The 46590-nt window shown below is 45.5% G+C and carries 46 protein-coding genes; 15 read left to right on the top strand and 31 right to left on the bottom strand.

The window, feature by feature from the left end:
• Positions 1-61: 61 nt before the first annotated feature.
• From QUB30_RS26755 to QUB30_RS26735, 5 genes are all read right to left on the bottom strand, one after another.
• Positions 62-454 (bottom strand): MHYT domain-containing protein, encoded by a 393-nt coding sequence (locus QUB30_RS26755; RefSeq protein WP_333339871.1) that lies wholly within the window; start codon positions 452-454, stop codon positions 62-64.
• A 124-nt stretch (positions 455-578) separates the two neighbouring features.
• The gene (locus QUB30_RS26750; protein WP_333339868.1) at positions 579-701 is read right to left on the bottom strand and encodes a hypothetical protein; all 123 of its coding nucleotides are present in this window, start codon (positions 699-701) and stop codon (positions 579-581) included.
• A gap of 37 nt (positions 702-738) precedes the next feature.
• The gene (locus QUB30_RS26745; RefSeq protein WP_445300552.1) at positions 739-1017 is read right to left on the bottom strand and encodes a PP2C family protein-serine/threonine phosphatase; all 279 of its coding nucleotides are present in this window, start codon (positions 1015-1017) and stop codon (positions 739-741) included.
• An 855-nt stretch (positions 1018-1872) separates the two neighbouring features.
• A complete protein-coding gene (locus QUB30_RS26740) occupies positions 1873-2271 on the bottom strand; it encodes a DUF6658 family protein (RefSeq protein WP_333339865.1) in 399 nt (132 codons plus the stop codon).
• A gap of 234 nt (positions 2272-2505) precedes the next feature.
• Positions 2506-3243 carry a DUF2993 domain-containing protein gene (locus tag QUB30_RS26735; RefSeq protein ID WP_333339861.1) on the bottom strand — a complete coding sequence of 246 codons (738 nt, stop codon included), beginning with the start codon at positions 3241-3243 and terminating at the stop codon, positions 2506-2508.
• A gap of 273 nt (positions 3244-3516) precedes the next feature.
• Between QUB30_RS26735 and QUB30_RS26730 the strand changes: the two genes are divergently transcribed.
• The 5 genes from QUB30_RS26730 (at position 3517) to QUB30_RS26710 (ending at position 7731) form a co-directional block, all read left to right on the top strand.
• Positions 3517-4929, top strand: a complete 1413-nt coding sequence (locus QUB30_RS26730; RefSeq protein WP_333339858.1) for an HD domain-containing phosphohydrolase — start codon at positions 3517-3519, stop codon at positions 4927-4929.
• A gap of 240 nt (positions 4930-5169) precedes the next feature.
• A complete protein-coding gene (locus QUB30_RS26725; RefSeq protein ID WP_333339856.1) occupies positions 5170-5763 on the top strand; it encodes a pentapeptide repeat-containing protein in 594 nt (197 codons plus the stop codon).
• A 130-nt stretch (positions 5764-5893) separates the two neighbouring features.
• On the top strand, positions 5894-6649 hold the full coding sequence (locus QUB30_RS26720; protein ID WP_333339854.1) for a DUF2993 domain-containing protein: 756 nt from the start codon (positions 5894-5896) through the stop codon (positions 6647-6649).
• A 234-nt stretch (positions 6650-6883) separates the two neighbouring features.
• Entirely contained in the window at positions 6884-7174 is a 291-nt protein-coding gene (locus tag QUB30_RS26715; protein ID WP_333339851.1) for a DUF1816 domain-containing protein, read from the top strand.
• Between the two features lie 281 nt (positions 7175-7455).
• Positions 7456-7731 (top strand): DUF1816 domain-containing protein, encoded by a 276-nt coding sequence (locus tag QUB30_RS26710; RefSeq protein ID WP_333339849.1) that lies wholly within the window; start codon positions 7456-7458, stop codon positions 7729-7731.
• A 168-nt stretch (positions 7732-7899) separates the two neighbouring features.
• Here QUB30_RS26710 and QUB30_RS26705 read toward each other — a convergent pair whose 3' ends face one another.
• Positions 7900-8907: a J domain-containing protein gene (locus QUB30_RS26705; RefSeq protein WP_333339847.1), complete on the bottom strand. Its 1008-nt coding sequence runs from the start codon at positions 8905-8907 to the stop codon at positions 7900-7902.
• Positions 8908-9875: 968 nt separating this feature from the next.
• Between QUB30_RS26705 and QUB30_RS26700 the strand changes: the two genes are divergently transcribed.
• Positions 9876-10163: a hypothetical protein gene (locus tag QUB30_RS26700; RefSeq protein ID WP_333339844.1), complete on the top strand. Its 288-nt coding sequence runs from the start codon at positions 9876-9878 to the stop codon at positions 10161-10163.
• Positions 10164-10207: 44 nt separating this feature from the next.
• Here the strand turns inward: QUB30_RS26700 and QUB30_RS26695 are convergent, their stop codons facing one another.
• Positions 10208-11497 (bottom strand): glucose-1-phosphate adenylyltransferase, encoded by a 1290-nt coding sequence (locus QUB30_RS26695; protein ID WP_333238079.1) that lies wholly within the window; start codon positions 11495-11497, stop codon positions 10208-10210.
• 706 nt (positions 11498-12203) lie between these two features.
• Between QUB30_RS26695 and QUB30_RS26690 the strand changes: the two genes are divergently transcribed.
• The gene (locus QUB30_RS26690) at positions 12204-13670 is read left to right on the top strand and encodes a glycoside hydrolase family 13 protein (protein WP_333339840.1); all 1467 of its coding nucleotides are present in this window, start codon (positions 12204-12206) and stop codon (positions 13668-13670) included.
• Positions 13671-13857: 187 nt separating this feature from the next.
• On the opposite strand, the gene QUB30_RS26685 is transcribed toward QUB30_RS26690, so the two are convergent.
• Both QUB30_RS26685 and QUB30_RS26680 read right to left on the bottom strand, forming a co-directional pair.
• Complete coding sequence (locus QUB30_RS26685) at positions 13858-14271, bottom strand: fasciclin domain-containing protein (protein WP_333339837.1); 414 nt, start codon at positions 14269-14271, stop codon at positions 13858-13860.
• Between the two features lie 165 nt (positions 14272-14436).
• Positions 14437-14862: a DUF2358 domain-containing protein gene (locus tag QUB30_RS26680; protein WP_333339875.1), complete on the bottom strand. Its 426-nt coding sequence runs from the start codon at positions 14860-14862 to the stop codon at positions 14437-14439.
• A gap of 58 nt (positions 14863-14920) precedes the next feature.
• Here QUB30_RS26680 and QUB30_RS26675 point away from each other — a divergent pair, with 58 nt between their 5' ends.
• Positions 14921-15496, top strand: coding sequence for a hypothetical protein (locus QUB30_RS26675; RefSeq protein ID WP_333339834.1), 576 nt, complete (start codon positions 14921-14923; stop codon positions 15494-15496).
• A 34-nt stretch (positions 15497-15530) separates the two neighbouring features.
• On the opposite strand, the gene QUB30_RS26670 is transcribed toward QUB30_RS26675, so the two are convergent.
• Together QUB30_RS26670 and QUB30_RS26665 are read right to left on the bottom strand one after the other, a co-directional pair.
• A complete protein-coding gene (locus QUB30_RS26670) occupies positions 15531-15926 on the bottom strand; it encodes a VOC family protein (protein WP_333339832.1) in 396 nt (131 codons plus the stop codon).
• A 53-nt stretch (positions 15927-15979) separates the two neighbouring features.
• Positions 15980-17152: a histidinol-phosphate transaminase gene (locus QUB30_RS26665; protein ID WP_333339828.1), complete on the bottom strand. Its 1173-nt coding sequence runs from the start codon at positions 17150-17152 to the stop codon at positions 15980-15982.
• A gap of 183 nt (positions 17153-17335) precedes the next feature.
• Here QUB30_RS26665 and QUB30_RS26660 point away from each other — a divergent pair, with 183 nt between their 5' ends.
• Entirely contained in the window at positions 17336-17620 is a 285-nt protein-coding gene (locus tag QUB30_RS26660) for a WGxxGxxG family protein (RefSeq protein WP_333301120.1), read from the top strand.
• A gap of 154 nt (positions 17621-17774) precedes the next feature.
• Here the strand turns inward: QUB30_RS26660 and QUB30_RS26655 are convergent, their stop codons facing one another.
• From QUB30_RS26655 to QUB30_RS26605, 11 genes are all read right to left on the bottom strand, one after another.
• Positions 17775-18482 (bottom strand): ROK family protein, encoded by a 708-nt coding sequence (locus QUB30_RS26655; RefSeq protein ID WP_333339826.1) that lies wholly within the window; start codon positions 18480-18482, stop codon positions 17775-17777.
• Between the two features lie 32 nt (positions 18483-18514).
• Positions 18515-19207 (bottom strand): YqiA/YcfP family alpha/beta fold hydrolase, encoded by a 693-nt coding sequence (locus tag QUB30_RS26650; protein ID WP_333339823.1) that lies wholly within the window; start codon positions 19205-19207, stop codon positions 18515-18517.
• A 581-nt stretch (positions 19208-19788) separates the two neighbouring features.
• Entirely contained in the window at positions 19789-20274 is a 486-nt protein-coding gene (locus QUB30_RS26645) for a Spy/CpxP family protein refolding chaperone (protein ID WP_333339820.1), read from the bottom strand.
• Positions 20275-20293: 19 nt separating this feature from the next.
• Positions 20294-20731: a hypothetical protein gene (locus QUB30_RS26640; protein ID WP_333339817.1), complete on the bottom strand. Its 438-nt coding sequence runs from the start codon at positions 20729-20731 to the stop codon at positions 20294-20296.
• Positions 20728-21318, bottom strand: coding sequence for a sigma-70 family RNA polymerase sigma factor (locus QUB30_RS26635; RefSeq protein ID WP_333339814.1), 591 nt, complete (start codon positions 21316-21318; stop codon positions 20728-20730). The genes QUB30_RS26640 and QUB30_RS26635 overlap by 4 nt, the downstream gene beginning before the upstream one ends.
• A gap of 832 nt (positions 21319-22150) precedes the next feature.
• Complete coding sequence (locus QUB30_RS26630; RefSeq protein WP_333339811.1) at positions 22151-24196, bottom strand: transglutaminase-like domain-containing protein; 2046 nt, start codon at positions 24194-24196, stop codon at positions 22151-22153.
• Between the two features lie 2 nt (positions 24197-24198).
• On the bottom strand, positions 24199-25485 hold the full coding sequence (locus tag QUB30_RS26625; RefSeq protein WP_333339808.1) for a DUF58 domain-containing protein: 1287 nt from the start codon (positions 25483-25485) through the stop codon (positions 24199-24201).
• Between the two features lie 69 nt (positions 25486-25554).
• Entirely contained in the window at positions 25555-26517 is a 963-nt protein-coding gene (locus QUB30_RS26620) for a MoxR family ATPase (RefSeq protein ID WP_333071013.1), read from the bottom strand.
• A gap of 55 nt (positions 26518-26572) precedes the next feature.
• Positions 26573-27109, bottom strand: coding sequence for an opioid growth factor receptor-related protein (locus tag QUB30_RS26615; protein ID WP_333339806.1), 537 nt, complete (start codon positions 27107-27109; stop codon positions 26573-26575).
• A 159-nt stretch (positions 27110-27268) separates the two neighbouring features.
• Positions 27269-28612, bottom strand: coding sequence for a glutathione-disulfide reductase (gene gor / locus QUB30_RS26610; protein WP_333339803.1), 1344 nt, complete (start codon positions 28610-28612; stop codon positions 27269-27271).
• A 262-nt stretch (positions 28613-28874) separates the two neighbouring features.
• A complete protein-coding gene (locus QUB30_RS26605) occupies positions 28875-29642 on the bottom strand; it encodes a DUF4231 domain-containing protein (protein WP_333339800.1) in 768 nt (255 codons plus the stop codon).
• Between the two features lie 710 nt (positions 29643-30352).
• On the opposite strand from QUB30_RS26605, the gene QUB30_RS26600 reads away from it, so the two are divergent.
• Positions 30353-31117: an ABC transporter ATP-binding protein gene (locus QUB30_RS26600; RefSeq protein ID WP_333339798.1), complete on the top strand. Its 765-nt coding sequence runs from the start codon at positions 30353-30355 to the stop codon at positions 31115-31117.
• 1712 nt (positions 31118-32829) lie between these two features.
• On the opposite strand, the gene QUB30_RS26595 is transcribed toward QUB30_RS26600, so the two are convergent.
• A complete protein-coding gene (locus QUB30_RS26595) occupies positions 32830-33279 on the bottom strand; it encodes a BamA/TamA family outer membrane protein (protein ID WP_333339795.1) in 450 nt (149 codons plus the stop codon).
• A gap of 106 nt (positions 33280-33385) precedes the next feature.
• Here QUB30_RS26595 and QUB30_RS26590 point away from each other — a divergent pair, with 106 nt between their 5' ends.
• Complete coding sequence (locus QUB30_RS26590) at positions 33386-33853, top strand: hypothetical protein (RefSeq protein WP_333339793.1); 468 nt, start codon at positions 33386-33388, stop codon at positions 33851-33853.
• Between the two features lie 333 nt (positions 33854-34186).
• Here QUB30_RS26590 and QUB30_RS26585 read toward each other — a convergent pair whose 3' ends face one another.
• The 5 genes from QUB30_RS26585 to QUB30_RS26565 all read right to left on the bottom strand — a co-directional run bounded on the left by QUB30_RS26585 (position 34187) and on the right by QUB30_RS26565 (position 40089).
• Positions 34187-34972 carry a PspA/IM30 family protein gene (locus tag QUB30_RS26585; RefSeq protein WP_333339790.1) on the bottom strand — a complete coding sequence of 262 codons (786 nt, stop codon included), beginning with the start codon at positions 34970-34972 and terminating at the stop codon, positions 34187-34189.
• Positions 34973-35171: 199 nt separating this feature from the next.
• On the bottom strand, positions 35172-36368 hold the full coding sequence (locus QUB30_RS26580) for an RNA-guided endonuclease TnpB family protein (protein ID WP_333339787.1): 1197 nt from the start codon (positions 36366-36368) through the stop codon (positions 35172-35174).
• Between the two features lie 237 nt (positions 36369-36605).
• Positions 36606-37310 carry a PspA/IM30 family protein gene (locus QUB30_RS26575; RefSeq protein WP_333244726.1) on the bottom strand — a complete coding sequence of 235 codons (705 nt, stop codon included), beginning with the start codon at positions 37308-37310 and terminating at the stop codon, positions 36606-36608.
• A gap of 268 nt (positions 37311-37578) precedes the next feature.
• Complete coding sequence (locus QUB30_RS26570) at positions 37579-38814, bottom strand: SPOR domain-containing protein (protein ID WP_333339784.1); 1236 nt, start codon at positions 38812-38814, stop codon at positions 37579-37581.
• Between the two features lie 60 nt (positions 38815-38874).
• Positions 38875-40089 carry a transposase gene (locus QUB30_RS26565; RefSeq protein ID WP_333339782.1) on the bottom strand — a complete coding sequence of 405 codons (1215 nt, stop codon included), beginning with the start codon at positions 40087-40089 and terminating at the stop codon, positions 38875-38877.
• Between the two features lie 581 nt (positions 40090-40670).
• On the opposite strand from QUB30_RS26565, the gene QUB30_RS26560 reads away from it, so the two are divergent.
• The gene (locus QUB30_RS26560) at positions 40671-40973 is read left to right on the top strand and encodes a hypothetical protein (RefSeq protein ID WP_333339779.1); all 303 of its coding nucleotides are present in this window, start codon (positions 40671-40673) and stop codon (positions 40971-40973) included.
• Between the two features lie 222 nt (positions 40974-41195).
• On the opposite strand, the gene menB is transcribed toward QUB30_RS26560, so the two are convergent.
• Both menB and QUB30_RS26550 read right to left on the bottom strand, forming a co-directional pair.
• Complete coding sequence (menB, locus tag QUB30_RS26555; protein ID WP_333339776.1) at positions 41196-42029, bottom strand: 1,4-dihydroxy-2-naphthoyl-CoA synthase; 834 nt, start codon at positions 42027-42029, stop codon at positions 41196-41198.
• A gap of 304 nt (positions 42030-42333) precedes the next feature.
• Entirely contained in the window at positions 42334-42930 is a 597-nt protein-coding gene (locus QUB30_RS26550; protein ID WP_333339774.1) for a TerB family tellurite resistance protein, read from the bottom strand.
• Between the two features lie 79 nt (positions 42931-43009).
• Here QUB30_RS26550 and tadA point away from each other — a divergent pair, with 79 nt between their 5' ends.
• From tadA to QUB30_RS26535, 3 genes are all read left to right on the top strand, one after another.
• Positions 43010-43510, top strand: a complete 501-nt coding sequence (tadA, locus tag QUB30_RS26545) for a tRNA adenosine(34) deaminase TadA (protein ID WP_333339771.1) — start codon at positions 43010-43012, stop codon at positions 43508-43510.
• A gap of 283 nt (positions 43511-43793) precedes the next feature.
• The gene (locus QUB30_RS26540) at positions 43794-44522 is read left to right on the top strand and encodes a lysophospholipid acyltransferase family protein (protein WP_333339769.1); all 729 of its coding nucleotides are present in this window, start codon (positions 43794-43796) and stop codon (positions 44520-44522) included.
• Between the two features lie 106 nt (positions 44523-44628).
• Positions 44629-44997, top strand: coding sequence for a hypothetical protein (locus QUB30_RS26535; protein ID WP_333339766.1), 369 nt, complete (start codon positions 44629-44631; stop codon positions 44995-44997).
• 878 nt (positions 44998-45875) lie between these two features.
• Here the strand turns inward: QUB30_RS26535 and QUB30_RS26530 are convergent.
• Positions 45876-46427: a Uma2 family endonuclease gene (locus tag QUB30_RS26530; protein WP_333339763.1), complete on the bottom strand. Its 552-nt coding sequence runs from the start codon at positions 46425-46427 to the stop codon at positions 45876-45878.
• Positions 46428-46590: the final 163 nt, after the last annotated feature.

Raw genomic sequence — 46590 nt, 5'->3', positions numbered from 1 at the left:
TTCGGTTTCTATTTCGTAAAGCCCGCTGCCGTAAAAAATCAAATCGTTACGCTTCTTCATATTATTTCTGGGGATTCCTTATAGATTTGGAAATAACAGCAACTAAGAAAGACAGTGCCACAATCCAGTAATTATGGTGCATTTCCGCAGGTACTCGCATCGCCGCCATGCCAATATAAAGCATACTTCCAATGCCTGATCCCATGAGAATACCGGGGATTAACAATGAGAACCTGCGTGCAAAACCTCGATGCAAGCTGTAGAAGGCGATGCCAGATGCAATGACTGCGGCAAGCCAAGAGACAATCATAATTGGTAAATCGTAGGCGATCTCTACTGGCAGGTGATAAGCCACCATTTTTATCAAGTGCATTGCCCAAATGCCCGTTCCCATTGTCAAAAAACCACAAATTAACCAACCTAAGCGAATATTTTTACCTTTTTTTGGAGTCATTATCTCTGTTAATTATAAGGTAGTCTAGGAGGCAAGAATGGCAATAATGATGGAAAAGATGACGAGCAAAAAATCGTATTTAACTACCATTAATAAATTAGTATCGTAAAAATTTAGACTGTGACTATGGCTTGGAAGTTATCTTCAGATTCAGCATCTTTTGGGGGCGGCGTTTGAGATATCGCACCACCTCTTCGTAAATTTGACTGCTAAGGCGATCGCCCCGCCGACCATTTTCCCGTTTCATGTCATCAGTTTATTGTTTTGAGGTAGGGGCGATCGCTCTAAACCCATGCGGCTGCTTGAGGCTGGGACTTTTTTTCTCGACCTAATTCCGTCCGCTTCAAAACCAACAAAGTGATGTCATCAAATACTTTTTGATTGCCGATATGTCGCCGCACATCGTCAATCACCGCTTGCTTGATTTCTTGTGCCGATAAATGCCAGTTTTTGCTGATGACTTCACACATCGGCTCCACGCCATATTGTTTTTTGTTAATGTCTTTTGCTTCGGGAATACCATCGGTATATAGCACTATCCCATCTCCTAGCTGTAGCTCAATTGAAATGTGGCTGATGAACTCAGCAATCTCATCGTGGAGGGCGATAGGAAAAAGTTTTCCCTCGCAAGCGACACCAATCTGTCTGGAGAGATCAGGGCAAAACTTCTGATATAGAAAGATTCAATACCACCCTGATGCCCATGATATCTCGCTATTGTAAGAAAAACTCGGTCATTTTATAAAAAGCTTTCCAATCATGTGGGAGCTATCGGGTCTTTTATCCATCATTACAATCCTTCTTTACGCCTAAAAGTGTTGGGAGTTTTTTATTGAGCTGTAAAATAATTTTAAAATTTAAGTTTTGTAACGGAACTTTCGTTGGCATCGTCAGCTAATTCACTCCGAACAAATGTCGAGTTTAACACAGTTAGTCGCTGGAGTCGCTCACGAAATTAACAACCCAGTCAGTTTAATTTATGATAAAATAGTTCATGTTGCTCAATATGTTTGAGATTTATTCAACCTGATTGAAATTTACCAGAAATACTGTTGGGAATTCGCCGCCGAAATCCCAGAAAATATAAAATATATTGCTCTGCATCATATCAAAAAAGCATAAAAAGCGTAAATCTTGTAGAGCAGGTAGCAGCTCTACAAGCGTTTATCTGGTTTCAATAAATTATATTATTTATGGAGGGGCTAATTTCAGACAGCCCCTACATAGTTTTTGTTTCTGCTAGCTTATTTTTGCAGCGGATTGAGTTTCGTAACGGAACTTTCCTTGGCATCTTCAGCGCTATCTTTTAGGAAACCAGAAGCATCCTTAAATGCTGCGCCTACTCTCTCTAAAATATTGGCATCGGGATCGCTGTGGTCGAATACAGGTTGAGCCTTAGCCGGCTGTCCGTCTGGCGCTTATAACAGAGTTTTATCACCGCCGAGTTCGAGGTCTAACTTGTCAGTTTCCATCGGTGCAGAACCCGGATAAAGCAGCTTTGAGGAATTAGATTCAGCGGTAGTCGAGGCCAGGAGACGATCGCCCACGATCGACAAATCAGCCCGATTCTTTTCTGCTTGAGCAGGCGACTGATTTACTTTAGGATCGGTGGATGTTTTATAATTCGTGTATCCATCACCGCCACCCTTGTGAGGATTATTCATTCCTCCAGCTTGAACGGGAGGATTGTCAGGCCGAGCACCTCGAACATCGCCCGAATTACAAGCGGTGCTGGTAAACAGCAGCACACCTGCCATAAATACAGTCAAAAATTGACCGATACGCAGTCTTTTAAAAAAAGCAGTTACAGTGTTCACAAAATTTTTCCGATTTTTTACTACCACTTGTTAAGAGTAAAAGTAAACTCCCCATGCCTGCCTCTAACGGCGGTGATATTTTGGTGCGGGTTGCTATCGACTCTTTTATAACTTTAGAGGGATTTCATAAACTGCGGAGTTTTTTCCAAAGCAAAGCATAATGGTAGGGTGTCCCAGTTCCAATAGTTGCTGGAATAGAAGAGCTTTTTTGTTTCTGACACACCCTAGAACCTCCTAATTAGGGAATTTTTCGACTTTCGCTTCAGCTTGCAGAGTCAGCACGCCAGCTTCCACATTTAGCTGCTGAATTCGCAGCGACATTCCCTCAAGTTCAAAATTTCGCAAGTTTAAAACTTCACCAGCTTTGTCCGCCAAAGCTGCGGTTAACTCCGGCGAAAATTCCTTGTGGTCGGGATACTCTACATCCTGAAGAGAAATTGCCCAACCGTCCGCTGCTATCTGAGGTTTTGCTGTAAAATAAATTTTTTCATTCGAGGCAGTTTCCCGCACCAAAATCTCAGCATTTAAAGCGATTTTTCCGGCTAGCAATTGGCACTCAACAGTTTTAACGTCTATTGTCAGCCGTTGTCCGTCAACAGTCACTTTTAAGTTGTTAAGTTTGCTGCTGATGTATTCGGAATTAAAAGCTCGATTGATATCGCTTTCTGTTAAAACTGCGCGCGCCGTACCGAAGGCAGGGCCGTTCATTTCAATTTTGCCAAACATAGCGGTCAGGGGATTGACAGCAATATCCTTGACGTGAATTTGCAATTCTTCCACGCGCAAATCTTGCTGCATTACCAATCCTTTGCCCTCAACGGAAACGGCCTCTACTTCTCCCTGGGCTAGCTGGCCCGGATCGGTGTTGACTGTGACAGACAAAGTTTCCGATTCGTCTAATTTGCTAGCAATAGCAATCTCGGCCACTTTGTCGATCGCCTGTTCCCCTAAACTCCTATTTTCTTGAAGCACGCTCAGAATTCCTAATAATATTGTTTAAAAATAGTAGTTAATACTTAATTGAGTTAGCGTCTTCCTCTCGGCAGGTTTCTCGTCTTAAAAAAACTCAGCCAAAGACAGAGGGTTTCTACAAAGTTCCTAAAATTAGTAAGGTGCGCATTGCGCACTCTACATTTACTCGGTTGCGAAGCGGTGAAAAATCAAAAACTCGGATTTTTGCCAAAAGTCTTTTCGAGAAGTTCGATCGCCCGCTACAATAAGTAAGAGCCGGCACCGCTTTTTGCAATGAATTCAGAATCAACTCTCGCTAGACTACAAGCTACACTTCCCGACGGAAAACTGCCTTCTAGCTACGGGGTATACTTCAAAAACACCCTAGTAGCCCTGTGTCACGCCCTAGAAGACCACATTTTGCAAACTAGCGGCGGGGACGATATCGAACTCAAACCCCTAGTTTTGGTGACGTTTCAGCAGGGAAAATGGTATTTACAGGAAGCAGATCGCTACCTAGATATTGCTAATGCCTCTCGGCGCGTTGTCATCGGTGCAGTAGCAGACAGCGGTTTCGCTACCCACAAAACGGGTCAATTAGAAAATGTATCTTTAATAAATCTCGATGAGATCGACCCCTTAATCCAAGAATGGAATTTAATCATCCTCGCCCCGACATACAAAGCAATGGTGCTTTGCCGGGAACTTTCAGCCGAGGAATACTTGCCCCAAGGCAAGCCAGAAGTAGATACAGAACGAAAGTTCTACGGTTTGTGGTCGTTTGACCAGTCTTTGGTGTCGGCGGCAGCAGAAATTTTTATAGAACAGACGCGACATTACAACTCCCCCCTAGCCGACATTTTGCTGGAAATGTACCGCGAAATCCAGGCTACCATTGGCCCGCCCTTGGCAGACATTAGCGGCGTGGTATCGCGGATAGTCACTTACCTGCAAAGTTCTCAGCAGCAAATGGTAGCAATTAACCGCCAAAGCCGCGAGTTGTGGGAATTGGAAGGTCAAGCTTTGCGCGTCAGCCGCAATTTGAACGCTAACAAACTTCAAGCTTTTCTGCGGATGGCCCAGCGCGTGGACGAACGGGATACCTCAAATCCTACAGCGTCTTTGCAGGTGGCGGCTTTGTCGGAAACTTTGGGTCAACTGCTGGATTTGCCAGCTTTGCAGTTGCGCAGGCTGCGGCTGGCCGGATTGCTGTTTCGAGTCGGCTTAGTTTCGGCCCCGAATGAGGTGTTCGATCGCACTCCCGACGCTTTCGACCAAGCAACGTTATCATTTTGGCGCGATCGCAGTTTCATCGGTTCCCAACTGCTGCAAGCAATGCCGGAAATAGCACCAGTCGCGGAAATTGTCAAGCACAAACTCGAATATTGGGACGGCAGCGGCAGGCCAGAGGGTTTGCGAGGCGAATCGATACCAGTTGCTTCGCGGATTTTGGGGTTGGTCGCTTATTTTCAAGAATTGACTCAACCGCGTGGCGATCGTCCGGCTATGAGTTTGAGCGAAGCTTTGGAAGAGTGCCGGGCACTGTGCGGCATTCGCTTCGATCCGGCTTTGGTGGAAACTCTCAGCAACGTCGTCAGGCTGGCAGAAATGGGTTTGATGGAGTTACCCAACCGCCCGAGCCAACTGCCGAATGTATGGTTGGAGGATTTGGGCGATCGAACGACCGCGGCCGCTCCGGCATTATAAAATAACTGGATGGGTAATGGGCGATCGGTAATTGGTAATTGGGAACTTGTACAGAGCGTAGCCGAAGTATTGGGCATTTACGACTCGGGGACAAATCCTTTCCAACACTAGAAAAAATCAGCCCTCTGTGCTCGGCGCGCACCCTACCGCTCTTGGTGGAAGTCGCAGCCTCTGTGTGCGCGGTGCGCACCCTAGCGCTCTACTAATGACTAAACACTAATGACTGATGACTAAAAACTAATGACTCACGACCTCGAAGCCATACGCAAAGGCAAAATTTTGATGTTGGCCGGCACTGATTTAGCCGGTACAGACTTAGCGGGAGCAGATCTCGCGGATGCTGACTTGTCTCAAGCCAACTTGAGTGGAGCTAATCTCGCCGGCGCTAACTTGCAGCGGGCCGTATTGCGAGCCAACCTCCGCGGCGCAGACTTGAGCGGCGCAGACTTGAGCGGCGCAGATTTTCGGAATGCCGATTTGCGGGGAGCTTCCTTCGCTAACGCTTTAGTCCGCGAGGCAAGTTTTGGGGGTGCTTTTTTGACGGGGGCCTCGATCGGCAATTTGGATTTGAGCGGTGTCGATTTTCGGGGTGCCGATTTGCGCGGCGCTGCTTTGGCTCGGGCAATTTTGCACTCTGCCGATTTGAGCAATGTCAATTTGTCCGGCGCTGATTTGTCGGGCGCTGACTTGGAAGAAGCCATCCTGAATGGAGCCGTACTGCGCGGCGCTAACCTGACGGGGGCTAATTTGCTTTGCGCCTCGATCGAACAAACCTTTTGGGATGGAGCATTGCTCGATCGCGCTTGTCTCCAAGGCACTCCCCTGAGCAATTAAAAAATCAAAAATGTTGTTTTCCATGCACACCCCGAAAACAATCCGTGCTTATGATGTGAATAAGCACAAGCTATTTTAACATTTCTTAATAGGAGGTTATAATGGCGACTGTAGATGAGCAAACGAATAAATGGTAGCAGCTTTGTTTAGCGGTACATCCTTTCAAGGTCAAAGTGGCGATCGCCTTGTCAGCAAAGTAGCAGGAGCTGCGATCGCGGCATTATTCAAGCGTTCTGAAAAGGCCGAAGCCAACATTCGAGTGGAACCAGTAGCCAAACTCTTGCAGGGAAGCATCGACGGTTTCGACTTCGTTGGCAAAGGTATGTTGATGTACAACGGCCTGCGCATAGAAGTGATGGAACTCTACTTGCAAGCAGTCTCAATTGATTTTGGGGCAATTTTTGCAGGTCAAGTCAAATTGCGGCAGCCTACCCAGGCAAATATGCGAGTAGTCTTAAGTCGATCGGATTTAACCACCTCATTCAATACACCTTTTGTAGTTGAAAAACTCCAGAAGCTGAAGTACCAAGAGCAATCTCTGCACTTTCAAAACACTGAAGTCAGCTTCGGAGCCGACAAATCAATTCGCCTTCAGTCCGAAATTACCGTAGGCGATGCTAGCGAACCGGTCAAGATCGATATTACAGCTCAGTTGCAAGTAGAAGACCGACGCAAAATCCAATTTGTCAGTGTTACTTACGGCGGTGACGGGCAAGCAGTAGACTTGGGTCAAGCTATAATTGCCCACGTAAATAACTTGCTAGACTTAGACAAATTTGCCTTAGATGGCACTCAACTGCGAGTAGACCGCTGCCGAGTTCAGAACGACGAGCTGGTTTTCTACGGTTGGGCTGGTATCGAACAGTTCCCCAAAGGCAAGCGCTAAACCTCAGCAGGCTGAGGTTTGCCCAGCGCTCAAGTTCGGAAAAACAGAATTTTTCAGTTAGCAAACAACCCGCACCGGCGGGTTTTGCTTTGGATTTTAGATGGGAGGAAAATCTAAAATCTCAAATCTACCATCTCAGTTCGATCGACTCAAAATCAGCACTGAGGTTGATTCGAGGGGGCAAATTATTTTGATAGATTTAAATAATAAATTAAATCACCCTCAAGAATAAAGATGCTCGGATTTTATTTATTTTGTATCTACGTCGCAGTCTTGTCCGTGTTTGCAGGGCCGGGCCACCGCCGGTCTGAGAAATGGTGGGTAGAAATTGTCACCGATTTGCCCCACTGTACCTACTATTTTGGTCCCTTCGACACCGACAAAGAAGCTTCCAGCAATACTCCAGGCTACATAGAAGACTTGGAAAGCGAGGGAGCCAAAAGGGTTAGCATCCGCATCAAACGGTGTCAGCCTTCGGATCTCACAATTTGTGAAGATGAAGTCTCAGAAAGTTTGGCGATTTAATGACTTTGAGTTTTGAGTTAACTCAAACCTCAACAATAATATAAACACGCTCTTCTCCTAGTCCTTGCCTTGCGGACTTTGTACTTGCAGACTTTGTGTGTATAGCAGGGACTTAGAGTCTCCCAGCCTAAAACTCTTCTCCACCGAAATGCTGATTTTAGACAGCAGCAACTCTCAAAAATTACTGGCGTCAAATCAGCACTGAGGACGAGCCGATCGAGTTATTTGCCCGGATAAGTTGAGAAGAGTAAAAACTACTTAACTTGTTGCAGAGGTGAATTATGTTTGAACTTTATATGTTCGGTATGTTCCTTGCGGCGGTTTCGATACTGACTCAACCGATGGCCAGCGGTAGAGGTCGCCAGTGGTGGGTGGAAGTTGACACAGATTCGCCCAACCACACCTATTACTTTGGCCCCTACGACAGCAAGGATGAAGCTTCTAATAACACTAACGCCTACATCACAGACTTGGAAAAGAAAGGAGCTAAAAACATTAGCATCAACATCAAGCAAGGTCGCCAACCCAGTCAGCTAAAAGCTAGCGAAGAGTCTTGAGAAAGTGGAATGCTCAACTATGAATAGGTCGATCGAGCTAAATCCGCTCGGGCGCGGGTTCACCAATATCGATGACTTCAGCTCTAAGATATTTGTAAACCCGCCTCAACCCGAGGGATGATTCGCTTTCGTTCGTGATTTTGTTTGGTACGGGCACTGCAAGTTTGTTTAAATTAGCGCTTGGTTTAAATTGCTCCGGGGATTAAAAGTGCGATTTGCTTTAATTTTCTCGTAGCATTCGCGTTCTACAGTGCTAATTTCTTTCGGCGGCACGATCGCCACTTTGACTAACAAATCAGTCCGTTCGTCTTTCTTCGGTTTCGGCCATCCTTTGCCCCGCAACCGCAAAGACTGACCCGATCGCATCCCGGCTGGAAATTTTACAGTTATCATACCTTCAGGTGCCGGCACTTCAATAGATGCTCCCAGTACCGCTTCGTCGGGAGTGATAGGCACTTCGCAGACCAAATTCTCTCCCTCAAATTGGAAGAAAGCGTGAGGCAAAACTTCTAGTTTTAGGTACAAATCTCCCTGCTGCTTGGTGTAAGGGTCAACTTGACCTTTGCCTTTTACCCGAATTTTGCTGCCGGTTTTCACTCCCGCAGGAATCGAAACTTCGCCCGTGGCGACTCGCTTGGAAGTGCCGCGAAATGCTTCCCCCAAAGTCAGGGAAATCACCACCTCGGTGTCGAGAGAGCTTCCTGCGCTGCGGTTTTCGTACCCCGCAAAATCTTCAAATCCGCCAAAACCGGTGGGCCCGCCGGTGCGGAAGTTGCTGTAATTCCACTTGCCGTTGCGGCCAACACTAGCACCAGGGCTACCTGCGCGGCCGAGCAAGGCATTGATAAATTCGTCAAAACTGCCGTACTGGCTGAAGTCCACGCCGCCAAAATCTACCGCAGTACCGCCCCCGCCCGGCCATCCGCCGGGAGTTGCAGCCGCTTGCTTCCAGTATTGACCGTATTGGTCGTATTTCTTGCGTTTTTCTGGGTCTGATAGCACTTCGTAAGCTTCGTTAACTTCTTTAAAACGAGCTTCGGCTTCTTTGTTACCTGGGTTCATATCCGGGTGATATTTCCGGGCTAGTTTGCGAAAAGTCTTTTTAATTTCGTCAGAACTGGCAGTTTTGTTGAGTCCCAAAATAGCATAATAGTCTTTAAAATCTGTTGCAGCCATTAAACAATCCCCTCTTTATTAGTTGTTAGTTGTTAGTTGTTAGTTGTTAGAAAGAATAAATCCCAAATTAGCAGCAGGATGGCAAATTAGTTTGATGCCAGGGGTAAAAGTACCTGCAGCATCTCATTCAAATTATAGGTTATCAAAGGTTTGGACTCGATCGAGTTCGGTTGTTGCTTGCGCGACGATCGCAATTTCCTCACCCCGCTGCTGTTGTTTGAGATTTTATAGCATTGGGCACTTATGCTGAAAGCCTATCCTGAAGGCAGCCGCAGCAGCGGCAGCAAAAGGCATTCGACCAGAAAAACCATGGTTCGATCGATTAAGAACGTCCTAAGCCTATAGGCGGTTGCTATACCTTTGAGCTTTTAGACGGTGAAACTCTTGCCACGGTATGTTTTGAGGAGTTGTGCGCCTTCGGGCTTTCCGGAGGCGGCGAGAGTTTAGGCTGCAGCCCTGTTGAAGCGAGGGAGGGAAAGCTGCTGCTGTTGCTGGCGCGAATACCCGTCTGGTTGACTGGGGCGGACGATCGAGCTTTTTTGTCTGAATGTGCGATCGAATTTTTCGATAGGAGCTTTTGACCCGATGCCAATATTAGCACGTTCTCATCAGCAAGTCCGGTCGAATCTGGTGGCTGAATTGTGACGATATTATACCCTAAAGTCCGAAGTCATTTGCCAACATTTCGAGATTTTTTTTCCTCACCCCAGACTGAGCCTATACAGTCTTATTTTTACCACCTCTGAATAGATTTAAGTCAAAGTAATATAACATAATCTTTCCGCTGTCTGTTAACTACATCACACACTTATCTAAAAATATGAGATAGGATAGTAAAAAGCGATCGGCTTTTAATGCTACGAGGGTGCTAACATGATGAATTATTTGCTAAGTTGGCCTTGCGGTTGCTGCGACGATTGGAAAGATAGTTCGGAGAGTTGTGTTGTACTCAGAAACGGGCAGCGCCTTTGTCAGTCGTGCTACGAGCGCAAATACAAGAATCAGAAGCTATTCGCCCGACACAGGCGATCGCACCTATCTGTATCACCGCAGGCAGTAACAGAGAATTTCCCTTATTAATAATGCGCGAGCCTTTGAATAAAGCCAAGTATTTGGACAACCTCGCATCAGCGGTTGGAATTAATAATCAAAAAAAAATTAATTTCGTCATCAGTCATCAGTCATCGGTCATTGGTAATCTGTCACTAATTTACTTATTTATCATCAGTCACTTGCTTACAGGTAACAGATTTTAACTTAAAAAACTAATGACTGACGACTAATGACTAATGACTAATAACTAAATGATAGTTCCATCAGGAATCGTGGCGTTTTTCAGGACTACGACAATGCCGCTGCGGATATAAAAACCTTGGCTTTCGCGGTTGGCTTCTTCCACTCTGTCTTTATTAATTATTTGAACGTTGTGGCCGATGCGGGCATTTTTATCCACAATCGCGCGGCGAATTGTAGTATTTGCGCCGATACCGAGGGCGACGCCGCCGTTGTCCAAACTCGAATGCCGTTCGGCGTCTGGTTCGTAAAAGTCAGCACCCATGACTAGGGTGTCTTGAATCGTACATCCAGCTTCAATGCGCGATCGAACTCCCAACACAGAATGGTCGATCCGACACTTTTTGAGAATGCAGCCTTCAGCAATAATCGATTCCGTCACGTGAGTATCTAAAAGCTTCGTCGGCGGCAAAAAACGCGGGCGAGTGTAAATCGGAGCCTTTTCATCATAGAAACTGAAAGGAGGCTGAGGCTGTTTTGTCAGCGCCAAGTTAGCATCGTAAAAAGCCTCAATAGTTCCGATATCTTCCCAGTAATCGTCAAACAAATAAGCTTGAACGTTGTGGTCTTTTGCAGAATTCGGAATAATCTCTTTACCAAAATCAGTTTGGGTTGGAGATTCTTTCAGCAGTTTAATCAGAACTTCTTTTTTGAAGACGTAAATTCCCATCGAAGCAATGTAAGGACTGTCCTTAGCCTGCTGCGCTGTCAATCCCAGTTTAGTAGTATCCACCTGCATTTGTTTGAGCGCATCGCCTTTTGGCTTTTCGCTGAAAGAAACAATGCGGCCGCTGTCGTCGATTTTCATCAAACCAAAATCCGAGGCCCGCTTCTCGTCCATTGGCAAAACTGAGAGGGTGATATCGGCGTTGGTTTCGCGGTGTCTCTGCACAAACTTCTGGTAGTCCATGCGATAGAGGTGATCGCCCGAAAGAATCAAGTATTCGTCAACGTCCCACTCTTCTAGCAGCCACAGATATTGGCGAACTGCGTCGGCTGTCCCTTGAAACCAGTTGGGGTTTTCCTGAGTTTGCTGGGCGGCGAGCACCTCGGCAAATCCGTCGGTGAAGCCGGAAAAGTTGTAGGTGCGAGCGATGTGGCGGTTGAGGGATGCCGAGTTGAATTGCGTGAGGACGTAAATTTTGACTATTTCCGAGTTGATGCAGTTGCTGACAGGAATATCGATGAGGCGATATTTGCCTGCGAGGGGAACTGCGGGTTTGGCTCGCAGTTTGGTTAGGGGGTAAAGGCGGGTGCCTACACCGCCACCGAGGATGATGGCTAAGACTTTTTTCAAGGAACTTTCTCCCTAGGGTCGATTAACTCTCCAAGTACAGTGTCGGATGGTGAGGGCTTCTTGACAAGGGGGGAGAGCAAGGAAGTTTGAGTTTTGAGTTATGAGTTGAGTCGCTTACGCAGAAACCGGGTTGTTTAATCCAGATACTTTTTCAAACCCTCAATAAGAGTTAAAAAACCCGGTTTATGAGAGTGGGAGTGCGTCCGGGACTGGAGTTATGAGTTTTGAGTTGTGAGTTAAAATACCCATCAATAAATAACGGCAGTTTAACAAAAGAATAAGGTTCGGGGTTTGGGCTTTTAATTACAAGTTTCTTGGGTTAATTCCCCCTTCTGGCAATTTCTCCATCCAGGCTCATCGCGCTGTTGTTCTTTTTCAAGGCGGGTCGATCGCACCGCGCCCGCTGATGCTCTGTTTGGGCCCGCTGGCGTCCTTGTTCTGCTTGGGTTCGATCTCGTTCTTTTTACTAGCGTTCCTGACTGCTGTGAATTTGTCCAACTCCACAGCATTCAGGAAGCGCCGCCCGTCGGGACGATGATTTTCTAGGTTGAGTCAGTTTTCAATCTGAGATTGACTGCAAATTTGTGTAAGATTTTACAATTTGTCGATCGACAAAATTGGATAAAATGTCTATTCTCTACCAAAAGCTAGATCCCCTAGAAACCTCTGCTGCTGTAGCCTAAGCCCTAAAAGCTAAAAAAAGTGTATGCAAATTCAAACGCCGGACTGGGTTAAACACGCGGTATTCTACCAAATATTCCCCGATCGCTTCGCCAAAAGCAAACAGCCCCGCAAACGCCTGCTGCAAAACTTCATGTGGGAAGAATGGCACGAGAGTCCCACCCTCCAAGGCTACAAAGGCGGGGACTTGTGGGGCGTGATGGAACAGCTAGACTACTTGCAAGACTTAGGCATTAACGCAATTTACTTCACGCCCATATTTCAGTCGGCCAGCAATCACCGCTACCATACCCACGACTACTATCAAGTCGATCCGATGTTGGGCGGCAATCCGGCTTTTAAAGATCTTTTAGACGCCGCTCACGATCGCAACATCAAAATTGTCCTCGACGGCGTATTCAACCACGCCAGCAGGGGATTTTTCTTCTTTCACGACATCCTCGAAAACGGCCCCCATTCTCCTTGGCTGGATTGGTTTAAAATTGAAGGCTGGCCGCTATCAGCCTACGACGGCAATTTTCCTGCTAACTATGCCGGTTGGGACGGGAATCGAGCACTTCCTGAATTCAATCACGACAATCCAGAAGTGCGAGAATACATCATGGAAATCGCCGAATATTGGATTAAATTCGGCATCGATGGGTGGCGGCTGGACGTTCCTTTTGAAATTAAAAGCCCGGGATTTTGGCAGGAATTTCGAGAACGAGTTAAAGCAATTAATCCCGAAGCTTACATAGTCGGCGAAGTTTGGGAAGATGCGAGAGAATGGCTCGACGGCAGTCAATTTGACGGGGTGATGAATTACCTTTTTGCTGCGCCGACTATTGCTTTTGCAGCGGGCGACAGGGTAGATTTAGCTCAAATTGAAGGTCGTTCTTACCATCCCTATCCGCCGCTTTTTGCTAAACAGTACGGCGAAAAAATTCAGCACGTTTTGGAACTGTACCCGTGGCCGATACAGCTAACTCAACTTAATTTGTTGGCCAGTCACGATACAGCTAGGTTAATCTCAATTGCTGGAGGCGATAAAGCTAGCGTCGAACTAGCTACTTTGCTGCTGTTAACTTTTCCCGGAGCTCCTAGCATTTACTACGGCGATGAAGTTGGTTTGCCCGGTGCTCTAGATCCCGATTCTCGCCGCGGTTTCCCCTTAGAAGGTCACTGGGAACTTGATGTTTTAGATTACCACAAGCAGTTGATAGCTTTGCGGCACAAATACGCTGCCCTCCGCACTGGATCGTACCAAATTCTGTTTGCTGAGGGAACGGTTTACGTTTTTGCCAGAATTTTGGGGGATGAAGAAATAGTTGTTGCTGTCAATGTCGCGACAGAAGAAGCTAATATTAGCTTTGAGGCAGCTAATTTGAAATCTCCTCACGAGAAATTGCTGTTCGGTAAAGGCGAGTTTGTGTGGAAAGGTGAAGGGGAAACTCGACATTTAGAATTGATGCTGCCGGCGCGATCGGGGTTGATTTTAGGTTCGGATAATTAGTTTAAAATGTAGAGTAATGTGCTCCGTGCGTCCTACATTTATCGGGGTCAGGTGCGCACCCGACATTTATCGGTGTAAGGTGCGCACCTGACATTTATCGTTGATATTCCCCGCGCATCCTAAATTTATTATAGGCGTCAGGTGCGCAATGCGCACCTGACATTTATGGGTGAAAACACAAGTTTGATTATGCTGCAACCAATGCCGGTATTAGCACCCCATCAATGATATGGATGACGCCATTGTCGGCAAGAATATCTGAAGAGAGAACTTTAGCATCATTCACTTTAATGCCGTCAGAAGTCTCAATTCCCACCACAGAACCTTCTACCGTTTCAGCAGAACTTAACTCAAGCAAGTTCTCAGTTAGTACCTCGCCAAACAGAACGTGATAGGTCAGAATTTTTTTGAGCTTGGGTATGTCTTCCATCCAAGAGGCAATAGTGTTCGTAGGAATTTTGGCAAATGCCTCGTCAGTTGGTGCTAAGACGGTGTAGGGGCCAGGACTTTGCAATAAATCTAACAAGCCAGCAGCTTCAATAACAGTCACGAGTGTTTTGAAAGAGCCGGCATTGGTGGCAGTCTCGACAATATCAGCCATGATGTTTTTCAGGAGTGCAAATCGCAGAAAATGAATCTGGGGTGACGATCATTTTAGCAATTTGCAAATAGCAGAAAATGAACCGGAGGGCTGATGATTATTTTAGCCATTATAAGTTACTTGGGTTGTCAACCCAGATGGTTGAGCGCGATCGACCTTTTTGGCTTATCCTAGGCTCGCATCCTCCCCCTTGCGGAAAAACTGCTTTAAAATCTCTCCGGGAGCTCTGTCCCAGGTGTCGATATGTTCGTAAATTAAGCCGTCTTTATCGAGTTTATAAGTAGAGTAGCCGTTAAAAAAAATCCGAGCTTTCCAGGGAACCCGCAGTGTCCCGCGAACAGTCCAATTTGCCACAATAGTATCAGGGGCTGTCTGACTTACACCGTGCAGGTCGAAGTAAATCTCGCTAAAGAATAGCTGCCCGTGAAATCGCAGAGTCCAAAAGATAATGCGATAGTTGATTTTTCCTTTAAATTTGTTAACAGGGTCTTGAAAATAAACATCTTTTGTGTAGATGTCGTAGGAGATGTCTTTTTCAAAAAGCGTCGGGAGTTCCGCTTTCAGGGTGTCTACTGCTTGTTCTACCTGCATTTGATATTCGAGCGCGCTCACGCTACCACCTTGTGACAGTATTAATTTATAACTTTAAATGAATAATCTCGATCGCTGGAGTATCGCAGATTTGATAATTCATCCAGCTCTGATTTTAACTCTAGCGATATTTATCCGCGCCGGCTTTTCTGCTGACCCGGACTTGCGACATCGACACCTTGGCACAGATTTGACAGAACACCCCCACTCCTCTGACATTCTCGCAGAAATCAACAGCGGCAAGCTGTTGATGGTAGATAGCCGTCGCCGGAACGGTCTAATTTTGATTAAACGCTTCCACGCGGAGTTTGCCGGGCCAGGGGCTGCCGTTGGCGGTGCTTTTGATGTTAACTCTGTGCAGGCGATTCCCGTGGGCGATTTTTGTTTGGTTTGCCCTCAATCTCCCGAAGAAAGACAGAAAGCTTTTGGAATTCGGCGGCATTGGGTGCGGTTAATGGAACAGTTAACCGCAAAGCCGGCAGCTTTGGAACGCGCACAAATGATTTTAACTCAGTTTGAACAATATTTGGATTCGGAAACGGTGGCACAAATTCCCGATGAAGCTTTGGCACTTTTAGTAGGCGTATTTCCCGAAACCATTCGCGCGGCACGGCAAGGAAACGATCGGTTATAAATTGGTGTAGATACCTTAGGCTGCGATCGCGCTGCTACAAGCTCCACTCGGCATTCTGCAAAACGACTCGATAGCCATCTGGGTCTTTAAAGGTCACTCCATCTTTGTCCCAGTAGGGATTGTAGGAGTTTACAGGCTCAAATCCAATTGCTTTCATTCGCTCAACAGCCTGCTGCCATTCTTGTTGGTTAGGAAGGTAAAAGACGATAAGATTGTCTTGAGTTGGAGCGCCACCTACAATATGTCCCCGTTGATGGATGAATTCAAAGTGGTGGCTTTCTCCTGGCATCCCAACCATTACTCCGTCAAAACCTTCATGGTTTTCAAAACGATCGAGGATTTGCAGCCCTAAACCCTCTGTGTAGAAATGAACAACTTGAGCGAGGCAGTCCGTTGGACGAGCAACCCGTAAAACCTTTCCTTGAAGCATATATATCTTCTCCAAAGTTATTTTTTTGTTAAGCAGAAACTGGATACCGAATATTATGAGTTGTCAAAAATTTCTCCAATTCGATCGACTGTGCGCTGATTTTCCTCCGGGCTACCAACCGTAATTCGCAAACCTCCCCCGGTATGTCTAATTAAACTTCCTTTGGCTTTTAGCTGCTGCATAATTTGTTTGTGTTCTTGTTCTGCTAAATTACGATCGCCAGCTTTCACCCGCAGGTAAACGAAATTAGCCGCACTCGACCAAACTTGCAATTTTTGATGCTGAGTTAGCGCTGCAATTAATTTGGTTCTTTCTGATAGAGTTTCGGGAATGGTTGCTAGCAATAACTGCCGCTGCGCTAGGGCTAACTCGGCTGCGGTTTGCGAGAAACTCGGAAGGTTGTAGGGGAGGCGGATTTTTTCTAAGGCGGCTGCGAGTTCGGGATGGGCGATCGCATATCCGACTCTCATTGATGCCAACCGAAATGCTTTGGAAAATGTCCGCAAAATTATCCAATTCGGGTGATGGTGCAATTGGTCGGCTAAAGTATTTTGGCTGAATTCAAAATAAGCTTCGTCAATTACTACTAATATCTGTTCCGGCAAACTTGACAGCCATTCTATTTCATCTGGTGTTAAAGCATTGGCTGTAGGAGAATTGGGATGAACGACAAAGACGGCGCGCACGGGGGGATTTTGATTTTGGTCGATCGCTTTTTTAGCCGCCTCGATATCGATTTCAAAATTCTCCTCTTTCCGCTGAACACTCACAACGGGAATGCCGAGGGTTTGGGCGATTATTCCATACATCGAAAAGGTGGGATTCGCTACCAAAATAGAGCCTTGCCCGCCTAAACAAGTAGCTATTAAGAGCGATCGAATTAGTTCGTCGGAACCGTTGCCCACAGAAATATTGTCGCCTTTAATGGCTGTTTTTGGCAGTGTAACCCCCCCTAGCGGGGGGATTGTGATTGATTCATTGACGTATTGGGCGATCGCCTCTTTGAGTGCTGCGTGACCGCCGTCGGGATAGCGATTTGTCTCAATTAACTGCTGGTAAGTCCAAGCTAGCTTTTTTTTTAATTCCTCGGGCAAGTCGTAGGGGCATTCGTTGGTATCGAGGCGATCGATCGCATTTTCCGAGTGCGCTGGTTCTCCTGATGTGCCGCCCGGATGGGGAGTGTAGGCGGTAAGTTCGGCTAAGTCTTTTCGGATAAAGGGAAGCATGGTATAATTTACGACTTTTTATTTTAGATAATCTGCTTACAAGCATCTGAACTTAGCATAGAGCTTGTTCTATCTCGAAAGCAAGAGGAGAAGGGGGATGTAGTTTCTGTCGATCGATTGATGCGTCGGCTGCGGCAAATTGATTACTTTGATAAAGTAACTGCTGATATTTGGAGACCGAGTATGAAAGTCAAGCCTTCCGATATATCTAAAAATACCGCTGCTACCCTGATAGCTTTGAGTTTGGCTGTTCTCCCTTCAGCTATGCCTGCCTCAGCTCAAACGGAGTCAGCTCCGGCTCAGAACAATACTGATTCTAATGGAGTTGTTCTAGACAGAACTCCCTTTCAAGAAAGCAAAAACGACAACAATCATTGGGGTGCTTTGGGTTTGTTGGGCATCCTCGGTTTGGCGAATCTGTTTCGCAAGGATGAACCAAAACGCTACCGCGATCCGATGGGCGAATAATTTTTTAAACGGATCTAGCACCAGCCAAAAACCAAATCAACAGTCCTCGATTTAGAAACCGGGTTTTTTACGAAAAAACTGGATTATTGCCTTTAATCCGGGCAAAAAACTCGGTTTCTGTGATAGCGGTAGGCATTTTGAACACCCAGCTTATTCAATCGCGCCACAAAGCAATGCCACCCAACAAACCGCTCACATTGGGTACTATTTTAACCTGGGGCGGTAAATCAACAACAATCTTCTTAGTATTGCCGCCGCCGATGTAAATGCGATCGCAGTTAAAGAGATTTTGCAGAAAGGCGAGTGCTTTTTCCAGGCGGCGATTCCATCTTTTGGAACCCACTGTATCTAATGCCAAACGCCCTAATTGCTGTTCGTAAGTTTCCCCTTTGCGAAACGGGTGATGCCCGAGTTCCAAATTAGGCACCAAGATACCATCAACAAATAAGGCAGAACCGAAACCGGTGCCTAGGGTAATTACTAATTCTACCCCCGTTCCAGCAATTGCTCCCAATCCTTGAATATCCGCATCGTTAGCCACTCGCACAGGTTTTCCCAAGCGATCTTTGAGGGTAGTTTCTAGGTCAAAGTCTATCCAAGATGGATCTAAATTCACTGCGGTTTTGATGACGCCACCAGAAACGACGCCGGGAAAACCAACTGATACTCGGTCAAATTCCCCTTGTCCGCTGGCTAAAGAGGCGATCGCCTCTAGTACGGGTTCCGGTTTTGGCGGTTGAGGCGTTTCTAAACGGCTGCGTTCTGTTTGGGGTTGGCCTTCATCGTCCAAAACCATAACTTTGATGCCGCTTCCGCCAATGTCAACGGCTAAGGTGCGAGTCGATCGATCTTGTTCACTCATTTGATTGTTGAGACTTGGAAGTTGGTCAAATTTTAATTTTTGAATTGGCAAAACTTTTGAATCGCTTCCCAAATTTCCGCTAGGACATTTCCCAAAGAATGAGCGTCTTCTAATTCGATTAATTGCACCCAGGGACGGTTAGCGGCAAAATTTTTGCTAGCTTGAATCGGTATTATTGTATCATGCTTGCCGTGAATAATTAACGTAGGGACTGAACGCATTAATTTTTGTTCGGGATATTGAGCCATATCTGCCAAAAACTGATAATTCAGTGGCAGATAACGCTGTTCGCCGTAGTGGTAAACCGGCAAATATTTCTCAGACTGCCACTTTTCTAACTGTTGCTGTCCCAACAGTGGCAGCCAGTGGGAGATAAATTCAAAAGCCGGCGCTAACAAAACTATTTGCTTTACTGACAATTGTCGCTGGGCCAACCAAGCCGCTGTCAGTCCCCCAAAACTAGACCCAATTATGGTAACTCCCCCTAGATTTTTTACATTTTCTGTGGGAGATTGGGAGGATTCGGTGGGCCAAAATTCTGTTTCTATTTGGTTTAATTGGCGGGTGAGAGTGAGACCCGAAAAATCGTTTTGATTGAGATCGGGAGTTTTTAGGTCAATTCCCAGGTAAGAAAAGCAATCTCGGAAATATTTAGCCTTAGCTGAATCGGGACTTGAAGCAAAGCCGTGTAAATAAATGTAACTTGAGTCGTTCTGTAGATTCATCCAGAAAATTTTATGAGATTTCGCAACTAATTATTTTAACTTAATATGAGTTATCAATTAAAAAACTTAAGACACTTACTCACAGAAAATACAGCGTATTCCAGGTTTATGAAGTAGGGACACGGCAGTGCCGTGTCCCTACGGCGGGATAGATCGATAGGCGGGTGTCCTTCATAAACGTAGAATCGGCTGTATATACTGATATTCCCAATAGATTAAGGACTCCCAGGGATTTAAATTCTGTGCTTTAAGAGGGTTTCTAACAAAATAACCCACTCGCCTCTACTTGAAGTTGCTGTGCTTTTAGACTGCTTTGCCGAAGAAATCCAGCAAGGCCATATATTACAGAAAATCGGCGTTTATCGCTGCCTGTATTTATTGGATTTATACCTGCTTACAATGAATCGCAGAGTGCGTAAGCACCCTGCGATTCACTCAAAACTACTTGTCAATTAGGAATGAGAATTAAATAACTTACAATGCGTGATGTTCTTGTGGGATGGGCCTGAAAGCCCGTCCAGAAAGGGCGGGCGGGACGCCCACCCCACTTTCAAGAGTGTAAATTATTTAATTCGCGATCCTTACTGCGGTTTTTGACCGTTTTGCATCCTGTTTCTAGCAGTTTGTCGGCGCTGCTGCATCAGTTGAGCTAATTGGCTGCGCTGTTCGGGCGTGAGCACTTCTCGCATTGCGAGTGTACTTTCAAATTGCACCTCTTCCAACTGCTGCCTCAAGCCGATTATTTGACGGTGTTTTTCGCGTATTTCGCTGGCATTTGCCGTGCCGGACATCATCGTTTCCAATTCTTGTCGGGCTTGGCGGACTGCTTGCATCCGCTGGGAAACTTGGTCTTTGTACCGATCGCGAACGGCCTGCATTTTTTGCTTTTGGTCGGCACTTAAATTCAGTTTCTCAAACATCCCACCTTCCTTACCAGCGGGTCGATTGGGACGCTGATTTTGGGCAATTGTTTCCGGTTCTAGGGGATTAGGAACTGCTATTGCTGCGGCTGTGCTGCCGAGAGTCAGCATTAAAACGGCTAGGGCAGAAATGCGGCGAATTGACATGAAAATTACCTCTTTGAGATTAGTTATTTGTTAGCGGTTCGCTGTCAGCACTCTGGCTGAAAGTCAACCAGTCTGTTTGCGAGCGATCGGTCATATTTTTTTCGCTAGAATCATGCAGTACACCTTCCCAGTTAGTGACTAAAAATGCTTCTAACTTAGCTGTTTCATTATCTGGCAATTGTGCAGTCTCAAACGCACGGTAGCCCGACCAAAAAACTAGCAAGCCAGCGGCTATCGCAGAAGGAAAAACCCACTTGCGAAAACCGATCGTTCGCGATCTTTTGCTAGACAGGGTAAATTGCGACTCTCCTAGATAATTTAGCTTTCTCGCACCCGCCTCATTCCTATCTATTGCTGCTAAAAGTTTTTGCTCAAAATCGGGCGCAGCCTCTGGAAGGTTTGGGCGATGTTGCTTCAAGAAATTAACTAACTCTTGGTCGCTGCTTGGGTTATTCATAGCTCGCTGACACCTTCTTTTTGCAAAAATTGCCGCACAGCATTTCTGGCATAAAACACGCGAGATTTGACAGTCCCCGCTGGTAGTCCCAAAATTTGGGCTACTTCTTTTTGCGGGATGTCTTCTAAGTCGTGCAGCACCAAAACGCTGCGGTGTTCAAAGCTCAATTGTTCCAGTCCCCGCTGCACTAAATCTTGATAGTGTAACTGCATCAATTCGGATGTGTTATCTTTGAGAATAACCCCATCCATTACTTCTTGATTTTTGAGCTGGGAGTCAAAAGAATGCTGTTTAGCAAATGCTTGTCTTTGGTCGGAAGCCACATTCCAAGTGATTCGATAAAGCCAAGTAGAAAAATTTTCCTGGTGCTTGAGTTTGGGCAATCCTTTCCAGACTCGCAGGAATACTTCTTGTGCTAAATCGTCAAGAAGCGAGGGGCCGCAGAGTTGGTAAAGGGTTGATCTGACTTTGTGTTGGTAGCGTTTGTAAAGGTAGCGAAAGCAAGTGCGATCGCCCTTTAAACATTGAGCAACTAAGTCCGAGTCGGAACAGTCATCGGTTAAAACATTGGCTGACACACCTAACACCTGTGAAGTCTCCCCCACCAGTTCGTTATCTGAAGTGTTTAGACAGGACGATCGCGAAAAAGGTTCAAAGGGTTTAAAATTTTTTTTCGACGAGGCGACAGGTAGGGAAACGGCACTGCTGTGTCCTGATTTTTCCTGTAATTAACGGGTTCCGAGGTGTAAAGCCTGGGAACCCAGATCCAGAGTCCCAGCCTTGGTTGAGAAAATGGACGCTCTGACTCGCCCCAGAAGCGTTACTTTCGCTAAGCGCCTAGTAACAAGTAAAACCAGTAAAAATTTGCTCAGTGGGTAGGGACATGACAATGCCCATTGGTGTCAACTTAACCTCAAAGGTAGTGCGAGTCTTCTGTCTAGCGATTAATACCCGATCGCCCCAGCGCTCCCCGAATTGTTGCGGGGGAACAACAATCTTCTCTTTCGTCCCCCTTTTTAAGGCTACCGCGTACACACAAGTGGATTATGAGCTAGTTTCCACTATTGCTGTTCGACCAATGCCTTGGTCTGAGGGTAGATTAATTGTATAAGTACCGTGAGAAGGCTGTTCTCCTAAGTAGGCATAAAGCAATTGTGACTTGTCTAATAACGGACGGTCTTGTACAAGTGATTTAGAAAAGGTATATAGCAATCCTAAATCATTTGTGAATTTCTTACTCCCTCCCCTTGGTAAGGGGAGGGTTGGGGTGGGGTAAAAATTTTACGACTCATTTAGGATTGGTATATATAGCGGTTCTCAATTAAGTGAGGTACAAGTTGAGATTGAATAATTGGGAAATTTACGAATCAATTAAAAAGTCCTCAATCCCCCAATTTAAAATCTAAATTTGTACATCATCTACCTGAGAAAAGCTATAGTAGACTTACCGCTTTTATTAACCTGAGAATTTGAGGCGATCGCCTGCCTGCGATATTGCTCTATCCAGGATTGAATTGCCAATTTAAATTCAGCTTTTTGTGCGTCTTGAATTCCTTCTGGATCGAAGCGAGCGCAATAATGAATCTCAATCAACAATGCTAACTCTTCGAGACCATATAATTCCGGTTTTTCTTTTTTTAACCTCTCGATCCAATTTTTTAAAGACTCGGAAGGAGGGCGAATCAATCCCGACTCATTTAATGCCTGTTCGATTAAATAAAATTCCGATTTCGGACTCAACGAATCTTTGTTATAAATAGCTTTTAGCCATCTTTGTTTGTTAGATAAAAGGCGTACATTTTTCTTAAAATTAGGATTACACCTCCAAAAAAATATTAATGCCAGCAGGATGACTCCCCCATACTTCAATCCATTGCTACCTGATAAATATCGCAACCCCAGCAAAATTTTGTAACTCAATAGCGACCATAAATCAGAGATAAATGCCCATCGGGGAGCAGCAGCATCCTCCATGCTTTCCCAATCAGAAGGCGTAGGATCAAAAGCTTGCCATTTTCCCGCGATATAAGCCAAAGTCCAAGCATGAGCATGGCGACTTCTGACAATATATTGGTTCTCCAAAGAACTAAATTCGTGAACAGAATATCCAACAGCATAACGGGCTGGAATACCGAGTTTTCTCAGGAGAAGTGTCGCAGCGGTAGCAAAATATTCACAATGTCCAGAGCGAGTGTCCAGTAAAAATGTTGATAGAGGCGTAGCATCATTATCTTTGCCCCTCAGCTTCAGTGAATAAACGAAATTTTTTAGGAAAAACCACTCTATTTTATCTAATATTTCTGGTGGCGACTTTCCTTGAGTATTCACTTGACTGAGGATTTTATTCAGTGCAGCTATTTCGGATTTGGGTATTTGCAGGTCGTCTTCTGTAGGTGGGCTATCTACAGAAAAATTATTATTAAAGTAGCTTCGATAAGCCAGCATATCAACTTTTCCCACCACTTTTATTGTGCCATATTTATTCTTTTCCATCTGACTGACAGGCAATGCGTCAATTTTAAAAGTTCCATCTGGCAGCTTTAATAAACCTTGGTTGCCTTGGAGTGTAGCCGAAATAGTAATCGTTGATGGATTCGGTAGTTGGTCGCCTAAATCCCAAGTTGTACCATTAATCTTTGGTTGTACGGGAACAAAGTTAGGATTTAAGGCGAGCCAAAGTGAAGAGTTGTAGCGATTATAAGTGGCTTCTCTTAGCAGTCGGGGAGGAGTCTGTTTAGCTTCAGGAGCAACTCTAAAAATTATTTCATTTGACTGTTTTAACACTCCCACTGACCCGATGTTCGTTTGTTTTTTTAAAAAATCAGTTTCTTGAGAGTTCCCCTGACTAAGCCATGAGATTGCTTGCTGTTCTACTGCTAGGTGAAGTTGATGCACGCCCATCTGTCCTATAAATCCTATACTGCCAGCAATTAACATCAGACTAAGCCAGAGAATAGATGAAAAATTTTTCGTTCTCACAGACCACAAAGCAATAGCGGTTAATGCAAATATCCCAGCATAAAAAGATATCTCTCTACTGTTCGTCGCACTAGCGGATAGCAGACAACAGATAAAATATGGATAATTTAGATTCACCATCAAGGGGTTAAGTGGTGCTTTTTTTGTGGCTTTGTTTAGCCACAAAAACATTAGGCGTATATCCAGACTTTCCTTGACCGAATATACCTGAGCAGCTACCAGTGGAAAAAATACACCAGGAAGCCACTGCAACAAATTATATATCAAGTAAATAGAGCGGTTGGCGACCAGGAGATAAACCAGCAAACAGCACAAAAAAATCAGGCATAAATTAGCAATTCGCCTAAAATCACTAGCTGAAAAATCCCACCGATAAGGCAACCAGTTAGCTGCCTCTAAAATCACAGCAATTGGCAACGCAAAAAACCATAGTCCCGTCTGCCAGCCCCAAAAAATTACACTAACACCTAAAAGAAACACTGGCATTTTCATAGTTTCATTAACTCCTCTTGTATTTGACCTAGCTTTAAAATATGGCAGCTTGTTAAGTCATCTTTAATCAACTCTAAATTTAAGCTCTCTAATTGAGCTTCTCGCTCTGTTAAAATTAAAACTAATGTATGGATACCGCGACTTCTCAGATAATTTACTAATTTTTTTCTAGGTTCATCCCAACACAAAAATATACAAATACAACCGCTTAGCAGAGAGATTTTTTCCATCAAAACTGAGGTGAGCGAGTCAAAACCTTTATCCTGACAGGCAGCAACAGAGGCGAGAATTTCTAGCATTTTTTCAGTAGAGTTCAGCCCTCTGCCAAAGGTAAAACAATAAGCTTCTTGAACGACGAACATCAAATCAAATAAGGATTCTTGAGTCTGAACTTCATAGGACAATGAAGCAGCAATTGAGATTGCCTCTTCTAAAATTTCACTATATTTTACACTTTGAAATGTATCTAAAATTAGGGCGTGCCTCACGAAAAATTCATCCTGTTCTTCTTTGACAATTGGCTTACCTGCTTTGGCCCAACTTTTCCAGTGAATTTGGCGTAGCGAATCTCCCGGTCGATAATCCCGCAGAGACCTAAATTCCTCGGAATCTCCTACGGATGAAGCTAATGTTACGCCACCTGATTGATATCTTCTTGAGCCAGGAAGCTGAATTGGTGGTAAATGATAGAGTTTGGGTAAAATTAACATAGATTGGGGCAAGGAAATTGTTTTACAAGCATTCCAAATCCCAAAAGGATCAGACCTAGTAACTGTTAGACCACTGAGGCGGATAACACCTCTGCAGGACGGCGTAATTTCACCTACCACTTCTGTTTTGCTATTGGGTGGAAGAGGAGGCAATTCTATGACCTTAGCTGTGGCGCATTGTTTTCTAGAAATCAGCCACAGCCAACGATAATAGCCGAAGTATTTATCGAATGAAGTGCGCTGTTCTTCACCGGGTTCAGGTGTTTCTATAAATTCTTGAAAGCTTGGGTATGGGCCGGCAAAATTTTCCCCCAATTTCAGGTTATTTTGACTCTGGCTAGTTTTGTTATGAATGAGAATACGGTATTTTAAAGTGACTCCAACAGTTGCAAACTTTGGCAATAACCGTACTGCATTGAAGCGGAAGCGAAAAAATTTACTAAAAATTATGGCTATTCCTATAATTGACAACAGGAAAGTAAAAATTTGATAAGTCACAGTCTGATTAGTATCTAATCCTAAAACCCCCGCTAAAAGCGTGCAGCTAAGCACTGCTAACCCATTGTTGGTCAATCGCTTCTTTCGCGATCGATTTACGCGCGCACCGAAGCGAAAGATAGCGTAGAAAACACGTTTCATTTTTTAGGCGGGTACAGGAATAGATTTGATAATTTCTTCAACAACACCTGGGGCCATTCTACCCGAAAAACGCGCTTGAGGTTCCATTACTAGGCGATGAGCGATGACTGATACCGCCTGTTCTTGAATATGTTCTGGGGTAACAAACTCATAGCCATCGAACAAAGCTAATGCTTGAGCAACTTTCATTAAAGCTATGGAAGCTCTGGGACTCGCCCCTAGTTGTACGCCTTCGGCTGAGCGAGTTGCATTCACGATATCTACGAGGTAACGTTTCAATTCTTCACTAATTCTAATTTGCTTTACCTGCTGTTTTAAGCTAATTAAATCCTCTAAATTAACGCAGGTTTGAAGTGTATCAATAGGATGTTGATGGATTTGGTCTCCGAGCAGGTTAACTTCGTCTTCTGGCGAGATGTATCCTAGACTAAATTGAACTGCAAAGCGATCCATTTGGGCTTCAGGAAGTGGATAAGTGCCACGAGATTCTACTGGATTTTGAGTGGCAATGACAAAAAATGGGTCTTTAAGTTTGTGCAAATTTCCGTCAATGCTGACTTGAAATTCTGCCATTGCTTCTAGGAGGGCGGATTGGGTTCGCGGTGATGACCTATTGATTTCGTCAGCCAAGATAATATTAGCAAAAATTGGGCCTTCGTGGAAATGGAACGTGCGTTGATTGGGGTCGAGCATGGATATGCCCAAGATATCGGATGGCAAAAGGTCAGGTGTAAATTGAATGCGTTTAAAGCTGACATCGACAGATAAGGCTAGGGCTTTAGCTAGGGTAGTTTTACCTGTACCGGGATAATCTTCTAGGAGGACGTGCCCGCCACTCACAAAGGCTGACAGCAATTTCCTGATTGCTGCTGATTGCCCTTTCACCACTTTTTGAATGTTGTTGGAAATCCTTTGATAAATTTCTCGGCCCGACTGAGAGTGATTTTCTGTAATTGCTTTATCCATTATTTATTGTGTTCGTAGCGTTCGGTTACTGTCCCGCTGATTGGCTTGTCCCGATTTAACTATTTACAGCATTTTTCCAATATGTATAAGTTTTTAAACCAATACTTTCTTTATTTTCATTATATATCTCGTCCAAACACCTGAAAAGAGCCAAAGCATAATTCTTCAATCCCAAATTTGTCAAACTTGTGAGAATCCTAGTCAGCCGCAGGTAGTTGTGATTAAATGGTTCAATCCACTCTCTTTTTCTTGACAAATATTCCTCGGATTTGGCAATTACAATTTCTGCGTTTTCCCCTTCGCGGCATTCCAACCCATAAAACGCCAGCATGACTTTTAGAGATTTAACTAAGCGACTTCTCAACTCTTCACTTGTTTTAAAAGCTTGAATTACCTGATCATTTAAAGTAGGAGCACTGGAATTAAAGCGGCTCTTTTCCCTCAGCGGAAACAGCCATTGAATGTAATTGTGCACGGATTCCAGCTTCGGGTAATCCCACGACCAAATATCCTCGATCGCCCGACCTTGCGAATCCGGCTGCTGACCGAGATAGAATGCTAAAATTTTGTTTTGTTTGGTTGAGTCACTCATTCATCCCTTCACAGGCGGGCCGGATGCCCACCCCACAATAAAATTTTATTTTTCTGTGGAACAGGCATCCTGCCTGTTCTTGAAAATGGTGCAATATCTGAATTTTAACCGACTTTAGCTATTAGCCAGGGGTTTCAACCCCTGGCGGCTTCCCCCGCTTTACCGCAAAGTCACAAACTCTTCAGCAGTCGATGGGTGAATGCCAATAGTCGCGTCGAAGTCTTTCTTCGTAGCTCCCATATTAACAGCGATCGCCATTCCTTGAATAATCTCGCCCGCGTCTTTCCCCACCATGTGCACGCCCAAAACTCTGTCTGTATTAGTTTCAACAACTAACTTGACAAAAGTCTTTTCATCTGCACCTGTCAAAGAATGAAACATCGGTCTAAACTTGGCTGTATAGCACTTAATTGATTCGGGAAACTTGGCTTTAGCCTCCTCTTCTGTTAAGCCAACTGTACCTGCTTCCGGCTGCGAAAATACTGCTGATGCAACATTTTCGTGACTGATCGATCTGGGGTTATTACCAAATTCAGTATCCGCAAAAGCACGTCCTTCGGCGATCGCAATTGGCGTTAAATTGATGCGGTTGGTGCAGTCTCCGACTGCAAAAATGTGCGGCTGGCTGGTGCGGCTGTCTTTCGTAACTGCGATCGCACCTTTATCGGTTTCTACTCCCGCGTTTTCTAAACCCAATTTTTCCAAGTTGGGCAAGCGCCCGGTAGCGGACAAAAGCGCGTCTACTATTAGCGTTCCTTCGGATTTTCCCGACAGCGTTAATTTTAAACCTTCTGGGGTTTTCTCAATTTGTTCGATCGAGCTTTCTGTCAAAAATTCAACCCCGTGCTTAGTCATTCCTTCTTGCACGTTAGCGCGAATTTCTTCGTCGAAGTAGTGCAGAATTCGATCGCGCCGGATGATTTGAGTTACTTGACTTCCCAACCCGTTCATAATGCAAGCAAATTCGACGCCGATGTAGCCGCCGCCCCAAATTGCCAACCGTTTTGGCTGCTCTTTTAGCAGGAATATTTCGCGGGAGGTAATCGCGTGTTCGATACCGGGAATGTCAATGCGATGGGATTCTCCGCCGACAGCGATTAAGATTTTGGCGGCAGTGATTTTTCTGTCACCAACTTCGACGGTGTGGGGGTCGATAAATTTGGCATATCCTGAAATTAATTCTACTCCGGCTTTTTCGAGAAAGCTGATGTGCAGTTTGCTGAGTCGGCGCACTTCTGTGTCTACGGTGGTGACGAGTTTTTCCCAGTCGAAGCTGCTTTCTACTGGGCTCCAACCGTAGCCCACCGCATCTTCATAAAGGTGTGAAAATGTTGAGGCGTACACCATGAGTTTTTTGGGAACACAGCCGCGAATTACGCAGGTTCCGCCTACTAAGTCGTTTTCGGCGATCGCCACTTTTGCTCCGTAGGATGCTGCTCGCTTGGAACTCGCCAATCCGCCGGAACCTGCACCTATCACAAACAAGTCGTAATCGTATGTCATAATTGTGTTTACCAACAATCTCCAACTTACCAAGTTTACGCTTAACTTTTCTTAATCATAGCTCAAAAATTTTGCCTTTGAGACCTTTTGAGCGCTACAGACAGAGCTACTTGAGGGGGAAAAAAACGGGGGACGAGCTGGTCTTTGGCTATCCTATAGCCCCGCAATGCCATGTGTGATGAAAAGTTTAACCGTATAAGAGCAGGTAGCGTCACTCAACCCTACCTGCTTACTTGTATTGTCAGCTTAGTTAACTCTGCTCCTACTTTGACTCGGTAGATTGATCTGGCGCTGTATTCTGCTCGTTTGACGCTGTTTCATCTGGTTTTTGGATTTGCTTGAGATGAATCTCATTCACCTGATTGATAAAGTTTTCTATTGCCATTTTTTTCATTTGTTGATGTTGGGCTTCGTCGGCTACATCATAGCAACGATAAGCTGGAGTCACTCCTAATACAAATTTCTCCTGTTCCGCTTCTAACAATTCCACAGTCGTGTTAGCAGAAATCCAATTCTCCTGAAAAGGAAAGGAGGTAACTATACTGGCGACTATGGAGGCGACAGCGGGACAAATTACGGGCAGCCATTTGAGCAACGATTGACCTGGTTCCAATTTGTCTACCAATACTAAAATTGGTGTGACTCCGGATAAAACAACGGTTGCCAACTGGAAAGTATAGTAAATATTTCTCGAAGTCTCTCGAGTTGTTTTATAATCGTCAATCAACTCCTGGCAATATAGTAAAGCCTTTTCTCTCACCGGGGTGATCGGATTGTTATCCGAAACATTATTCGGGTTTAAGAGATAATTGTGTAGTTCAGCTTTTCTTCGGATATCTAACTGATTAGCACTATTCCTAGAGTTTTGAGCCAATTGTCTATTGGTCAGGAACAGAAAAATAAAACTAGAGAGAAAAACAGCTCCCAAAATAAAGACAAGTTGATTGTCTGGAAAAACTCTGGTAAGGATGCCTGCACCCACAAAAGCGGCTATGGATACATACTCAACAATTTTCAGGAAAGATAACATTTGTGGACTCGATGAGACTGTATTGGAAATCTCGGTCTGGTTGGTATCCGCAGAAGTAGTCATTGCTTTGTAGTTAGTTTGGCGATCGGATACAAGTTTAGCCTATTGGGGTTGCTATTCCACCCAAGCTCTGTCAACGTGGTGAAGAAGAGCCTCAAACCTTTGAAAATTGGTGGCTGGCGATCGTTAAATATTTCTTGTTTAACAGTTGATGACCAATAAACTGGGTTTATTGGTCATCGCTAACCGGTAGGATGACGTAAAGCCGATCGATCGTACCTTGACAGGGGCTACTATAAGCACCCTACAGAGAGAGTCGGTGTATAAATAGTATGGATTTTTTGGCGCTGCTCAATCAAACAAAGTATGATTTTGCCTGTAGGGGTAATTCTAAGTGCTTACACCGTCAGCGGTGGGGAAATCACGGGAGGATTGCTCCTACAAATTTCATACCCAATTGAGCAACGCCGATTTTTTTTTCCACTCCAACTTTACCTCCAGGTCGGTGTCAAAGTATTCACTATGACTTGAATATAAAGCTTCTGTTTATTAGAACTCTCCACAAAAGCCTGTAAAGGGCAGGCAGGATGCCTACCCCACAAGAATTATTGGAGAGGTCTATTAGCGTCGCAACAGTCGTCACTCCTACCACGAAAACAGATGGGAAGTGTTAGCTTAGTAGTTAGTTGTGTCGATCGCACAGAAAAAAAATGCCTGAACTACAAACCGATACATACCAAGACTTCGACCCGCAAGTCCTCTCAAAGCCCGTTGTTGTCGGTCTGGAAGAGGTAACAAAAGTTTACGGGATTGGCGACCTCGAAGTTCGCGCCTTAAACGGCGTCAGCTTGACCGTAAGACAAGGAGAATATTGCTCGATTATGGGCGCATCGGGTTCTGGCAAATCTACAGCTATGAATATTATCGGCTGTCTCGATCGACCTACGAGCGGCAGTTACTACTTAGACGGCGTAGATGTCGCCCAAATGCCCGAAGGAGAATTAGCCGGAATTCGCAATTTAAAATTGGGGTTTGTATTCCAACAATTTCACCTGTTGCCTCAATTGACAGCATTAGAAAATGTCATGTTACCGATGGTTTATGCCGGCATTCCCGCATCAGAAAGACGCGAACGGGGAGTAGATGCTTTAACGAAAGTAGGCCTGGAAAGTCGGCTGCAAAACAGACCGAATCAACTATCAGGAGGACAGCAGCAGCGGGTGGCCATCGCCAGGGCTATCGTCAACCGTCCCGTGTTGTTGCTTGCAGATGAACCGACTGGTGCATTGGATACAAAAACTACTCAAGAAGTAATGGATATTTTTACAGAATTCAACGAAAGCGGCATGACCGTTGTTATGGTAACGCACGAACCGGAAGTAGCGCGCCAAACTCGCCGTGTTGTCTGGTTCCGCGACGGTAAAGTTATTCACAATAATCTCAATCCCGAAGAGCTTTCACACGCTGTATTTTAGTATAAGAGTCGGCGAAAAGCCGGGGATTTTAATCGCTTCTTGGCAAACTTTCGTCGGGTGCATCTCAATGAAAGCAAATCTATGAAAAAAGGGCTAAAATGAAGGCGTTGCACACTTATATTATGATACAGGAAGGTAGGGGTACAGTTTTATGTTTGAGAGAGTAAACAACCAACCTCACCGAGAGGTTTAACATTTCAACTGATTTGGAGTAACATAAAGTTTTTCTATTGTATTCGAGCTATATCGTGTCTCAATGTGGTATTTTATTTTTCGCTCCGTGTCATATATGTTTTATTTATTATATGGTCAGCATCCTCAATAAACTGGGGATCAACCACATAGCCATCTGTTACATAAAAAAACACTGCCACCCTTTAACAATCTGCCATAAGGGTTTAAATGTTTCTGCATTTCGGGAACAAATTACAATAGCGATAATCCCTGCTATTGCTTTGTTGACCAATCTCCACCGCCAAATGCAAGTTTTTTTTTTACCGACTACCGTCTGTAATTCATCTATCTGAGCTATTTCGGAAATTTCATAATAATCTGGTTGATGCTCAAAAGCGCAAAACCGGGATGCTCCCGGGATGAGTTTCATGATTGAAGCTAGGAATCCAAATTCGTAAGTCTCCCTTGTAGGTTTTAAAATTTGTGTCTCGCAGAGCCACCTTCAGAAAAGTCGTAATTTTTACGGCAATACGGCTGTGAGCGGGGGAACCTCCTGAGATAGTGACAATCTATCCGTTACAATATTCGTGGTCTTCTTCGGCTGTTTCCTCGATCGCCCAGTATTCATCTGGAGTAAAGCGAGTCTTTGTCCCCTCTGGAAAATTGGGTCGGTTGGTTTGAGTTATAACCGCGATCGCACCTCCTCAATAATTAGACCTTAAATAATTAAGGCTTACAGCTAGATAGTTTTCCTAACCCAGAGGCGTTTTCCTGGAGTCTCTTCAAGTTCCATAAATAACTCTCCATCCCTTTGTCAGATTCTTCTTCACAACGGCTAAATTCTAGCTTTTCTTTTACCTTTAACACTTAACTGCTTGGTAATCGATGTATAATAATGCAAAGCAAACAGCAGATTAATTACAAAAAATACCAAAGTTAAAACAAAGAGAAAAAAAGACGAAAAAGATAGCCTTGAAGTCATCGCAAACATTGCGAAAATGATTGAGCAAAGCCCAAAACCTGAAGCAAAAGAACTTAAAAGCAGCCACCGCAGCTTAGACATAGTTTAATTTAAAGATTATCAGTAATACCAATTTAATGTGAAGTTGCACAGATCTCGATCCCCCTAAATCCCCCTTCTTAAGGGGGACGAAAGATCGGAATCTTGTCCCCCCCTTATTAAGGGGGGCGCCAGGGTGATCGGATTCTACGGGGCATCATAAAAAATTGGTATAAAAAGCACTCTTGGCAGCTACAGAGGAGTGCCAAATGATACTTATTACTATATAGCGGAATTGCTCAGTTCCGCCAAAGGCAAAACGACTGCTTTCCTAAAAAGGTTGCAATTCTACAGAAATAGGACTTACGCCAGGAATCATTTTTTACACTATCTGTAGTGGTAAGGTGCGCAGTGCGCACCCTACAAGTAGAGTCTGTCGGCAAGTCCTGAGAAAAAGACAGCCCGCACTCTTGTAAACACCTGTTGCTTGACTTAATCAGTCCTGGACGCAAAAACCCGGTTTCTTGAAGTAATTTGGTCATATACGCTCGATCGCGACAACGATCGACCGGGTTTTTTTGGGAAGCGTGCGTCCACGACTGTTAATATCAATCAAAGGAATTCCCCAGCCCGAGGGAGCATTCCACCTCTCCCCGTACTGCCACCGCAGGCTTAATCCCGCTGACAGCAAAGTATTGGCTTCCACAGCCGCCCTTCCCCCGCTATTTGTCGAAACATTGCCAAAATCCACAAACGGCGTCACCTGAAAATGCCCTTGTTTGTCGCCGATGCGCAAAATCGGATACCGCAACTCGGCTGAACCAAAAATCCCGCTATCCGCCAGCAAAGCATCCTGAGGGTAGCCCCGCACTGTCTGCAAGCCGCTCAAACCAAATTGTTCGATCGGCGGCAAAAGCTCACCTCCAGCCAACGGCAGTACAGCATCTAATTTTTGCTTGCTAAGTAGGTAGGCGGGATGAAACCGCATAATGCAACACTATGCAAACAGGTTTAAGTCACCCAGTGGAGAGCATTTGGAGACTTTGCCCTCGTTTACATAGTGGCGTTTTTTCGCGCCGACTTACTTAAAGACGGTGCTGCCAAATACTTCAAATCGATCGACTTTTATCGTACCTGGAATGTTAGCAATTCTGCTGGCTGTGCCGGCGCGGGAACAGCAGGCGGCAAAAGCTGTTGGGCTGGAGGTAGGGACGTTGGGGGCGCTGGCTATGGGAGGGCAGGCGGATTTGGCAGCAGCGGGTTGGGAATCGGAAATTCTTGTCTGTTTTCTCCTCGGTTCGGCAATTGAGCGAGAGTTTCTAGGGCCTGATTTTGGGTCGAGCGATCGAACTCCAGGATGCTGTGTTCTTGCTCTTTACTGTCTCTATCTAATTCTGAACCCGAGTATAAATCACGAAGCCGATCGCGATCGTCTGCTGTTTCTTGATTTAGTTTTAATTGAGACGGTAAATTATCATGCAAAATTGGCGCTTGCACCCCTGAGTCGGCAGCAACCATCGACTCCCCAACACTTAGAGCTGATAGCAGTGCGGGGCAAATAGCTGCAATTGAAAAACCAAGTGCTAATGCCTTGAAAAACTTGATTTTACAAAAGCCTCTAGAAGATTGCACGGGCATGACAGATTAGCAATATTTTATAGTTATTTGCACTTATGCTCGGGCGCGGCCGGCGCAATTGCAAGGAATAAAGTTACTCTATCACTTTTTAAAGACTTCATTTCTTAAATCAACATAAAGATAGTTGACAAAACTAAAGTTTTGTGTATTTAACGATTACCGAAAAAAACTCCGACCTCCCAAGCTAGCCCTGTAGGTCGGCGGAGCATTCTATCAAACCTGCGATCTCAGAAATAGGTAAATTTTGATAGAGATTACTACATTTTATTGAGCTGCGATCGCAATTCTTCCAACTCAGCGTCAATCACCGGACTCGACTCTGAGCTACTAGCTGCGGCCGTTTTACCAGAAGCCGGCAATTGACCTTGAGACACAGAGCCCCCGGTCAGTTGAGCTTTCATCTGAGCCAACTCGTCGTCAACATCGCCGCCGCTTTCGAGCAAGCGGAACTGTTCCTCTAAATTGCTGCCGCCGGCAGCCAATTCTGCCGAAGCTCCCGCGCGAGCTTCAATCTGCAAAACTTTTTCTTCCATGCGATCGAAAGCCGCCATTGAACTGCCAGTATTCAAGGTGCCAATGGTATTGTTGAGCTGTTCCTGAGCCTTAGCAGCGGATATCCTCGCTTTGAGCATATCCTTCTTAGTCTTAGCTTCGGAAATTTTGCTCTCCAAACCGATCAAGTTGCGCTTGAGACTTTCCACCTGAGCCGATTGCTGATCCAGACTGGCTTTGAGGGTAGCCGCCGTTTCAGCGTGAGACTTTTTGCGAACTAGCGCTTCCCGGGCCAAAGTCTCGTCTCCTTTTTGCAGGGCTAGCTGAGCGCGCTGCTGCCACTGGTTAGACTGAGATTCAGCTTGATTGTACTGAGTCTGGGTGCGCTTTTGAGTGGCGATCGCGCTGGCAACGGCCTGACGCAACTGCACCAAGTCTTCCTGCATATCCGTAACGGACTGTTCTAAAATCTTTTCCGGGTCTTCAGCTTTATTGACCAGATCGTTAAGATTGGCTTTGACGACTCGGCTAATGCGGTCAAATAATCCCATAATGCTATTTTTCCTGGGTGAGGTGTACGAAGTAGGCGGAAAGCAGGCTTGATAGCCCTAGCCCGCAGTTGTGAAATTCACTGTTGTCAGATTTTTAGTGCGATTTAGTTTTTGGCAATTTTTGCAGACAGATAAATCCAGTTTAAAGCGATCGAGTAATGTGATGCAGGCAAGCTTATTCATGCACATATCTAGTAAACTACCCGACACTCATGCTTTGCATAGAGTGCGGGCTTTCAGTAGCCCTCAAGACAACTTCCTGCAAAGAGCAGGACATTATCTCGGAACCTCCGGGCAGGTTTACCATCTGCCCCAAAGTAGCAATATTTCTTGCTCCATTCACATCGGCATCGCCAATCCATCCGCATCGCTCATTCAGGCACTCAAACCGCTTACCTTGGCGATTGCCAATCACCTTGCAACAGTGACAAGTTTTCGAGGTATAGCGCGGATCAACCAGTCTTACATCAACGCCAAATTTCACGCCTTTATAGGTCAGGAATTGGCGCAACTGGTAGAACGCCCAACTATTGCTGCGTCTCCGTTCTGTTTTAGACCGTGGCAGTTCATTGGTACGCTCTCTGATTCCGGTCAAGTCTTCCAGGGTAATAGCCTGATTTGATGTCTTGGCTTGCTGGATCAGTCGATAGCTGATGGTATGGTTCAGCCATGTCTGGAATCTCCGTTCTCGTCCACTCAACCGTTGCAAAATCTGTCTCGCCCTTCTACGAGTAGACCTTGTGCCTTTGGACGCTTTACGCTGTAACGAAGCCCGTACACGGTTATATCTGTCTCTGGCTTGTGTTACCTGTTTGCCACAGAATTTCTCTCCAGCAGATGTACAAGCAATGTCTGTGCGTCCCAAATCAACACCCAAGACATCATCAGTCTTTTGTTTCTCTGGTGGCTCAGACTCAAGCTGAATGTTCAGATAAAAGCTGCCATCGTTGCGCTTTACCAAAGTTGCCGTTTTGGGGTCTTGTCCTTGCAGCAAGTGTTTTTGGTAATTACCAATGTGCAGCTTAAACTTTTCTCTGCCCTTGAGCATGGTCAAGCTGACCAACCAATCCGATTCGCGGAAGGTGAAAGTTCTCGCGTCGTAAGTGGCAGAAGTGGGGGCAAACTTCTTAACGGGCTTAACCTTTTGCTTTGCCGTTTTGCGATTAGCGCAAACTCTACGAATTGCGTGAATCGTCATTTGAGCAGACAGCCCAGAATGCGATCGCGCTTCCTTGTAAATCAAGGACTGAACAGCAATCTGATTCGTCAGCTTTTCGGGTGTATGGGTGTTCACGTACTCACAGCATTTTGCAAAGGCAGTCAGTACCGCATTCAGCTTTTCAACCTGCTGCTGCGATACTTCCAATTTGCAAGAGACTGTAAGAAATCGGGACATTTTCAAACAGTGAAGTTTTTCTGTTGTTATTGTAGCGTTTTGGCAGCTTTCGGGGTATCGAACCCCTCAATCTGCCGCGCATTCCTCCCGACACTCACCTTTCAAGAGTGCGGGACTCCTGCTATTCTAGTTGAGTTTAACTTCGATCCGGGAATTCCCCAACAGGCTTCGAGCCATCTCTAGCTAGGCTGTTGAGAAGTTTTTGCTCGTCCCGACTCTTGTTCTCTTGCCTGGGGTTCAGGATGCGGGCGGCTCGCCCGACGGCAATTTGGGTGTATTGTTGCCCGGAAGCATTTGTGCTTTCATCGCCGCCAACTCGGTATCCACATCGTCGGCACCTTCGAGAGAGAGAAACTTCTTTTCTAAATCGTTAGTTCCGAGTTCTGCGATTGCTTCGGAGCGAGCTTCTAGCTGCATGACTTTCTCTTCCATCCGTTCAAACGCGCTCAAAGCGCTGCCGGTACTGAGATTGCCCATCATTTCTTGCAGCCTTTCCGACGACGCAGCCGATCGAGCTCGGGCAATGTACATATCTTTTTTAGATTTTGCCTCGGAAATTTTACTTTCGAGCGCCCGCATATTTTCTTTAAGTTTAGTCACAACAGCCGATTGCTGATCCAGACTGGCTTTCATCGCCGTTGCCGTTTCTTGATAAGATTTCTTGCGTGTCAGAGCTTCCCGCGCCAAATTTTCTTCGCCTTTTTGCAAAGCTAACTGCGCCCGCTGATACCATTCTGCTGCTGTAGACTCAGCTTGGGAACACTGGCGTTCGGTGCGTTTTTGAGCCGCAATCGCTCCTGCCACAGCTTGTCTGAGCTGCACTAAATCTTCCTGCATATCCATTACAGCCTGTTCCAGAATTTTTTCTGGGTCTTCTGCTGCCCCGACCAAACTGTTAATATTGGCTCGAATCACTCGCCAAAGGCGATCGAATAATCCCATTTGCCAGTCTCCCGATTTTCAACTTTAGAATTAAGACAGAGAATTCAGAATTAAAAACTAAAAATGAAAACTCATCAATCGTCTTTTTAATTTTTAATTTTGAAAATTTAATTTTTTCTAAGTTAGAGCGTCATGATTATCTTTAGGATGGGTAGGGCGCGAGCGTTACCCATCAAAACTGAGCAAATGTTGGGTGAAGCGAAACGGAGGGTTCGTGCCCCGGGCCCAACCTACTCCCCGATCATCAGTTTAATTCTCTTTGCCTAATTTAGGGCTGATAGTATTGTGGCTTCACCCCTTTTGCTTGGAGTTCTTTCACCAAACGTTCTGCTGAGGCAGCATCGTTCAAAGCCCCCATTTGGATCTTGACACCCTTTGAGAAGTTCCGCACGTAGGCATCGGGAACAGCCGTTCTGGCTTGCTGCAGCGATTTTTCGTCTGTGTAATCGGTGACAACGTAATAGAAACCGTCGGCAGCCCGTGCAGGCCTTCCCAGGGGAGATGCCGCAGCAGGCTGGGCTGGGGATGCTATCGCCGGGGATACTGTTGCCCGGGATGTGGCGGCAGGCTGGGCTGGGGATGGTGTTGGAGGCAGTGTCGGCAGTGTCGGGACAGGCTGGGTGGCGCTAGGGCTGGGACTGGGAAGCAAAGCCGTACTCAGATTGTTGAGTCCTTGTTCCCTGCCTCGGGCAGGGTTGCCGTCTTCTGTAGGAATCGGAATAGCCACGCCCGGGCCCGGAGGCGCTGCCGGATTTGGCGGGATTGATGCTTTTGGCGACGGGGAAGGAATCGGGCTGGCTGTCGGCTTGACGTTGCTGAGAGTGCTCAAATCTAGCTCGACAAATTCCTTGGATACCAGATTTGGAGCTTTCGGCAGTTCCTTGGTGCTGGTATCTGAGATGGCAGTAGATGCGGGACTGTCGCTTGGAGAGGGTGAGGTGCGATCGAGCAAACGGTTCAGGCCGGCCATCTTAACCAGACTTGACGGGTGCATGACTGCGTAGCCCAAAGCTGTGCACGACAGCAAAAACAGCAGCATCGAACTCAGTCCCAAGGGAGTTAACAAACTGGCTGCTAAACTGCGTTCTACCGTAGGCTCGGCTTTTGACTCGTCCAAACTTTCGATCAGTTTTTCGCTTGATTCGAGATAATTGTTGGGTGCGAAGGCACTGCTAGATAATTTTGTGCCACCCCTGGTAGTTGCTAGCGGGGCATCGCCCTGGGTGCCGGCAAGGGATAGGGGTAGCGACAGGGGATGCTGGGTTTCCTCCGCAGTCTCCGGCGGCAAATTTTGGGTTAGCTGTTGCTCGGTTGTGGCTGTTTGCTTGCCGGTACGAACTGATGGGGATACCCACTGTTCGGCGCGCCGCCTGTGCCTTCTGTATGTTGTCAGTTCTGCTTCTAGGTTTACATCCAGACTCCCCAGGACTGCTTGCAAAGCAGGCTTGATTGGGGTTGAAGAGGATTGATGATTTGGGGATTCAACCGAAGAACGCTTACTCATTAGCAAAACTCCTACCGCCTCTAAATTGATTTTAATGTTTTGATTTTGACATTCCCGTGCCTAAAGGCGTGGGGATTCTTGCTTCGCAGGGATTCCAATGAATTTACCCTCCGCAAGCATCTTGACCGTATGCCCTACGGCTGCAAGTCCTCGCATGAGAACTACTTGTGCGGCTGCGACATCTCTGTCGGTTGTATAGCCGCAATTGTGACACGAGTGAGCTCTTTGTGATAACTCTTTTTTGCCTGTTGCATTAAGGCAATTGGGGCAGATTTGGCTAGTCTTTTTTGCGTCTACTTTTTGGAAATATACACCGCGCTTAAAGCAAGTTTGCTCCAATATGTTGAAGAATTGCCCAAACCCAGCATCTAAGCCTTGCTTACTTAACATCCCCGCTTTGAGTCCTACGAGATTAAGGTCTTCGACAAACACCATACCCGCGTCATCACAAATTTGATGTGACAACTTGCGATGCCAATCTTTTCGGCAGTTTGCAACGTATTCATGCAGCAAAGCGACTTTTTGCTGAGCCTTTTTCCAATTATTTGACCCGATTCTTTTTCGCGTAACGCGCTGTTGCAGCAATTTAAGCTTGCGTTCTGCGTCAGCAAACAACCTCGTTCTTTTAATTAAAATCCCGTTAGAAGTTGCTATAAAATTAGTCAACCCTACATCAATTCCTACGGGATTGCCGTGAGGAATGATATCGGGAATTGACACATCCCATTGCAAAGTCAACATTATGTACCAGCCGCTAGACCGCCTAACTACGCGAGCTTGTTTGACGATTGCGCCCTGGGGGATGGGACGCGACTGCCAAAATTTTATCGAGCCAATTACAGGCAATTTAAAGCAGTTGCCTTGATGGAAAGTTGTACCCAACTGCGGGAAACTGAAAGACCTCAACGCTCCCTGTTTTTTAAACCGAGGAAACCCGTGATGAATCTCCCACATACTGACGAAAGCTTTTTCCAATCTCCGCAGCGTTTGTTGCAGTACCTGAGCGTTTACTCGTTGCAGTGCGGGGCTGGTCTTCCTGTATGCTGTTAAAGCCTTGCACTGGCTTGAATATGTCGGTCTAGGCGTGTCAGCCGACATAATATACTCGGAGTGGATGGAGCAAGAGTTTATTTGACATTTGCGTGAGTTGTACCAGTCTTTTCGCTCTTTTAAGGCATAGTTGTACACCTGGCGGCACTGTTCTAACCAATGTTCAAAAACTTCTATCTGTGTCGCTGTGGGCTTCAACTTAAATTCAAAGGTCAAATTAAACACTTGCTTCACCTCCTTATTGACTTAGTATACAGCAGCTCTACGAATCGTCAAAGGATTTCTTAGAACCCCTTAAAGTCGCTCCCCGATCGGCGAGCCTCTCAACCCAAAATTTTGGTAGATATAGACAAGAAGCTGGACAACTTGCCTATTTTATGATTAGCTACTTTTGGTGTCAATGCAATAGGTGCCCGATCGCCTACTGTCGATCGCCAGTAGCTATCTTTTTATTTTAATTTTAAAACTTAATTGTTGTTGTGTCCCGGATGCTGCTTACCAAAACCCTCAGCAATTTTTTGTATCCGGAGCTACCACTTATTTATAATTTCTCATACTCGTTACGCAGTTGTACTTTTTCTTGATCCCTGGCCCTTTATAAACTTTTAACCTGTGTTTTTACCTATACACTGAGCAAGGACTGAGCTAATTGTTTCTATATATAACGAGATTATAAATAAATTATAAAATTAAATTATGCTCCGGGGATCGCTACAACCCAGACAGAATAAAGGCTGGGATGCTCTAAAGCCTGCTAGCTCTGCAAAGGAGAATTAGAGATGAAAATGATTTCCCTAAGAACTTTTATGCAAACCCCCTTAACTTCACCTTTAACTTCAGCTTGTCGTCACTGCCGTCACTATACCCCTGAGGGGAGACGCGGGGGTGTTTGCGCTCTACTAGGCGGGCCGGTTCAAGGTCACTGGAAAGCTTGTGCTTTAGCGGTTTCGCCTTTTGGGGGCTCTTGGGAAAACATAGAAGAAATTGGACTGTGGCAAGAACCGACTCTGACGCTGCAGGATGCGGCAGTCGCTCTTTCCGAGCGCAATGCCTGCCAGCTTACAGGCACAACATTAACAGAAAAATCGGCAGCAGCAGTATCGGTCTAGTTAGTCCGCAGCAGGACAGCTAATACCATTTTCGATTTTCGATTGGGGAATCACTGAGGAATATCACGGTTTGGATCTGGCAAAGCAGTTTCATTGTTTTTGGGAACTGGCATCAATACTGACACTTTTGGACGATAGGGTGCATTTGGCTTTACTAACTCATAACAATCAGCAGCATCTACTTTAATATGAGTACATAAAAAAAATAATTTCTCCTTCCAGCTATGGCAGCCAAGGATATTGACTAAAATCAGGTTGCCGTTTTTCCAAAAAGGCTTGTTTGCCTTCTGCGCCTTCCTGGGTCATATAGTACAGCAAAGTGGCATTTCCCGCCAGTTCTTGCAAACCGGCTTGACCGTCGCAGTCAGCATTAAAAGCTGATTTCAAACAGCGAATCGCGATCGGACTTTTTTCTAAAATTTCCTTAGCCCACTGAATGCCTTCTAGTTCGAGTTGTTCGACGGGCACGACGCAGTTGACTAAACCCATTTCTAGGGCTTGCTGTGCGCTGTACTGGCGGCATAAAAACCAAATTTCTCTGGCTTTTTTCTGGCCGACAACTCTGGCGAGATAGCTAGCTCCGAAACCACCGTCGAAACTGCCGACTTTTGGGCCGGTCTGTCCGAAAATAGCATTGTCAGCAGCGATCGTCAAGTCGCAAATTAAATGCAGAACGTGACCGCCTCCTATTGCGTAGCCTGCAACTAAAGCAATTACAACTTTGGGCATCGATCGAATCAACTTCTGCAAGTCGAGCACGTTCAAGCGGGGTATGCCACCTTCGTCTACATATCCGGCGGCACCCCGCACGCTTTGGTCGCCACCGGCGCAAAAGGCGTATTTGCCGTCTGTATGAGGCCCGGCACCGGTGAAAAGGACAACGCCGATTTTTGTGTCTTCGCGGGCATCAGTAAAGGCATCGCACAGTTCCTGCACGGTTTTGGGACGGAAAGCGTTCCGTTTGTGAGGTCGATTGATGGTAATTTTGGCGGTGCCGCCGCTTTTGTGATAGAGAATGTCTTCGTAGGTTTTGGCGGTTTGCCATTCAATTTGCATAATCAATCAATTTTAGATTTGAGACCGAGCTGGGTCTATCAAGGCAGCGACAAGTCGCTTTTAGATTTTAGATGGATTCGGTTCAATGGGATACAAGGGTCGATCGACTCTTGCCAAAAATAATAAAGCCGGACTTAGGCAGAAACCCGGTTTTTCACCAAAATACGCGCTGCAGCGCTCTTGGTATGGGTTAAACAACCCGGTTTTTGAGGCTCTCTGCGTGCAAGTCCCCTCTAAAATGGAAAAAGCGTCAAATCCTGGGACTCCTCACTCTTTTACTGCAACAGAATTTATACGGGCTGGATTATTGGCGCAGTAAAAGAGCCAAAAGGTGCTTTGCTGCTTTGGCAAATACCGGATCGGCGGACTCGAATTCGCTGGGAGCAAGTAAAGCTTGAACTTCGGCAAAAGCTTCTAAGTCCAGGGTTCCTTCTTTAGTAAATAAACAGTCTATGACTCCAATGTGTCTGGAGTCGAGGCCGAGCCGATTTCCGATCGACTGTAAGTACATTTGCTCCCGGAGATCGATGTGTCCGTCTACTGCTGACATTTCGTAGCCGGAACCGATGAGCAACAGTTTTTCTGATTCTGAGAACAAAGCTGTCAGGGTTAGCAATTCCGTGGGGTTGAAGTAAACCTGCTGTTTGGAGACTCCTTTGACAAGGCGCTGAATTAGTTCTATCCGATCGCGGTCGCCGCTGGCAAAGGCTTTGAGAGTCTTTTGCAGCCGTTCTTCTTCTTCAACTGCGATCGTCCTGTCAATAATCATCACTCCGCGCAGGATGGAAATCAGAGCAGTCAGAAACACTACCAAAGGAGTGATATCTTGTTCGCGGAGCTTTTGCCGGCTAATGCGGCACAACAGCTCAACAACTTCAGTGCTGATGGCGGTGGTGTCCATAATTAAAAATGACTCTCTATTAAGCTGTAAAGTAACTTTCTTTCTCGATCTTAAGTTTTTTCTGTTACGTAGGTATGACGTGAATTCTAAAACTGAGCCGTTGTCTATTAGTGATACTACTTATTTTATTCACAAACGCTGGATGACTAGGGCTGTGGAACTGGCACAAGCAGCCGGTGATGCTGGTGAAGTACCCGTGGGTGCTGCAATTGTTGACGGTACTGGCAAATTGATTGCCGAAGCGCAAAACCGGCGAGAGCGAGATTGCGATCCGACTGCTCACGCTGAAATCTTGGCTTTGCGGGTGGCCGGGCAAGTGTTGCAAGACTGGCATCTCAATCAATGCACGGTCTACGTAACGCTGGAACCTTGCCCGATGTGCGCTGGTGCTATAGTACAAGCTCGGATCGGTCTGCTGGTATACGGAGCAGATGACCCGAAAACAGGCGCGATTCGGACTGCGGCTAATATTCCAGATAGCGCGCATTCGTGTCACCGCTTAGAGGTGCTCGGCGGTATTATGGAGTCTGTTTGTCGCGATCGGTTGCTTTCTTGGTTTGAAGCGCGCCGGAAAAATTAACAGGTAAAATTTTTTACTCTCTTCTGGGCGATGTTTAATCGAACTTGACCATTTAACTGAAATAATAGATCCGTAATTGCCCGCTCAAGCTTTCGAGGCGGCTGGCTGCTGTGCGGTAGTGCTTGCCGGTTGCCTGAGGTTTTACCTGTTAGAGATTATCTCTTGCGGGCGCGATCGCTCGATCGTCACAATGCCAATAGCAAAAGTGTCCCGATCCAAAAACTAAAGATTTGTCCAACAACTTACTTTAGACTTTAGATCTCGATAAAGCAGCTTAATTGCTATGCCCCACACCGCCACGAGCGCCGTTGAGTTCAGTAAATCATCTCTAGTGAAGCCAATGCCTGCCAAGGTAGCATCTAATACCTCTCGCGTTTCTCCTTGGTTAACCTCCTTGCTCTATCCGCTAGGTCACTATGTTGTCCTACCGTTTCATTTTGGCAAGATCGAGATAACCGGACAGGAGCACTTGCCGAAAGACGGGCCTGTGATCTTAGCCCCTACGCACCGTTCCCGGTGGGATGCCCTGATGATGCCCTATTCAACCGGACAGATGGTAACTGGACGCGATTTGCGGTTTATGGTAACTGCTGATGAGGTGAAAGGACTGCAAGGTTGGTTCATCAGACATTTGGGAGGGTTTGCTGTGGATATCAAGCATCCAGCAATTAGCAGTCTCCGTTATGGGGTGGAATTGCTTCTCGACAAGCAAATGTTGGTTATTTTCCCCGAAGGCGGCATTTTTCAGGATGGCGAAGTTCACCCGATCAAGCCTGGATTGGCTCGTTTGGCAATACAAGCAGAGTTGAGCAAACCGGGTTTGGGGGTGAAAATTGTACCGATGAGTATCCGCTATCGCCCGCACATTCCTCGATGGGGTTCTCAGGTAAAAATTGCGATCGGTTCTCCGATTTCCGTGGCGGATTATGCCAATGGTGGTGGTGGTAAAAAAGAAGCACGATTTTTGACGGCAGAGCTCGAAATGGCTCTTAAAAATCTTGATGAAAGTTGACAAGAAGAAAGAAGGAAGAAGGAATTATGATATAATGTTTTCGGGTGCTGTGGAGAGTTGCGGCACTTATTTTGGTTGGTTGTGTCTGTATTAAAAGTCAGCATTAATGGATTGTGCTTTGAACTTTAAGCCGGGTCAAATTGTCAGTTTAGAATGTGGAGATGCGTGCCTGCATTCAGAGATGATCCAAGTGGTTGAGGCACGTCAAGTTGGTTGGGTTCGCCCTTTAATGTTAGTCGTATCGGTGTCGGCGAAGGATTCACCCGGTGAATACACTTTATCGGATTTGCGAGATGGTGCTGATTTGCTTTGGCCGCTGAGCTTGTTTCGGGCGGCTTTAGATACTGAGGTAATTTCACTGTTGACTGAGTTGCACTCTCTGGATGCTGAGAAAAAGGATGGTGCGATCGCTTCTCGGCAACTTAGAGATTTTGTCGATCGAGTGTGGGAAGCTTTTCCGACTGCTTTTCATTAGACCTCTCCAACAAACAAACTAGCAGCGTAATCGCTTCAATATTATAAGAGAATTTTCCCTAAAAAAAATGAGTCAACTTCGGGAACACATAGAAAGAAATACATCGCTCAGAAAGCACGAGGTTATTGGGTGTAGACTATGACGTACAGAATATTTTTAGTAGCAGTCAATTAGCACGTCAATATTTAGCCGGCTATGAAGATTATGGCAAATTTTTTTCAACAAATTGTCACCTCCTCTCACCAAAGTTGTTTAATCTTCCTCAGTTGGGAAAAACCCAGATCAAATACTGCTTTATAAGCAGTAAACCTCTCCAAACTAACCTTAAACCTCCAAGGGTTAGGGAAAAAATTGCTCTAAATTATCCGAGCAAAAGAATTAGCATATGAGGAAAAATAGTCAGACTCTATCGACCTTTATCAAGAACATCCTTCCTGGCTAAATATCATCGCTGCTACAATTTTGGAATTATTTAACGGTAGCGTTTCCCGATTTTTAGCAGATGGAACAGCAGATTTATGTTTAGGTGACTTAGAACCCCTTTTAAAATCTCACCGAGAGCGTTTATCAGGCTCATAAAAAAAGACATTCTACTGGTTAGCCAGTCAAAATGAAACTGTAGATATTTCACGACAACCTGCTGATAGTGAATTATCCCAATCAGAATTTTGGCAAGCCATACAATCCTTAGCCCGACGTAGCTTAGTAGAAAAAGTGTTAGTAGGAACGCGATCGATGTTTCTGCTCAATCCCGTATTCAAAGCATACATTCAGTGCAAGTTAAATCTTATATAAGCTATGGGTAATTTCACCCCATTGCAACGCAATTAAACCACAGAATTACTCTTTTCTATTCTCCAACGATCGCATAAAAGCATTCACCGGATCAAATTGATCCGCGATCCGCGAATAAAACTAGATCGCAAATCCAACTCTGGCAAAAGTTCGCTCTTGCTAACCAACTCATATCCCGTTGGACGCAAACAATAAACCGAAATTACCCCATCCTCCCAAAACCAAACCTCCTGCACTCCCACCAGACGATAGATTTCCAGCGTATCAATTCCACCACTCGTTACCGTTATTTCGATCGCCAAATCTGGAACCGACTTGCGCGTACCCAAACAGTAAGACTCATCTGGTTCTTTCAGTGCGCCCAATTCCTTCATCCCGATGGTTGTACTGCCGCGCCCGTAGAAACGAATATTTCTCATCCGCATATAAATTTCTAAAAGCTGGCCTAAAGTGTTTTTAGGTTCTTCGTGGGCCTCAGATAAAGGAGCCATAATTTCTAAACACCCATCCAAATAAGTTAAACGCGCCCCGGTTCCTGCCAAATCTGCATCCAACTTTTCCAGAGTCTCCCATGTCACGTTTGACAGGAAGGCCGCACCTGTACCCAATCCTGCTTTAGAAATTGCGACAACCATCTGACTTACCTTTTACGATCGCTTTTCCATAATATAGGACTTCAAAAATTTGGAATCTGTAGTCAACTGTTGACTGTTAGGCGATCAAAATATTTTTCCCCAAACAAAAAGCGCCCCTATTACTAGGAGCGCTGTTTGTCAATCAAAAGCTAAAACTTAGCCG

The organism is Microcoleus sp. BROC3, assembly GCF_036702515.1.
Classification (GTDB): domain Bacteria; phylum Cyanobacteriota; class Cyanobacteriia; order Cyanobacteriales; family Microcoleaceae; genus Microcoleus.
The sequence above is the reverse complement of the archived record's forward strand: the minus strand, read 5'-3'. Positions and strand labels throughout refer to the sequence as shown.

What these genes read in the sequence shown, in the direction of transcription:
- QUB30_RS26755 (WP_333339871.1), bottom strand. Translation starts at nt 454, where the DNA reads ATGACTCCAAAAAAAGGTAAAAATATTCGCTTAGGTTGGTTAATTTGT.
- QUB30_RS26750 (WP_333339868.1), bottom strand. Translation starts at nt 701, where the DNA reads ATGAAACGGGAAAATGGTCGGCGGGGCGATCGCCTTAGCAGTCAAATT.
- QUB30_RS26730 (WP_333339858.1), top strand. Translation starts at nt 3,517, where the DNA reads ATGAATTCAGAATCAACTCTCGCTAGACTACAAGCTACACTTCCCGAC.
- QUB30_RS26725 (WP_333339856.1), top strand. Translation starts at nt 5,170, where the DNA reads ATGACTCACGACCTCGAAGCCATACGCAAAGGCAAAATTTTGATGTTG.
- QUB30_RS26720 (WP_333339854.1), top strand. Translation starts at nt 5,894, where the DNA reads ATGGTAGCAGCTTTGTTTAGCGGTACATCCTTTCAAGGTCAAAGTGGC.
- QUB30_RS26715 (WP_333339851.1), top strand. Translation starts at nt 6,884, where the DNA reads ATGCTCGGATTTTATTTATTTTGTATCTACGTCGCAGTCTTGTCCGTG.
- QUB30_RS26710 (WP_333339849.1), top strand. Translation starts at nt 7,456, where the DNA reads ATGTTTGAACTTTATATGTTCGGTATGTTCCTTGCGGCGGTTTCGATA.
- QUB30_RS26705 (WP_333339847.1), bottom strand. Translation starts at nt 8,907, where the DNA reads ATGGCTGCAACAGATTTTAAAGACTATTATGCTATTTTGGGACTCAAC.
- QUB30_RS26690 (WP_333339840.1), top strand. Translation starts at nt 12,204, where the DNA reads ATGCAAATTCAAACGCCGGACTGGGTTAAACACGCGGTATTCTACCAA.
- QUB30_RS26685 (WP_333339837.1), bottom strand. Translation starts at nt 14,271, where the DNA reads ATGGCTGATATTGTCGAGACTGCCACCAATGCCGGCTCTTTCAAAACA.
- QUB30_RS26680 (WP_333339875.1), bottom strand. Translation starts at nt 14,862, where the DNA reads ATGCAGGTAGAACAAGCAGTAGACACCCTGAAAGCGGAACTCCCGACG.
- QUB30_RS26675 (WP_333339834.1), top strand. Translation starts at nt 14,921, where the DNA reads ATGAATAATCTCGATCGCTGGAGTATCGCAGATTTGATAATTCATCCA.
- QUB30_RS26670 (WP_333339832.1), bottom strand. Translation starts at nt 15,926, where the DNA reads ATGCTTCAAGGAAAGGTTTTACGGGTTGCTCGTCCAACGGACTGCCTC.
- QUB30_RS26665 (WP_333339828.1), bottom strand. Translation starts at nt 17,152, where the DNA reads ATGCTTCCCTTTATCCGAAAAGACTTAGCCGAACTTACCGCCTACACT.
- QUB30_RS26660 (WP_333301120.1), top strand. Translation starts at nt 17,336, where the DNA reads ATGAAAGTCAAGCCTTCCGATATATCTAAAAATACCGCTGCTACCCTG.
- QUB30_RS26655 (WP_333339826.1), bottom strand. Translation starts at nt 18,482, where the DNA reads ATGAGTGAACAAGATCGATCGACTCGCACCTTAGCCGTTGACATTGGC.
- QUB30_RS26650 (WP_333339823.1), bottom strand. Translation starts at nt 19,207, where the DNA reads ATGAATCTACAGAACGACTCAAGTTACATTTATTTACACGGCTTTGCT.
- QUB30_RS26645 (WP_333339820.1), bottom strand. Translation starts at nt 20,274, where the DNA reads ATGTCAATTCGCCGCATTTCTGCCCTAGCCGTTTTAATGCTGACTCTC.
- QUB30_RS26640 (WP_333339817.1), bottom strand. Translation starts at nt 20,731, where the DNA reads ATGAATAACCCAAGCAGCGACCAAGAGTTAGTTAATTTCTTGAAGCAA.
- QUB30_RS26630 (WP_333339811.1), bottom strand. Translation starts at nt 24,196, where the DNA reads ATGCCAGTGTTTCTTTTAGGTGTTAGTGTAATTTTTTGGGGCTGGCAG.
- QUB30_RS26620 (WP_333071013.1), bottom strand. Translation starts at nt 26,517, where the DNA reads ATGGATAAAGCAATTACAGAAAATCACTCTCAGTCGGGCCGAGAAATT.
- QUB30_RS26615 (WP_333339806.1), bottom strand. Translation starts at nt 27,109, where the DNA reads ATGAGTGACTCAACCAAACAAAACAAAATTTTAGCATTCTATCTCGGT.
- gor (WP_333339803.1), bottom strand. Translation starts at nt 28,612, where the DNA reads ATGACATACGATTACGACTTGTTTGTGATAGGTGCAGGTTCCGGCGGA.
- QUB30_RS26605 (WP_333339800.1), bottom strand. Translation starts at nt 29,642, where the DNA reads ATGTTATCTTTCCTGAAAATTGTTGAGTATGTATCCATAGCCGCTTTT.
- QUB30_RS26600 (WP_333339798.1), top strand. Translation starts at nt 30,353, where the DNA reads ATGCCTGAACTACAAACCGATACATACCAAGACTTCGACCCGCAAGTC.
- QUB30_RS26595 (WP_333339795.1), bottom strand. Translation starts at nt 33,279, where the DNA reads ATGCGGTTTCATCCCGCCTACCTACTTAGCAAGCAAAAATTAGATGCT.
- QUB30_RS26585 (WP_333339790.1), bottom strand. Translation starts at nt 34,972, where the DNA reads ATGGGATTATTTGACCGCATTAGCCGAGTCGTCAAAGCCAATCTTAAC.
- QUB30_RS26580 (WP_333339787.1), bottom strand. Translation starts at nt 36,368, where the DNA reads ATGTCCCGATTTCTTACAGTCTCTTGCAAATTGGAAGTATCGCAGCAG.
- QUB30_RS26575 (WP_333244726.1), bottom strand. Translation starts at nt 37,310, where the DNA reads ATGGGATTATTCGATCGCCTTTGGCGAGTGATTCGAGCCAATATTAAC.
- QUB30_RS26570 (WP_333339784.1), bottom strand. Translation starts at nt 38,814, where the DNA reads ATGAGTAAGCGTTCTTCGGTTGAATCCCCAAATCATCAATCCTCTTCA.
- QUB30_RS26560 (WP_333339779.1), top strand. Translation starts at nt 40,671, where the DNA reads ATGCAAACCCCCTTAACTTCACCTTTAACTTCAGCTTGTCGTCACTGC.
- menB (WP_333339776.1), bottom strand. Translation starts at nt 42,029, where the DNA reads ATGCAAATTGAATGGCAAACCGCCAAAACCTACGAAGACATTCTCTAT.
- QUB30_RS26550 (WP_333339774.1), bottom strand. Translation starts at nt 42,930, where the DNA reads ATGGACACCACCGCCATCAGCACTGAAGTTGTTGAGCTGTTGTGCCGC.
- QUB30_RS26540 (WP_333339769.1), top strand. Translation starts at nt 43,794, where the DNA reads ATGCCCCACACCGCCACGAGCGCCGTTGAGTTCAGTAAATCATCTCTA.
- QUB30_RS26535 (WP_333339766.1), top strand. Translation starts at nt 44,629, where the DNA reads ATGGATTGTGCTTTGAACTTTAAGCCGGGTCAAATTGTCAGTTTAGAA.
- QUB30_RS26530 (WP_333339763.1), bottom strand. Translation starts at nt 46,427, where the DNA reads ATGGTTGTCGCAATTTCTAAAGCAGGATTGGGTACAGGTGCGGCCTTC.